Origin of the sequence: Leeuwenhoekiella sp. NPDC079379 (assembly GCF_044542075.1) — a bacterium.
In the GTDB taxonomy this organism is placed as follows: domain Bacteria; phylum Bacteroidota; class Bacteroidia; order Flavobacteriales; family Flavobacteriaceae; genus Leeuwenhoekiella.
Genome location: NZ_JBITTU010000002.1, coordinates 175,136 through 232,806, shown reverse-complemented (window position 1 = coordinate 232,806; position 57,671 = coordinate 175,136). Strand labels below are relative to the sequence as shown.

Annotated in this window: 45 protein-coding genes (1 of these 45 cut by a window edge); 18 read left to right on the top strand and 27 right to left on the bottom strand. The window is 37.3% G+C overall.

All coding sequences use genetic code 11. The annotated features are described in order from the left end of the window. Positions 1-301: the 3' portion of a 3-isopropylmalate dehydrogenase gene (gene leuB, locus ACIGAM_RS04490; RefSeq protein WP_396510265.1), read on the top strand. 815 nt of this gene lie to the left of the window's left edge; the window shows 301 of its 1,116 coding nt (coding positions 816-1,116); the start codon falls outside the window, past its left edge; its stop codon occupies positions 299-301. A 205-nt stretch (positions 302-506) separates the two neighbouring features. Here the strand turns inward: leuB and ACIGAM_RS04485 are convergent, their stop codons facing one another. The 20 genes from ACIGAM_RS04485 to ilvD all read right to left on the bottom strand — a co-directional run bounded on the left by ACIGAM_RS04485 (position 507) and on the right by ilvD (position 25,162). After that, positions 507-1,949 carry a TolC family protein gene (locus ACIGAM_RS04485; protein WP_396510551.1) on the bottom strand — a complete coding sequence of 481 codons (1,443 nt, stop codon included), beginning with the start codon at positions 1,947-1,949 and terminating at the stop codon, positions 507-509. Further along, positions 1,930-5,136, bottom strand: a complete 3,207-nt coding sequence (locus ACIGAM_RS04480; RefSeq protein WP_396510264.1) for an efflux RND transporter permease subunit — start codon at positions 5,134-5,136, stop codon at positions 1,930-1,932. Before ACIGAM_RS04480 ends, ACIGAM_RS04485 begins: the two co-directional genes overlap by 20 nt. A gap of 23 nt (positions 5,137-5,159) precedes the next feature. After that, on the bottom strand, positions 5,160-6,242 hold the full coding sequence (locus ACIGAM_RS04475) for an efflux RND transporter periplasmic adaptor subunit (protein ID WP_396510263.1): 1,083 nt from the start codon (positions 6,240-6,242) through the stop codon (positions 5,160-5,162). Positions 6,243-6,395: 153 nt separating this feature from the next. Further along, positions 6,396-6,779 (bottom strand): hypothetical protein, encoded by a 384-nt coding sequence (locus tag ACIGAM_RS04470; protein WP_396510262.1) that lies wholly within the window; start codon positions 6,777-6,779, stop codon positions 6,396-6,398. 310 nt (positions 6,780-7,089) lie between these two features. Beyond that, positions 7,090-8,388: an argininosuccinate lyase gene (gene argH / locus ACIGAM_RS04465; protein ID WP_396510261.1), complete on the bottom strand. Its 1,299-nt coding sequence runs from the start codon at positions 8,386-8,388 to the stop codon at positions 7,090-7,092. Positions 8,389-8,517: 129 nt separating this feature from the next. Beyond that, entirely contained in the window at positions 8,518-9,582 is a 1,065-nt protein-coding gene (locus ACIGAM_RS04460; RefSeq protein WP_396510260.1) for a M20/M25/M40 family metallo-hydrolase, read from the bottom strand. Continuing rightward, positions 9,582-10,358, bottom strand: a complete 777-nt coding sequence (argB, locus tag ACIGAM_RS04455) for an acetylglutamate kinase (protein WP_396510259.1) — start codon at positions 10,356-10,358, stop codon at positions 9,582-9,584. Before argB ends, ACIGAM_RS04460 begins: the two co-directional genes overlap by 1 nt. Before the next feature lie 9 nt (positions 10,359-10,367). Further along, positions 10,368-11,318 carry an N-acetylornithine carbamoyltransferase gene (locus ACIGAM_RS04450; RefSeq protein WP_396510258.1) on the bottom strand — a complete coding sequence of 317 codons (951 nt, stop codon included), beginning with the start codon at positions 11,316-11,318 and terminating at the stop codon, positions 10,368-10,370. 55 nt (positions 11,319-11,373) lie between these two features. Continuing rightward, positions 11,374-12,507 carry an aspartate aminotransferase family protein gene (locus ACIGAM_RS04445; protein WP_396510257.1) on the bottom strand — a complete coding sequence of 378 codons (1,134 nt, stop codon included), beginning with the start codon at positions 12,505-12,507 and terminating at the stop codon, positions 11,374-11,376. After that, positions 12,507-13,307: a pyrroline-5-carboxylate reductase gene (gene proC, locus ACIGAM_RS04440; protein WP_396510256.1), complete on the bottom strand. Its 801-nt coding sequence runs from the start codon at positions 13,305-13,307 to the stop codon at positions 12,507-12,509. Before proC ends, ACIGAM_RS04445 begins: the two co-directional genes overlap by 1 nt. A 140-nt stretch (positions 13,308-13,447) precedes the next feature. Beyond that, a complete protein-coding gene (gene argC, locus ACIGAM_RS04435; RefSeq protein ID WP_396510255.1) occupies positions 13,448-14,425 on the bottom strand; it encodes an N-acetyl-gamma-glutamyl-phosphate reductase in 978 nt (325 codons plus the stop codon). Next, positions 14,425-15,609: an argininosuccinate synthase gene (gene argG, locus ACIGAM_RS04430; protein ID WP_396510254.1), complete on the bottom strand. Its 1,185-nt coding sequence runs from the start codon at positions 15,607-15,609 to the stop codon at positions 14,425-14,427. Before argG ends, argC begins: the two co-directional genes overlap by 1 nt. 45 nt (positions 15,610-15,654) lie before the next feature. After that, a complete protein-coding gene (locus ACIGAM_RS04425) occupies positions 15,655-16,299 on the bottom strand; it encodes a GNAT family N-acetyltransferase (protein ID WP_396510253.1) in 645 nt (214 codons plus the stop codon). Between the two features lie 89 nt (positions 16,300-16,388). After that, positions 16,389-16,523 carry a hypothetical protein gene (locus tag ACIGAM_RS04420; RefSeq protein WP_396510252.1) on the bottom strand — a complete coding sequence of 45 codons (135 nt, stop codon included), beginning with the start codon at positions 16,521-16,523 and terminating at the stop codon, positions 16,389-16,391. Positions 16,524-16,675: 152 nt separating this feature from the next. Further along, the gene (locus ACIGAM_RS04415; RefSeq protein ID WP_396510251.1) at positions 16,676-18,271 is read right to left on the bottom strand and encodes an NADP-dependent glyceraldehyde-3-phosphate dehydrogenase; all 1,596 of its coding nucleotides are present in this window, start codon (positions 18,269-18,271) and stop codon (positions 16,676-16,678) included. 54 nt (positions 18,272-18,325) lie between these two features. Then, positions 18,326-19,591: a threonine ammonia-lyase IlvA gene (gene ilvA, locus ACIGAM_RS04410; protein ID WP_396510250.1), complete on the bottom strand. Its 1,266-nt coding sequence runs from the start codon at positions 19,589-19,591 to the stop codon at positions 18,326-18,328. 87 nt (positions 19,592-19,678) lie between these two features. Further along, on the bottom strand, positions 19,679-21,178 hold the full coding sequence (gene ilvC, locus ACIGAM_RS04405; RefSeq protein ID WP_396510249.1) for a ketol-acid reductoisomerase: 1,500 nt from the start codon (positions 21,176-21,178) through the stop codon (positions 19,679-19,681). Between the two features lie 33 nt (positions 21,179-21,211). Then, on the bottom strand, positions 21,212-21,739 hold the full coding sequence (gene ilvN, locus ACIGAM_RS04400) for an acetolactate synthase small subunit (RefSeq protein ID WP_028375764.1): 528 nt from the start codon (positions 21,737-21,739) through the stop codon (positions 21,212-21,214). 2 nt (positions 21,740-21,741) lie between these two features. Continuing rightward, positions 21,742-23,475, bottom strand: coding sequence for a biosynthetic-type acetolactate synthase large subunit (gene ilvB / locus ACIGAM_RS04395; RefSeq protein WP_396510248.1), 1,734 nt, complete (start codon positions 23,473-23,475; stop codon positions 21,742-21,744). 10 nt (positions 23,476-23,485) lie between these two features. Beyond that, a complete protein-coding gene (gene ilvD, locus ACIGAM_RS04390; RefSeq protein ID WP_396510247.1) occupies positions 23,486-25,162 on the bottom strand; it encodes a dihydroxy-acid dehydratase in 1,677 nt (558 codons plus the stop codon). A 497-nt stretch (positions 25,163-25,659) separates the two neighbouring features. Here ilvD and ACIGAM_RS04385 point away from each other — a divergent pair, with 497 nt between their 5' ends. Further along, complete coding sequence (locus tag ACIGAM_RS04385) at positions 25,660-26,646, top strand: aldo/keto reductase (protein WP_396510246.1); 987 nt, start codon at positions 25,660-25,662, stop codon at positions 26,644-26,646. Positions 26,647-26,760: 114 nt separating this feature from the next. On the opposite strand, the gene ACIGAM_RS04380 is transcribed toward ACIGAM_RS04385, so the two are convergent. Next, positions 26,761-27,234, bottom strand: coding sequence for a GNAT family N-acetyltransferase (locus tag ACIGAM_RS04380; RefSeq protein WP_396510245.1), 474 nt, complete (start codon positions 27,232-27,234; stop codon positions 26,761-26,763). 172 nt (positions 27,235-27,406) lie between these two features. Beyond that, positions 27,407-28,765, bottom strand: coding sequence for an NAD-dependent succinate-semialdehyde dehydrogenase (locus tag ACIGAM_RS04375; protein WP_396510244.1), 1,359 nt, complete (start codon positions 28,763-28,765; stop codon positions 27,407-27,409). Between the two features lie 252 nt (positions 28,766-29,017). Here ACIGAM_RS04375 and ACIGAM_RS04370 point away from each other — a divergent pair, with 252 nt between their 5' ends. After that, complete coding sequence (locus ACIGAM_RS04370; protein ID WP_396510243.1) at positions 29,018-29,425, top strand: glyoxalase; 408 nt, start codon at positions 29,018-29,020, stop codon at positions 29,423-29,425. A 135-nt stretch (positions 29,426-29,560) separates the two neighbouring features. On the opposite strand, the gene ychF is transcribed toward ACIGAM_RS04370, so the two are convergent. Continuing rightward, positions 29,561-30,655, bottom strand: coding sequence for a redox-regulated ATPase YchF (gene ychF / locus ACIGAM_RS04365; protein WP_396510242.1), 1,095 nt, complete (start codon positions 30,653-30,655; stop codon positions 29,561-29,563). A 324-nt stretch (positions 30,656-30,979) separates the two neighbouring features. On the opposite strand from ychF, the gene ACIGAM_RS04360 reads away from it, so the two are divergent. Next, positions 30,980-33,664 carry a TonB-dependent receptor domain-containing protein gene (locus tag ACIGAM_RS04360; RefSeq protein WP_396510241.1) on the top strand — a complete coding sequence of 895 codons (2,685 nt, stop codon included), beginning with the start codon at positions 30,980-30,982 and terminating at the stop codon, positions 33,662-33,664. Positions 33,665-33,734: 70 nt separating this feature from the next. Here ACIGAM_RS04360 and ACIGAM_RS04355 read toward each other — a convergent pair whose 3' ends face one another. Then, complete coding sequence (locus ACIGAM_RS04355) at positions 33,735-34,085, bottom strand: 4Fe-4S dicluster domain-containing protein (RefSeq protein ID WP_028375773.1); 351 nt, start codon at positions 34,083-34,085, stop codon at positions 33,735-33,737. Positions 34,086-34,254: 169 nt separating this feature from the next. Here ACIGAM_RS04355 and ACIGAM_RS04350 point away from each other — a divergent pair, with 169 nt between their 5' ends. The 6 genes from ACIGAM_RS04350 (at position 34,255) to ACIGAM_RS04325 (ending at position 39,468) form a co-directional block, all read left to right on the top strand. After that, positions 34,255-35,316 carry an acyl-CoA reductase gene (locus ACIGAM_RS04350; RefSeq protein ID WP_396510240.1) on the top strand — a complete coding sequence of 354 codons (1,062 nt, stop codon included), beginning with the start codon at positions 34,255-34,257 and terminating at the stop codon, positions 35,314-35,316. A gap of 186 nt (positions 35,317-35,502) precedes the next feature. Continuing rightward, on the top strand, positions 35,503-36,567 hold the full coding sequence (serC, locus tag ACIGAM_RS04345; RefSeq protein WP_396510239.1) for a 3-phosphoserine/phosphohydroxythreonine transaminase: 1,065 nt from the start codon (positions 35,503-35,505) through the stop codon (positions 36,565-36,567). Between the two features lie 103 nt (positions 36,568-36,670). Further along, positions 36,671-37,624 carry a D-2-hydroxyacid dehydrogenase gene (locus ACIGAM_RS04340; protein WP_396510238.1) on the top strand — a complete coding sequence of 318 codons (954 nt, stop codon included), beginning with the start codon at positions 36,671-36,673 and terminating at the stop codon, positions 37,622-37,624. A 127-nt stretch (positions 37,625-37,751) separates the two neighbouring features. Then, positions 37,752-38,384: a DUF937 domain-containing protein gene (locus ACIGAM_RS04335; RefSeq protein ID WP_396510237.1), complete on the top strand. Its 633-nt coding sequence runs from the start codon at positions 37,752-37,754 to the stop codon at positions 38,382-38,384. Between the two features lie 94 nt (positions 38,385-38,478). Further along, on the top strand, positions 38,479-38,910 hold the full coding sequence (locus tag ACIGAM_RS04330) for a DUF6146 family protein (protein WP_396510236.1): 432 nt from the start codon (positions 38,479-38,481) through the stop codon (positions 38,908-38,910). A 42-nt stretch (positions 38,911-38,952) separates the two neighbouring features. Further along, positions 38,953-39,468: a DUF6787 family protein gene (locus ACIGAM_RS04325; protein WP_396510235.1), complete on the top strand. Its 516-nt coding sequence runs from the start codon at positions 38,953-38,955 to the stop codon at positions 39,466-39,468. A gap of 89 nt (positions 39,469-39,557) precedes the next feature. On the opposite strand, the gene ACIGAM_RS04320 is transcribed toward ACIGAM_RS04325, so the two are convergent. Then, positions 39,558-41,087: an NAD(P)H-hydrate dehydratase gene (locus tag ACIGAM_RS04320; protein WP_396510234.1), complete on the bottom strand. Its 1,530-nt coding sequence runs from the start codon at positions 41,085-41,087 to the stop codon at positions 39,558-39,560. Between the two features lie 333 nt (positions 41,088-41,420). On the opposite strand from ACIGAM_RS04320, the gene thrA reads away from it, so the two are divergent. The 8 genes from thrA (at position 41,421) to ACIGAM_RS04280 (ending at position 53,714) form a co-directional block, all read left to right on the top strand. Continuing rightward, complete coding sequence (thrA, locus tag ACIGAM_RS04315) at positions 41,421-43,859, top strand: bifunctional aspartate kinase/homoserine dehydrogenase I (protein WP_396510233.1); 2,439 nt, start codon at positions 41,421-41,423, stop codon at positions 43,857-43,859. A 98-nt stretch (positions 43,860-43,957) separates the two neighbouring features. Then, the gene (locus tag ACIGAM_RS04310) at positions 43,958-44,887 is read left to right on the top strand and encodes a homoserine kinase (RefSeq protein WP_396510232.1); all 930 of its coding nucleotides are present in this window, start codon (positions 43,958-43,960) and stop codon (positions 44,885-44,887) included. 87 nt (positions 44,888-44,974) lie between these two features. Beyond that, a complete protein-coding gene (thrC, locus tag ACIGAM_RS04305) occupies positions 44,975-46,273 on the top strand; it encodes a threonine synthase (protein WP_396510550.1) in 1,299 nt (432 codons plus the stop codon). Positions 46,274-46,326: 53 nt separating this feature from the next. Beyond that, positions 46,327-47,409 carry a glycine cleavage system aminomethyltransferase GcvT gene (gene gcvT, locus ACIGAM_RS04300; protein WP_396510231.1) on the top strand — a complete coding sequence of 361 codons (1,083 nt, stop codon included), beginning with the start codon at positions 46,327-46,329 and terminating at the stop codon, positions 47,407-47,409. A gap of 35 nt (positions 47,410-47,444) precedes the next feature. Then, positions 47,445-48,254: a sugar nucleotide-binding protein gene (locus ACIGAM_RS04295; protein ID WP_396510549.1), complete on the top strand. Its 810-nt coding sequence runs from the start codon at positions 47,445-47,447 to the stop codon at positions 48,252-48,254. 11 nt (positions 48,255-48,265) lie between these two features. Next, on the top strand, positions 48,266-49,339 hold the full coding sequence (locus tag ACIGAM_RS04290; RefSeq protein ID WP_396510230.1) for a DUF3810 domain-containing protein: 1,074 nt from the start codon (positions 48,266-48,268) through the stop codon (positions 49,337-49,339). An 89-nt stretch (positions 49,340-49,428) separates the two neighbouring features. Beyond that, complete coding sequence (locus ACIGAM_RS04285) at positions 49,429-52,413, top strand: amidohydrolase family protein (RefSeq protein ID WP_396510229.1); 2,985 nt, start codon at positions 49,429-49,431, stop codon at positions 52,411-52,413. Between the two features lie 2 nt (positions 52,414-52,415). Beyond that, the gene (locus ACIGAM_RS04280) at positions 52,416-53,714 is read left to right on the top strand and encodes an amidohydrolase family protein (protein WP_396510228.1); all 1,299 of its coding nucleotides are present in this window, start codon (positions 52,416-52,418) and stop codon (positions 53,712-53,714) included. A gap of 256 nt (positions 53,715-53,970) precedes the next feature. On the opposite strand, the gene ACIGAM_RS04275 is transcribed toward ACIGAM_RS04280, so the two are convergent. Both ACIGAM_RS04275 and gyrA read right to left on the bottom strand, forming a co-directional pair. After that, positions 53,971-55,239 (bottom strand): tetratricopeptide repeat protein, encoded by a 1,269-nt coding sequence (locus ACIGAM_RS04275; protein WP_396510227.1) that lies wholly within the window; start codon positions 55,237-55,239, stop codon positions 53,971-53,973. Positions 55,240-55,268: 29 nt separating this feature from the next. Continuing rightward, positions 55,269-57,671, bottom strand: a 2,403-nt coding sequence (gyrA, locus tag ACIGAM_RS04270; RefSeq protein ID WP_396510226.1) for a DNA gyrase subunit A, incomplete at its 5' end; no start/stop codon positions are given.

Genomic DNA, 57,671 nt, shown 5'->3' with positions numbered 1-57,671 from the left:
GTTTGAGCCTATTCACGGTTCTTTTCCGCAGGCCACAGGTAAAAATATTGCTAACCCATTAGCTTCTATTTTATCTGCTGCGATGATGTTGCGCCATTTAGGATTGCATAAAGAAGCGGCAGCTATAGAAAATGCTGTTGAAAAATCATTAGAACTAGGAATCACTACCGGTGACATCAACCCTAAAAAACCATTTACCACCACAAAAGTAGGTGACTTTATTGCTGATTTCTTAACACACCCTGAAGATACAAACCGCAACTTCAAAAATATTCATATGGGACAGAGTACAATTATCTAAAAGAAATTAGACTAGAGATTTTAGATAAGAGATAGAAAAAGCGACCTAAATTAGGTCGCTTTTTCTATTCAAATTAATAATTAGAAATCAAATTATCCTAAAATAAAAAACCGCCCGGGAAATCAACTCCGGGCGGTTTCTGGTTTGTGATGATTATTAATTTAGGGGTTAATCACCACAAACCGCATCAACACTAACTAAATTCTTAATTCCAACCGCCACCTAGCGCCTGATACATATGTACATACGCATTCATTTGATCCATCTTTGTTTCTATAAGATCAAAGTTTGATTCTAAAGCATCACGCTGGGTCAATAAAACTTCCATATAATCTGCACGCGCAGAACTAAATAACTTGTTAGAAATATCAATAGAACGGTTTAACGCAGCTACTTCCTGAGCTTTTAAATCATAACTTTTTGCAAGATTGGCCACTTTAGAAAGTTGGTTAGCCACCTCGATATACGCATTAAGTACGGTACGTTCATAATCATAAACCGCCTGTACCTGTTTAGCATTTGCGGTCATATACGCCGCCTTAATCTCATTTCTGTTGATTAAAGGCGCAGTTAATTCACCTGCTATAGTATATAAAAGGGACTCAGGACTGTTTAATAAATACTTAGGATTAAAGGCTTCATAGCCTATTCCGGCACGAATTCCTAACGAGGGGTAAAAACGTGCCTTAGCAACTTTTACATCTAATTTAGCTGCAGCAAGAGCCAGTTCTGCCTGTTTAACATCGGTGCGATTTTCTAACAACTGAGCAGGAATTCCGGATTTTATAGCTTCAGGAACCAGATCAATCAACTTGGTGGTGCTGCGTTCTACTTTTTGCGGAAAGCGACCTGTAAGAAAGTTAATTCGATTTTCGGTTTCTACAATACGCTGCTGAATATCAAACTGCAAACTTTTTGTGTGCAATACTTCAGCCTCAAATCGCGAAACAGCAAGACCGGTTACCCGTGCAGCTTCCTTTTGAAGTTTAATAATCTCAAAGGCATTGTTACGTATCTCAATATTTCGGTTTACTATTTCTAACTGATTGTCTAAAGCCAGTAACTCATAATAGGATTCTGCTAGCTCACCCACGAGTTGCGTAACCATAAAATTTCGACCTTCAACACTAGACAAATAATTAAATACCGCTGCTTTCTTAGCATTACGAAGCTTTCCCCAGATATCTAATTCCCAGCTCGCCTGAAGTCCAAATCTGTAATTAGGCAACGGCTCGGGAAATTCAACTCCTTCTCTAATTTCAGTATTTGCATCATTAGCTCCCTGACTGGTATATCTTCCTACTTTTTCGGTTTCACCCGAAGCACCAAAGCCTACAAAAGGCAGGTACTCCCCTTTTTTTGCTTTGATTTCGGCCTTAGAGATAGAAATCTCCTGAAGCATAATGTTCAATTCCTGATTGTTTTGCAATGCAGTATCAATCAAGCTACTTAAATAGGGATCTGTAAAATAGTCTTTCCAGTTAACAAGAGCAGTCTGTGCGGTATCTGCAGTTGCAGCAAATGTTTTAGGAAGTTTAAGTTCTACATCCCGTTCTACCAGACCGGGTGCTTTACAGGCTGAGAACGAGAGTAGTAGAGCCACTACTCCCGTATATAATATTTTGTTTTTATTTATCATGGGTCTCATCATCTTTTAGTTTTGAAAAACGGTCTATTTCGTGCACAAATCCTTCAGATAAAGAATGGTCCTCCTCATCTTTAATCAACTTTCTTCCGTCTGCAAGGGCTGCAAAAATGTAATACAGTCCCGGGATTATGACTACCCCAAATAGGGTTCCGAATAACATTCCACCTAAAGAAGAAGCACCTATGGTACGGTTACCAATAGCACCTGCACCGGTAGCGATAATTAATGGAATAAGACCTGCAACAAACGCAAATGACGTCATTAAAATAGGTCTAAAACGTACTCGGGCTCCTTCAATTGCAGCTTCAAAAATGGTGGCTCCCTCACTTCGCTTTAAGACCGCAAACTCTACAATAAGAACGGCATTTTTACCCAGGAGTCCTACCAGCATTATGAGTCCTATTTGCGCATAAATATCATTTTGAAGCCCCATTAATTGAAGCATTACAAACGATCCTAAAAGTCCTATAGGTATAGAAAAAATTACAGCAAGCGGAATTATAAAACTCTCATACTGCGCCGCAAGTACGAAGTATACGAAGGCGAGAACGATCCCAAAAATATACAAAGCTTCATTACCTCTGCCTGCCTCGTCATAGGACAATCCTTCCCAGGCAATATCATAGCCTTTAGGTAAGGTTGTTGCTGCAACTTCGCGCACGGCTGCAATTGCATCTGCTGTAGTATAACCTTTTGCCGGCTGGCCTTGTATAGCCGCAGAATTGTACATGTTGTAACGCGTTACCTCGTTAGGCCCCTGAGTTTTCTTTAGCTTCATAAAAGCTGAATACGGCACCATCTCACCGGTATCATTCTTCACATACAAATTCAAAATATCTGAAGGTAATTTTCTATACTGAGGATCTGATTGTACATACACTTTAAAGAAACGGCCAAACTTGATGAATCCCTGCTCATAGGTACTACCTATCATAATGTTTAAGTTTTCCATAGCTTTACCTATGGAAACCCCTTTTTGCATCGCCAGATCATTATTGATCTCCAATTCATACTGTGGGTAGTTTGCAGCAAAAAAGGTAAACAAACCGGCTAGTTCTTTACGCTTACCCAACTCATCCATAAAATTTTGATTTACTTTATCAAAATCCTGATAATCGGTATCTGTTGTTTTATCTAATAAACGCATAGAAAAACCTCCTGAAGATCCAAAACCGGGAATGGCCGGTGGCTCAAAATACTCAATGACTGCCCCCAGATTTTTAGACTTTTCTTCCAGTTCTTCCATAATCTCGGTAACGGTATGCTCTCTATCTCCCCAAGGTTTTAAGTTTATTAAACAAGTACCTGCATTAGATCCACGACCCTCGGTCATTATCTCGTAACCTGCTAGAGAAGAAACAGATTCAACGCCTTCTACTTCTTCACAAATCTTCTGAAGCTCAAGCGACACTTTGTTTGTACGCTCTAGCGTAGCTCCCGGCGGAGTTTGGATAATCGCATAGATAGTTCCTTGATCTTCGCTGGGGATAAAACCTGATGGTAAAATCTGATTTTCAAAAAATATCAATGCACAAACCGCGATAAGAATCCCAAACGTAAGTACACGTCTGCTAACAATAGTTTTAAGCAAGCGTACATACCTACCGGTAAGCCTGTCAAACCAATTATTAAAACCATCGAGTGCTTTTGTAAGTATGTTACCTTTTTTCTTTTTTCCGTGGTTATTTTTTAACAGCATCGCACAGAGAACCGGGGTAAGCGTAAGGGCTACAATTGCAGAAATCACAATAGAACTTGCCATTGTAATCGAAAATTGTCTGTAGAACGTTCCTACCGGTCCAGACATAAATGTAATAGGCAGAAATACCGAAACCATAACAGCAGTAATCGCTATGATCGCTCCCGAAATTTCACCAAGAACCAGTTTAACAGCTTTGTATGGCGTGATATCTGGAAACTCGTGAAACTTGGCATGTACAGCTTCAACCACTACAATAGCATCATCTACCACAATACCTATTGCAAGAACTAATGCAAATAAAGTAACCAGGTTTATTGACATCCCAAACAGCTGAATTAGGAAAAATGCACCTACTAAAGAAACTGGAACGGCTATAATAGGGATCAACGTAGAACGCCAGTCACCTAAGAAAATAAATACCACAAAAGCGACTAATAAAAATGCATCTCTAAGCGTATCAATAACTTGCTCTATGGAAGCATCTAAGAAATTAGAAACGTCATAACTAATTTTATAATCCATTCCCGGTGGGAAATCGGCTTTCATCTCTTCAAGCTTTTCCTTTACCTCATCAATTACATCACTTGCGTTACTCCCGTAGTTTTGTTTTAATACAATTGCGGCAGAAGGATGCCCGTCAAGATTGGAATAAATATCAAAGAATTCACTACCTAATTCTACTTTACCAATGTCCTTTAAATGGATACTTTCACCATCTGCATTGGCCCTGATAATTACATTCTCATATTCTTCGGGCTCATTAAATCTACCTTTATAGGTTAAGACATATTCTAAAGATTGTGCGGTAATACCAGAACTCTGTCCCAATCTACCGGGTCTTCCTATAATGCTTTGTTCCTGCAAAGACTCCATAACTTCTTCTACAGAGACATTATAAGCACGCATACGCTCAGGGTTTAGCCACACACGCATAGCGTATCTGCGACTCCCTAGTATTTGAGAACGTGCAACACCTTTAAGACGGTTGATCTCGGGTATCATCTTTACATCGGCATAATTGTACAGAAATTTCTCATCCATACTTTTATCCTTTGAATAGAGGTTTACGTACATTAACATACTGGGTTGAACCGGTGTAATCACCACACCTTCCCGTTGTACTAACTCCGGTAAGAGCGGCATAACCTGGTCTACCCGCGTTTTCACGCGAACAACAGCATCATTAGGATCTACACCGGGTTCAAAAATTATACGTAATGTAGCCTCTCCGGCACTGGTAGCATCAGTAGCCATATAACGCATATCTTCTACACCGTTAATGGCATTTTCAAGTGTAATTAAGGTTGATTTCACCAATACATCTGCACTGGCACCGGGGTACGCGATAAAGATGTTTACGGTAGTAGGTGCTATCTGTGGAAACTGCGAAATAGGCAGCTGCTTGATAGCAAGCGAACCTATAAACAAGATAATAATCGAAATTACTATTGCAAAAACGGGTCTTTTTATAAATTGACTAAACATGTTTTTTCTGTTTTATGATTTGATTACTCTGCATACAAATCAAGATTAGAAATCACAGACTTGGCATCTTTAACCTCGTACTCTATTTTATCATTTTCACGTACCAGACGTAAACCTTCTAATAAAATCTTATCATTTTCAGATAAACCTTTTGAAACCACATAAAGATGTGGCATCTCATTTAAAATGGTAATCTCACGAGATTTTACGCGATTGTCCTTGTCAATTACATAAACATATTTCTTGTCAAGAACTTCAAAAGTGGCTTTCTGCGGAATTAATAATGCATCTGTAATAGGTATAGTAACATGAATATTACCAGTCTCTCCATGTCGTAATAATCCTTCTGGATTAGGGAAGGTTGCTCTAAAAGGAATGTTACCGGTCTCGTTATTAAAATCTGCTTCAATAGTTTCTACAACACCGGGGTGTTGAAAATATTTATTGTTAGCCATAAGTAAGTTTACCTGTGGCTTGTCTGCTGTTTTAAGATTTGTCTGATAATCGAGATATTCAGCTTCGGGCACATTATAATACACCCACATAGTGGCATTATCAGATAAGTTTGTGAGCAACTCACCTTCATCTACAAGACTTCCCAAGCGCACGTGAAAACGGTCTACAATACCGTCAAAAGGAGCTCGTATTTGCGTGAAGCCCAGATGTACGTTAGCAAGTGACAATTCTGCATTAGCCTTATCCATTTTAGCCTTTGTCATTGCCAGTTCGTTTTTAGAAACAACATCACTGTCTGCGAGTAATTTAGTATTCTCGTATTCTATTTTGGCAACTTCAGCTTCAGCTTTTGATTTTTGAACTTCAGCTTCATAGATTCTGGGTAGAATTTGAAACAGCAATTGTCCTTCCTTTACAAATTGTCCTTCATCTACGTATATTTTCTGAAGGTATCCGCGTTCCTGGGCGCGTAATTCTATGTGGCGACTTGATTGAATTTGTGACACGTAGTCTTTTGTGAGAATCGTGTCTTTACGAATGGGGTTTGTAACTAAGAATTTTACTTTTTCTTCATTTTCGTGGTGTTCTGACTTACAGCTTACATGGAACAATAGTGCCCCAAAGCCTAACATCATGAGCATTCTTTTCATGGTGATTTTCTTTACAAATAGTTAGATTAATGTGGGTGTTTTCCTGAACAGGAAAGACACAGATATTCTGCATAGTTTTTGAACTAAATACGTTAAGATCAATAAACACAATAAGCGATTAGCCTATTGAGATACAGGCTGAAAGAAGTTGAATCAAAGTCTGAATACCTGAAAAAGAAGGTAAGACTTAACAGAAGCACGAACAGGAGTGATCGTTTCTGAATCTAAATAATTGTATTTGTAAGTATAAAAATGCTTGATTACAGTAGCCGAAAGGCCAAAGAAAGGAATACTAGCAACGTGCTTTTCTTTTGAGATTTTATCGCTCTCTTCAATCTCAAATTCTGCAATGGTAATTTCAGGTGAGGTACCCGGCCAGTTAAAATCAATGTGCTGCTGGTCCTGAGATTTCAGAATAAAATCTTCAAATGAGGATCGAAAATCAGCAGTGTTTGTATCTGCCTGAAAAGCAGTAACACCAGTTAGATTTATAAAACCCGTAAAAAGTATAATAAAAAATGAAAGCAGAAACTTCATATATCTTTTTCGGAAAAGCTGAGCAAATGTAAAATAAGACCTATGTAACCACAAAATTTGAAGCTATAATTTTCATAGAAAATAGGTCATTGCGCAATATTTAGAGAAACAGAGATTTAACCTATTTTATAATAGCAATAACTCATTTTTTGAGACATTTAATTAAAAAATTAGCATAAAAATTATTTCTCCTACCGCTTTCATTTCTGAAAAATTTAGAAAAATTGAAAAATTAATGCTTCTTAAACAGCGTTCTGTTTAAAATGTCTTCTTTATTAAACACGGTTGAATCAAAAAAAGGGAAATTCTTTTAACTAATATCTAAAGCGGTAGAAACTTTGCGCATTTTCTCCTTAATCTCAGCAAATCCCGGATTGTGAATACTTCCCAAATGGGTATGTTTTCTACCTTCATCTGGTTTATAGGTTCCGGCCTGCACCTCTCCTCCTACTGTTTTATACGCCTCACGAAAAGATTTACCTTCTACTACAAGATTATTGATACTATCTACTGTAAATATGTATTTGTATTTATCTTCAGTAAGATCTATGTCTTTCACTACGATTTGAGCAATACTGTAATCAAAAATTTCAAGAATATCTTTAATATTTTCAATGGCATTGATGGTATTTTCCTTTAGCAATTGATAATCTCTGTGGTAACCACTAGGCAAGTTATTTGTAATTAAAATCATCTCTGTGCTCAATGCCTGAATTTTATTACACTTACCACGTATCAATTCAAAAACATCAGGATTCTTTTTGTGAGGCATAATACTACTCCCGGTTGTTAATTGCTCCGGGAAGCCTATAAATCCAAAATTTTGACTCATATACAAACAGATATCCATCGCAAAGCGAGAGAGCGTGTTTGCTAGACTTCCTAAAGTAGATGCAAGTGTACGTTCACTTTTACCTCGAGACATTTGAGCAGCTACTACATTGTATTTTAAGGTAGCAAAACCCATCTCTTTAGTTGTAAGGTTTCGGTCTATAGGAAATGAACTTCCGTAGCCTGCTGCAGATCCTAACGGATTCTGATCTACAATTTGCAATGTTGCATTGAGCAAAGTAAGATCGTCTATTAATAATTCTGCATACGCAGAAAACCATAATCCAAAACTACTGGGCATAGCTACCTGTAAATGTGTATACCCGGGAAGTAACTTGTGCTGATGCTTATCGGCAAGCTTCATCAAGGTTTCAAAAAGCGAAACGGTGCGCACGCGTATTTGCTGTAATTGGTCTTTATAGTATAAATGTAAGGCTACCAGAACCTGATCATTACGGGAACGAGCGGTATGTACTTTTTTACCGGTTTCTCCTAAAATGAGGGTAAGCTCTGCCTCTATTTTACTATGAATATCTTCATATTCCGGCTCAATAAAAAAATCTGGATTTTGCGTATGTGCCTCTAGAATTTCTAATTGAGGTAACAAACTTTCTAATTCATCAGCAGTTATAATCCCTACTTTTTGCAGCATAATTACGTGAGCACGTGTTGCCTGAACATCATATTTTGCAATATGTGTATCTATCTCACGATCATTACCTACCGTAAATTTGATGATTTTATCATCTATGTTTGCGCCTTTATCCCAAAGTTTCATTGTCCTCCCCTGACCCCTCCAAAGAAGGGAACCTTTATTTGTACTTTTAATCGCGAAGCGATTAAATAATATATTAGTTAAACGTGTTATTTTCCCCGTTATTAATTTCCCCTTTCGGGAATTAGGGGCTTACAGTATACTTTTAAGCAAATCTATGTAAATCTGAATACCTTCTTCAATTTCCTGTACATAAATAAACTCATTAGCGCTATGTGAACGTGTGCTGTCTCCCGGACCTAACTTTAGAGACGGACACGTCAAAACTGCCTGATCACTTAGTGTAGGAGAACCATATGTACTTCTACCCAACGCGATACCAGCTTTTACCAGATCGTGATCTTTAGGAATAGAAGATGAGTTTAAACGCAAACTACGCGCTACAATAGAATCACAAGGAGCTCTATCTTTTAGTAACTGAGCAATTTCCTGATTGCTATATTGATCATTTACACGTACATCTACCACAAGATCAACATCTGCAGGCACCGCATTGTGCTGTTTCCCGCCATTAATCTGTGTAACGGTCATTTTAACTTCTCCTAAAGCTTCAGAAACTTTTTCAAACTTAAAATCGTGAAACCACTGCAATACCGGAATACAATTGTAAATGGCATTATTATCATTAGGGTGTGCAGCGTGAGATGGTTTTCCTAATACTTTAGCATCAAAAACAACCAAACCTTTTTCTGCAATCGCAAGATTCATTAAGGTAGGCTCTCCCACTATAGCCACATCAATATGCGGTATTACCTCAAGCATACTGTTTAAACCGTTAGGACCGCTGCTTTCTTCCTCACCACTCGCTACGATAACAAGGTTGTATTTGGGGTTTTCGTGAGCATAGAAATAGGTAAAGGTTGCTATTAAAGAAACCAAACAACCGCCCGCATCATTACTTCCTAAACCATATAATTTACCATCTTCAATATCTGGCGAGTACGGGTCGCGTGTATAGCCATTATTAGGTTGAACCGTATCGTGATGACTATTTAACAGTAATGTGGTTTTACCTTCTTCAAAGTTTTTATTAATTGCCCAAATATTATTTGCCTGACGGCGAAAGGGTATCTCATGTGCCTTGAACCAATTTTCAATAAAAGCCGCGGTACCTTCTTCTTCTGAAGAAAAAGATTGCGTAGAAATCAAATTCTTTAATAATTCTAGCGCCTCTTGCGTAAGTTTTTCTATGTTCATTACAGTCTTAAGGTTGTAAAATTAGTAGTGGTATTTTGAAGCATTTGCGGTTTTCCCAGTTGAACTTTGCTTACTCCGTTTTTTAGAGCGTAAAAACAATTTTCTAACTTCGGAAGCATCCCATCTGCGATAACCTGATCTTTTAGTAATTCTGAATATTTAGAAGTATCTATTTCCTTTACTACTGAAGTCTCATCATTTATATCTAACAACACGCCGGCTTTCTCAAAGCAATAATTGAGCGTTACCTCATATTCTTTTGAAAGGCCAATTGCGAGTTCGCACGCAATCGTATCTGCATTGGTATTGAGTAACTGTCCTTTACCATCGTGCGTAATTGCACAAAACACTGGAGTTATATCTAAACTCAATAATTTATCTATCAATTCTGAATTTACGCCTACAACATCACCCACAAAGCCAAAATCAACATCTTTAACCGGCCGTTTTATAGAACGTATACTATTACCGTCTGCTCCTGAAAAACCAATTGCATTGCAGTTTCTGGCTTGCAAACCGGCCACAATAGTTTTATTAACCTTACCTCCATAGACCATCGTTATTACCTCTACGGTTTCGGCATCTGTAATTCTCCGGCCGTTAGTCATTTTAACTGGTATTCCCAGCCGTTCTGCTAATTGACTCGCAAGTTTTCCTCCACCGTGAACTAAAATTTTAGGTGCTGATAAAGCCGCAAAAGCATCTAAAAAAGCCTGAAGATCTTCTGCTCTTTCTATAATGTTTCCGCCTACTTTAACAATATTCAGGTTTTTCATAACTTGAGTTTAATTCAGATTTTCTAAAATCTTTTTTAAAACCACCTGAGCAGAATAGGTACGATTATTGGCTTGCTCTATAACCACAGAATTCTTTCCATCTAAAACACCATCTGTAACAATAACATTACGTCTCACCGGCAAGCAATGCATAAATTTAGCGTCGCCTAGTTTTTCTTCTGTAATGGTCCAGCTGCTGTGAGAATCTGTGGTCGCAAGAACTTTTCCGTAATTCTCATAATTACTCCAGTTTTTCACATAAACAAAATCTGCATCTTTTAAAGCTGCATCCTGATCGTATTCTACCGCAGAATCTTTTATAACAGCATCACTCAATTCATAACCTTTAGGGTGTGTTATGGTAAAATCTACATCCATTTTTTGCATCATTCCTATAAACGAGTTTGCCACTGCATGCGGCAACGCTTTAGGATGTGGAGCCCAACTTAAAACAACTTTTGGTTTCTTTTTCTGTGACAGTTCGGTAATGGTAATCGCGTCTGCAAGTGCCTGTAGCGGATGTGCCGTAGCACTTTCCATATTTACAACAGGCACAGATGCATACTTCACAAAGTTGGAAATCACATACTCTGACTCATCTTTAGCTTTATCGGTAAGGGTAGGAAAAGCACGTACCGCTATTATATCGCCATATTGCGAGATTACCTGTGCAGCTTCCTTAATATGCTCTGAGGTATCTGTATTCATAACAGTGCCATCCTCAAACTCGAGCTTCCAGGCATCACTATTAAAATTCATCACCGTGACATCCATTCCCAAATTACAGGCTGCTTTTTCGGTACTCAAACGCGTACGTAAGCTTGAATTAAAAAATAGCATTACTAGGCGCTTACGCTTACCCAATTGCTCATAAGAATACGGATTATTTTTAAGTTCGCGCGCTTGCGCAATAAGTTCCTGTAGATCTGTAATGTCGTCTAAACTGGTGTATTTTTTCATTAGTTGATTCCTGTCAAAATGGATTTAGCAGCCGAAATCTCTGCGTTATTTATAATTATAATTTTTCTAATTCTATTTTTAGTGCATCAAAAAACTGATCAATATGCTCATTCTGCACGGTTAGTGGCGGAAGAATACGTATCAGGTTTTTATTTTTTGCGCTTCCTGTAAAAATATGCTGATCGTAAATAAGCTTTTTACGCAACGCTGCGGTGTCAAAATCAAACTCAAGACCTAGCATTAAACCGCGGCCTTTCACTCCTTTAATCTGCGGAATATCTAAGGTTTTTGCCTTAAAATGATCCGAAACACGCAGTGCATGTTCCATAAGTTTTTCTTCTTCGAGAACATCTAATACGGTTAAAGCTGCAACACAAGCCAAATGATTTCCTCCAAAAGTGGTACCCAACATCCCATATTCTGCTTTAATAGTAGGATGAATTAAAATACCTCCTACCGGGAAGCCATTACCCATACCTTTTGCCATTGAAATCAACTCCGGCTCCACATCGTATTCCTGAAATGCAAAGAATCTTCCCGTACGTCCAAAACCGGCCTGTACTTCGTCTGCAATCAAGATTGTCCCAGTTTGTTTACAAAGCTTATCAACGCCTTCGTAAAATTCTTTCGTGCTGATGTCTAAACCACCTACGCCCTGAATAAATTCTACAATCACGGCACAAACATCACCCTTAGCTAAAACACCGGCTAGTGCATCAAGATCTCCCAGAGGTAAAAATTCTACCTCCTGTTGTGCATTTATAGGAGCAATAATTTTAGGGTTATCTGTAGCTGCAACAGCTGCAGAGGTTCTCCCGTGAAAACTGTTGTTAAAAGCAACAACCTTTTTTCTGCCGGTTACAAAGGACGCCATTTTAAGCGCATTCTCATTAGCTTCGGCTCCACTACTACACATAAATAGCTGGTTACCGGGGCAATTAGCTTGAATAGGCAAACGTTCTCCTAAAGCCTCCTGCAACGGGTTGTGCACCGCATTGCTGTAGAAGCCTATATCACCTAGCTGTTTAGTTAAATTCTCAACATATTTAGGATGCGAGTGACCTATAGATATCACAGCATGACCGCCATATAAATCTAAGTATTTTGTAGGTTTTGCATCATAAACCCAAACATCCTGCGCCTTAACAGGCGTTACATCGTATAACGGATAAACATCAAATAAACTCATTATTTTTGATCGGTTTTAATCACATTAATTTTATTAAAAGAAGCTACCATTCCTTGTATCAAAGAGGAACTCAGACCTTTATGTTCCATCTCGTTTAGTCCTTCTATAGTACAACCTTTAGGTGTAGTGACGCGGTCTATCTCTTCTTCAGGATGGTTACCAGATTCTATAAGCAGTTTTGAAGCTCCATTACACGTGTGCATTGCAAGCTCCTGTGCTTCTCTTGCATCAAAACCTAACTGAATAGCCGCTTGTGTAGTTGCTCGTATTAACCGCATCCAAAATGCTATACCACTTGCACAAACCACTGTCGCTGCCTGCATTTGACTCTCAGGAATTACAAGACTGTTTCCTAAACGGTTAAAAATCGCTTCTGCAATTTTTATACGTTTCATCCCCTTTTCATTACTTGCCAGGCAAGTCATAGAAGCACCTACTGCTATTGCGGTATTGGGCATCGCTCGTATGATAAATTGATCTGTACCTACAATTGCTTCAATTTGTGAAATTTGATATCCTGTAATTGTTGAAATCAATACATGCTTATCAGTAAGTTCTCCTTTAATATCGTTTAAAATAGCACTCAATTGCGCCGGCTGAACTGCAAAAATGATAATATCTGACTTCTGTACAGCTTCCACATTATTCGAAGTCACATACACATTTTTATATTCTGCATATGATTCTATCCCAACCGGATTTCGGCGAGTCATATATAACGACGTTATGGCGTTATTTGTAATAAGACCTTTAGCTATCGCAAGCCCTAAATTTCCGGTTCCTATAATTGCTATTTTCATAATTCTCACCCCAGCCCCTCAAAAGAGAGGGGCGTTGGATTTATTTTTTTATTATTTTCTTCATTTCCGCAAAGGCGGAAATCTATTCTGTACTCGCATCGCCGCCAACCCTACTTCTGAAAGAGAATAGAGAGATTCTATTAGAAATAACTACCTTTTAAATTGAGACCTTCAGTCTGTGGAAGCCCGAAAATAAGATTCATATTTTCTACTGCTTGCCCTGAAGCTCCTTTTAAAAGATTATCAATACAGCTTGTAATTAGCAATTGGTTTCCCTGTTTGTGTAGATGAATCAAACATTTATTTGTATTTACCACCTGTTTCATATGCACATCTGTTTCAGAAATAAATGTGAAAGGTGCATCAGCATAATAGTCTTGATACACTTTTTTAATCGCATCTAAGTCGCCATCAAATTTGGTATATGCCGTAGCGAAAATCCCTCTTGAAAAATTACCGCGGTTCGGTAAGAAAAAAATTTCGTTATCAAAATTAGATTGTAACTGTGTTACCGTCTGATTAATTTCACCCATATGCTGGTGGGTAAATGGCTTATAGTAAGAAAAGTTATTATCTCTCCAAGTGTAATGTGTTGTTGCAGAAAGGGAAGTACCTGCACCGGTTGCTCCCGTAACGGCATTAACGTGAATGTCTGCGGTAATCTTTCTGGCATCAGCAAGGGGCAACAAAGCCAATTGAATTGCTGTTGCAAAACAACCCGGATTTGCAATAGATCCCGCTTGTTTAATACTGTCTCTATTTAATTCTGTTAAGCCGTATACAAATTCCCGACCTTGAAATTCTGCATATGGTTTTAAGCGAAAATCGTTACTTAGATCTATTATAATAGTACGCTCTTCAAAAACATGCGCATCTAAAAATGCCTTTGAATTGCCGTGACCAAGACATAGAAAAACCACATCTACCGAAAAATCAACTGCATCAGCAAATCGCAATGCTGTGCTACCTAATAAATCCTGATGCACATCGCTTAATAAATTACCGGCATTTGAGGTGCTATAAACAAAACTCAGTTCTATATGTGAATGGTTTAATAAAATACGCAGTAGTTCACCTGCCGTATATCCTGCTCCACCTACTATTCCCGCTTTGATCATTAGTTTCCGTTTACGTGGTTATAAATCTTATTTTGATTTCCCGTGATTTTTATAAAACCTTTAGCATCATCCGCAGTCCATCCTTTATTCATTTCGCCATAAGCTCCAAACGATGCATTCATCAAATCGTGATCAGACTTAATACCTTCTAGCGTAAAACGATATGGATGTAAGGTTACATATACTTCACCACTAACATTTTTTTGACTGTCTTCTAAAAACGCTTCCATATTGCGCATAGCCGGATCTAGATATTGACCTTCGTGCAAATGCATTCCATAGAAATTAGCGAGGTAATCTTTGTGCTGCATTTGCCATTTTGTTAGCGTGTGCTTCTCTAAAAGATGGTGTGCTTTTATAATAATTACAGGTGCTGCGGCTTCAAAACCTACTCGACCTTTAATACCTATAATGGTATCTCCCACGTGAATATCACGACCTATACCAAAGGGAGCTGCAAGCTTTTGCAGTGTTTCAATATTCTCTACTGCACCTGCAGACTTACCATTTACAGCGGTTAATTCTCCTTTTGTAAAAGTTAAGGTCACGTGCTCAGCTTCTGTTTTTTCTACTTGTGACGGAAAGGCAGATTCCGGAAGTCCCTGATGTGAGGTCAAGGTTTCACTCCCTCCTACACTGGTCCCCCAAAGACCACGGTTTACCGAATATTTAGCCTTTTCCCAGGCCATTTCAACACCGTGACTTTTTAAATAATCAATCTCTGCTTGTCTTGAAAGTTGTAAATCACGTATAGGCGTTATGATCTCAATTTCTGGAGCTAATGTCTGAAAAATCATATCAAAACGCACTTGATCATTCCCTGCACCGGTACTCCCGTGAGCAACATATTGCGCATCTATAGATTTAGCATAGTTAATAATCTCAACTGCCTGAATAATACGTTCTGCACTTACTGAAAGCGGATATGTATTATTTTTTAGAACATTCCCGTAGATAAGATTTTTTACAACTTTATTGTAAAAACGATCTACAGCCTGTATGTTTTTATAGGATTTAGCTCCTATTTTTAAAGCTTTAGATTCAATCTCATCAATCTCTTCCTGACTAAAACCTCCGGTGTTTATACTCACCGCGTGAACTTCAAAACCTTTTTCTTCGGAAAGGTATTTTGCGCAATAACTGGTGTCGAGACCGCCACTGTAGGCGAGAACTAATTTTTTCATGCTTAACTGTTTTGTCTTAGATTCTACTGAAGTACTCTAAGCGTTTTAATCTTGATTCTTTTTATCTTTCTTAAGAAACAAATGTTCTTTAATGCTTTTTAAACGGGTAAAAGCTTTAGGGTTCATCTCTTTCTTTACTTCAGCTTCTACCGCTTTCTTTTTTTCCTCTTTCACAGGATCATACAACATCCCGGTACATAAGCACATTTTCTGCTCCGTACGCTGTAGAATATCATAGTTGCGACAAGTTTGGCACCCTTTCCAGAAGGTAGGATCATCTGTAAGTTCAGAGAATGTAACCGGTCTATATCCTAAATCAGAGTTAATTTTCATCACCGCAAGACCTGTAGTAATACCAAAAACTTTAGCATCTGGATACTTAAACCGGGAGTGTTTAAAAATGGCTTCTTTTATTTGTCTCGCAAGACCGCTCCCTCTGTAGTCAGGATGTACAATAAGACCACTATTGGCTACAAATTTTCCATGACCCCAAGCTTCAATATAGCAGAAACCCGCAAATTTCTCACCATCGAGAGCGATAACGGCATTTCCGTTTTCCATCTTAGTAATTACATACTCTGGAGTACGTTTTGCGATACCGGTACCACGAACTTTTGCTGATTCTGCGATGGTATCGCATATATATTGTGCATATCCCGCATGGGATTTATTTGCAATAATAATTTCCATATTCTTTTGAATTGGAAGTTAGAAAAAAAGTGAAATTGAAATTGAAGACGGAACCGGACTCACCTAAGTTCCCAAGAAAACTGCACCCACTAGGGGCGGCGACGCTCATAACGGCGTACAGGAATAGCAACCAATGTAGTATGGGTCTCAACTGGGTATAATGATAAAAGCACAGCTTTTACAGCTTGCTTTATTTCATTTATATGTTGATGTATTCCTTTCATTTGTTATGCTAAAGTACAAAGTAGATTTAAATGACAGACCATTTTACTTGGTAAATGTCAAATAAATCTACTTTTTTATGATTTCTTCAAGTTTCAGGTAAAAAATAAATTTTCACTGCTGTATTTTTAACTAAACAACCATTTATTAAGTATTATAATAAGTAATCTGTACTTACAAAATTTGATTTCTTAGTATCTAATAACTCATTAAGTATTGCGTTATTGTAATCATTATCTTTTGAAGCTACAAATGTACGTATCGAAAAGGAGCGCAACGCATCGTGAACACTTAATGTACCTACCGCAGAATCTTTTCTACCTGTAAAAGGATACACATCTGGACCTCGCTGGCACGAACTATTTAAATTAACACGACATACTAAGTTTACTAAGGTATCAATTAGTGGAGCGAGCGCTTTTACATCTTTTCCAAAAAGACTTACCTGCTGCCCGTAATTAGATTCTGCCATATCATCAAGAGGTTCATCTATATGTTTAAACGTAAGCACAGGAACAACCGGGCCGAATTGCTCTTCTTTATAAACCTGCATTTCTTTAGTTACAGGAAATAAAACTGCAGGCCAAATAAAATTCTCAGAATGTGTACCTCCTTTTTCATTTAAGATAGAAGCTCCTTTAGCTTTAGCATCATCTATCAATTCCTGAATGTAAGTAGGTTTAGAAGGTTCTGGTAAGGGCGTCAACTTAACTCCATCTTCCCAGGGCAAGCCAAATTTTAATGCGTCTACAGCCTCTGCATATTTGCGATTAAATGTCTCCGCGATATTTTCGTGCACGTAAATCACTTTTAACGCAGTACAACGCTGTCCATTAAAAGATAACGTACCTGCAATACACTCTGCTACTGCAAGATCTAAATCTGCATCTGGTAAAATAATAGCAGGGTTTTTAGCTTCTAAACCTAAAACTAAACGTAAACGGTTTTGCTTAGGATGTAACTTTTGTAAAGCATTAGCAGAAGAACTGTGGCCTATGAGTGCCAGCACATCTATTTTTCCGGTTTCCATTGCTGGAGAGGCAATCTCTCTACCTCTACCAAATACTACATTTACAACACCGGCAGGAAAACTTTCCTGAAATGCTTCTAGTAACGGAGCTATTAATAAAACACCGTGTTTAGCCGGTTTAAATACTGCTGTATTCCCCATAATTAAAGCGGGAATAAGCAAACAAAAAGTTTCATTAAGGGGGTAGTTATAAGGCCCTAAGCACAATACAACTCCTAAAGGACCACGGCGTATGTGTGCATGAATACCATCGTGCTTGTAAAACTTTGCACTATCGCGATCCATATCTTTATAATCTGCGATGGTATCATTAATATACTCAACTGTACGATCAAATTCTTTCTGGCTGTCTGGGTAATTTTTGCAAATTTCCCACATCAAAAGTTTAACGATAAGCTCTCGCTTAGTTTTCATCTTTTCCACAAATGACTCCATACATTTAATACGGTCAGCGACTTTCATAGTAGGCCACAACCCTTGCCCTTTATCATAGGCTTTATGAGCTGCATCAACTGCTAGTAGAGCTTCCGTTTTACCCAGATTAGGAGTTGATCCCAGTCGGGTAGGCTTTCGTTCTCCGTCAATTTCGGTATGAATACTTGAGAAAACATCAGCAGTTTTACCCTCCCAATTTAAAAGCTTTCCATCTATTAAATAGGTTTTCTGCTCTATGGGTGTTACTTTAAATTGTTCTGGTATTTCTGTAGTAAGTTGTTTCATGGCTCGTTTTATGTGTTCTGAATTGGTATTGACTGAATGCAAAAAATCGCATAATCAAATAAGGAATTCAAATAAATCTGGTTTGTCATTTAAATACTCTCCAAAGAAGTTGCGATTTTTCATACGCGCGATAAGTGGGTTTAAGCTGGCTGAATCTTTAATTTCTATACCAACCACGGCCGGACCGTCTTCTCGTGAGGTTTTTTTCTTATATTCAAAAAAGGTTATATCGTCGTCTGGCCCCAAGATTTCATTTAAAAATTCACGTAAGGCTCCTGCACGCTGTGGGAACCGAATTATGAAATAATGCTTTAATCCTCTGTAAAGCAAAGCGCGCTCTTTAATTTCGGCAGTTCTGGTAATATCGTTGTTACTTCCACTAACGATACACACCACATTTTTACCTTTAATCTCATCTGCAAACTGATCGAGCACTGCCAAAGTTAGCGCTCCTGCTGGTTCAACAACAATTGCATCTTTATTATATAAATCTAAAATAGTCTGGCACACTTTACCTTCTGGAACCGTTACCATCTGATGTAAATATTCTTTGCAAATTGCAAAATTGCGATCACCTACACGTTGTACGGCTGCACCATCAACAAACTTTTCGATTAAAGAAAGAGTTGTATTTTCTCTGTTAAATATAGAAGTACTCATAGACGGTGCTCCCTCAGGCTCTACCCCTATGACTTTAGTATTTGGAGACAACAGATGAAAAACAGTGCTCAACCCTGAAGCTAAACCACCACCACCTACCGGTACAAAAACATAATCAATCTCTTCAGATGCTTGTTCTATAATTTCTAATCCTACAGTAGCCTGACCTTCTATTATTTTTTCGTCATCAAAAGGATGTACAAATATTTTACCCAACGCGTCGCAATCAATTTTTGCAGCTTTGTATGCATCATCAAAGGTGTCACCGGTTAATACAATAGTCGCATAATCTCCCCCAAACATTTTAACCTGTTCTGTTTTCTGATTTGGTGTAGGCGCAGGCATAAAAATAGTGCCGTTAATCTTAAGCTTGGCACACGCATAAGCAACCCCTTGAGCGTGATTACCTGCGCTGGCACAAACAATACCTTTATCCCTATCTTCCTGAGATAACGAACTAATTTTATTAAATGCTCCTCTAATCTTATAGGATCGTACCTGCTGTAAATCTTCTCTCTTTAAGAGAATATTTGCATCTAAACTACGCGAGTAGCTTAGACTAGGTAATAAAGGAGTTAAGGCCGCAACCCCTCTCAAGGTATCTGCAGCCTTTCTAACATTTTCTAAATCTGGAAAATATGTGGTTTTTAAGTCGCTCAAAATTGGAACTATTTTGATTGACTAAACGTATTCACAGCCGATTATGATCGTAAATACGTTTAGTTTAAACAGTGAATTTTAAAATTATTAAGCTGTAACTGCTTCTTGTGAAGCAACAGTCTTAATATCTTTCATTGCAGTCATAGATTCTCTCAACCACCCTCCTACAGCTTCTACCTCGTGTGAGCGTATAGCGTCATTAACTGCTATTAATGCTTTATTATCTACACCATTATCGGTTGCGTAAGCTTTTCCGATTACGTTAGTATCTATGTTTTTCATAAAATCTGTCAACATAGGCTTACACGCATGATCAAATAAATAGCAACCGTATTCTGCAGTATCAGAGATCACACGGTTCATCTCAAATAATTTTTTACGAGCAATCGTATTTGCAATTAAAGGTGTTTCATGTAATGACTCATAATAAGCAGACTCTTCAATAATACCTGCTTCAGTCATTGTTTCAAAAGCAAGTTCAACACCGGCTTTAACCATTGCAATCATCAATACCCCGTGATCAAAGTATTCCTGCTCACTAATTTCCTGACTACCTGCTGGAGTTTTTTCAAAAGCGGTTTCTCCAGTTTCTGCTCTCCATTTATGAAGATTTACATCATCATTAGCCCAGTCTTCCATCATTGTTTTTGAGAAATGACCAGAGATGATATCATCCATATGTTTATGAAATAATGGACGTGTTATTTCTTTGATTTCTTCAGCTAATTCAAAGGCTTTAATCTTTGAAGGATTGTTAAGACGATCCATCATATTGGTAATACCACCATGCTTAAGCGCTTCCGTAATTGTCTCCCAACCGTACTGAATCAGTTTTGAAGCATAACCTTTATCTATTCCTTTTTCAATCATTTTATCAAAACAGAGAATAGAACCTGTTTGAAGCATACCACATAAAATAGTTTGTTCACCCATTAAATCACTTTTAACCTCAGCAACAAAAGAAGATTCTAAAACACCTGCTCTGTTTCCACCGGTTGCAACCGCGTATGCTTTTGCCTGATCTAAACCGTGACCCTGCGGATCATTTTCGGGATGCACTGCAATTAATGTAGGCACTCCAAAACCACGCTTATATTCTTCTCGTACTTCAGATCCCGGGCACTTAGGTGCACACATAATTACCGTAAGATCTTTACGTATTTGCATCCCTTCTTCTACGATATTAAAACCGTGACTGTAAGCTAAAGTTGCCCCCTCTTTCATCAATGGCATAATTGCATTTACTACCGAAGTATGCTGCTTATCTGGTGTAAGATTACAAACCAGATCTGCAGTAGGAATTAACTCTTCGTAAGTACCTACATTAAAACCATTTTCAACAGCATTTTTATACGAAGCTCTTTTTTCTTTAATAGCACTTTCACGAAGTGTGTAAGAAATATCTAGACCACTGTCACGCATGTTTAAACCTTGATTTAAACCCTGTGCACCGCAGCCTACGATTACTACTTTCTTATCGCGTAAGGCTTCTATTCCGTTAGAAAACTCATCAGACTCCATAAATCGGCATTTTGCCAGCTGAGCTAACTGATCTCTTAGGGATAGTGTATTAAAGTAATTTGACATTTTGATATGTTTTATTGATTATGATTAGTTGTTTTATTCTGCAAATTCTGCGAGCATCGTAGAAATTTTCATTTCATCTTTTGTAACAGCAATACGACCTGATCGTACAAATTGCATAATACCAAAAGCACTAAGTTCTCTGTAAAGCAATTCTATTTCTGAGCGACGTCCCGCTTTCTCAAGCACAAAAAATTCTTTGTTTACCGTAACAATCTGCGCGTTGCTTTCTTTGATAATATTCTGAATCTGGCGTTCTTCAAACAACAGATCAGATTTGATTTTAAATAAGCACGTTTCTAAGAAAATAGTCTGTTCATCGGTATGATAAAAAGCTTTAATAACCTCAACTTGTTTTTCTAACTGCCCGATGATTTTTTTGATTTGTTCTTCAGTTACATTAATAACAATTACAAATCTTGATACTCCTTCAATCTCAGACATCGAAGTATTTAAGCTCTCGATGTTTATTTTTCTACGCTGAAATATTGCCGAAATACGATTTAATAAACCGATGTTATTTTCGGTATAAATAGATACGGTGAATGTTTTTATTTCGCTCATAATTATTCTAATCTAATGTCTGAAACTGATGCTCCTGATGGAATCATTGGGAACACATTATCTTCTTTTTCTACTTTTACCTCTAAAAAGTAAGGGCCGTCTGAAGCTAGCATCGTTTCTATAGCACCTGCTAAATCTTCGCGCTTTGTTACTTTCTGGGCGTCTATGAAGTAGCCTTTTGCAATAGCTACAAAATCTGGATTTACCATTTCTGTAGAAGCGTAACGACGATCAAAAAACAGTTGTTGCCACTGGCGCACCATTCCTAAAAAGTCATTATTTAATACTACAATTTTTACAGGAACCTTAGTTTGAAAAATGGTACCTAATTCCTGAATTGTCATTTGGTATCCACCATCACCTATAATTGCCACAACAGGGCGATCTGGAGCTCCCATTTTTGCACCTATAGCCGCAGGAAGAGCGAAGCCCATAGTCCCTAAACCACCAGATGTAATATTACTTTTTGATTTATTGAATTTTGCATAACGGCAAGCTATCATCTGGTGCTGCCCTACATCAGATACAATTACCGCATCTCCTTTAGTTACTGTATTGATACCTTCTAAGACCTCACCCATAGTAAGGCCTTCTTTGGTAGGATGTATATCGTCGTTTATGATTTTATCATATTCGGTTTTATACATATCCTTAAATTGCTGATGCCACTCTGTATGTGACTTTTCTTCGAGTAATGGAAGTAGTGCTGCGAGGCTTTCTTTACTATTCCCTAAAACCGCAACATCTGCAGTAACGTTTTTATTTACTTCGGCAGGATCTATTTCAAAGTGAATCACCTTAGCCTGCTTTGCATAGGTTTTTAAATCTCCGGTAACGCGATCATCAAATCGCATCCCTATAGCTATTAGAACATCACATTCATTTGTAAGCATATTAGGAGCGTAATTACCGTGCATCCCAACCATACCTACATTTAACGGGTGGTCTGTAGGTATTGCAGAAACTCCTAGAATTGTCCAGGCAGCAGGTATTCCTGATTTTTCTACAACAGCCTTAAACTCTTCTTCAGCTTTACCTAAAATAACACCCTGACCCCAAACGATCAACGGTTTTTTTGCTGCGTTGATTATTTTTGCTGCTGCCGCTACATCGTCTGGAATTAATTTAGGAACTGGCTTGTAACTACGTATAGCCGTACACTTTTTATATTTAAAATCAAACTCTTCAAACTGAGCATCTTTTGTAATATCTATCAATACAGGACCTGGACGACCACTGCGTGCGATGTAAAAGGCTTTCGCCATTACTTCAGGTATTTCAGAAGCTTTAGTCACCTGGCAATTCCATTTTGTTACCGGTGTAGAGATCCCAATAATATCTGTTTCCTGAAATGCATCACTCCCTAATAAATTAGATGCTACCTGACCGGTAATACATACCATAGGCGTAGAATCTATCTGTGCATCTGCAATACCGGTAATCAGGTTTGTAGCTCCGGGACCTGAAGTTGCAATAGCAACTCCCACTCTCCCACTCACACGTGCATACCCTTGAGCAGCATGAGTTGCTCCTTGCTCGTGACGGGTAAGTATGTGGTTTATCTGATCTTGATACTTATACAACTCATCATATACCGGCATAATGGCCCCACCAGGATAGCCGTATAAGGTATCGACCCCTTCTGCAAGTAAACATCTTATGATTGCCTCCTTACCTGTGATACGCTCTGTTGCTTGCGAATCTGTGGCCTGTAATTTAATAGTTTGTGTTTCCATAAGCCTACTGCTACATTTCGTCTGTCACACATCCTTCAGATGCAGAAGACACTGTTTTTGCATATTTATAAAGTACCCCACGCTCAAATTTAAGTTTTGGAGCTGTCCATTTTTCTTTTCGTTTAGCCAGTTCCTCATCAGAAACATTGACTGAAATGGTATTTTCTTCTGCGTTAATAGTTATGATATCTCCATTTTCAATTAAAGCTATATTACCACCCGTTTGTGCTTCAGGAGTAATGTGTCCCACCACAAAACCGTGTGTGCCTCCAGAAAAACGGCCATCTGTAATTAAGGCAACCTCTTTACCAAGGCCTGCTCCCATAATTGCTGCCGTAGGTTTTAACATCTCTGGCATTCCGGGTCCGCCTTGTGGGCCTTCATACCTAATAACAACTACATCTCCTTTTTTAACCTCACCTTTACCTATACCGTCATTTGCTGCGTACTCCCCGTCAAATACACGAGCTGTACCGCTAAAGTGTAATCCCTCTTTACCTGTAATTTTAGCAACACTACCTTCTGTAGCTATATTACCGTAGAGAATACGTATGTGGCCGGTTTCTTTAATAGGGTTTTCTTTAGTATGAATCACATCTTGACCTTCATCAAGATCAGGAACCTCCGCAAGATTTTCGGCAAGTGTTTTACCAGTTACAGTAAGACATTCACCGTGCAGCATACCTTCAGCAAGCATATATTTTAAAACTCCGGGAACACCACCTACATTATGAAGATCTTCCATAAGGTATTTTCCGCTAGGCTTTAAATCTGCTAAAAATGGTGTAGTATCGCTTATTCTCTGAAAATCTGCCAACTTGAATTCTAGCTGTGCAGCTTTCGCTATTGCTAAAAAGTGAAGAACCGCATTAGTAGAACCGCCTAAAACAGTTACTAATCGTACTGCATTTTCTAATGATTTTGCAGTCACAATATCACTGGGTTTAATATCTTTTTCGATAAGGTTGCGCAATGCAGAACCCAGACGTTTACATTCTTCTTCTTTATTACTACTTACTGCAGGGTTTGAGGAGTTATAAGGTAACGACATTCCTAATGCTTCAATTGCAGAAGCCATTGTGTTTGCAGTATACATACCACCACAGGCGCCAGCACCGGGACAGGCTTTATTAATTACACTCTTAAATTCTGCCTCATCAATAGTTCCTGAAACTTTAGATCCCCAGGCTTCAAAAGCCGAAACAACATCTAGCTTTTTACCATTATGACAACCCGGAGCAATTGTACCACCATATACTAAAATAGAAGGCCTGTCTAATCGCAATTGTGCCATTAAAGCACCCGGCATATTTTTATCACAACCTACTACGGTTACCAGTGCATCATAACTCATCGCCTGCACAACAGTCTCCATAGAATCTGCAATTATATCACGCGATGGCAGTGAAAAACGCATTCCTGGAGTTCCCATAGAAATACCATCACTTACACCTATTGTATTAAATATAAGACCTACAAGGTCATTAGCATCTACACCCTCTTTTACATAAGTTGCTAGATCATTAAGATGCATATTACACGGGTTACCTTGATATCCCGTACTTGCAATGCCCACCATAGGTTTTTTAAAATCTTCATCTGTAAGACCTATTGCGTGCAACATCGCTTGAGCTGCCGGCTGAGTTGGGTCTTGAGTAACTGCTTTACTGTATTTGTTTAATTCCATTTTTTTAAATCTGTACCGAAATTAATTAATCCTGTTCTCAACTATTTTGCAACAAAAAAGCTTTGAATATATCAGACGTTCACAAAAACTTGTTAAAGCTCTGAAAAACAATATTTTAACCTTATAATACTACTATGTTCAACTCCTAAAATCTATTTGATTTTTGTTGAATAATGCTGATTTTGAGTTTGTTAAATATTTACATTAGTGATTTATATCCAAAAAAAAACCTTCCAAAATACGGAAGGTCTAGTATATAATACACCGTCCCGCATTAAGGGTTCTTAATGACGATAGAATGTATACGAATTATTTGCTTTCTCATTACAGACCAAAAGTATTGAATTTTAAACCTAACAGTTAACCTACGGCGACTAAATGAACACTAAGGTCTCATTTTTAGAAATACTGAATTTTAGGAAGGGTTTAAGGCTTTTAAGTTATGAGAAGAACAGTGCTTTTGTATTTTTATTGAAAATTATTAAACGCATTTAGGGATGAATTATAGAAAATTAGGCAAAACAGGATTTAAAGTTTCAGAAATCGCACTTGGTACATGGCAGGTAGGTGGCAAATGGGGTTCGGGATTTGATAATTCTAATGCAGATACCATTTTAAATACAGCTATAGATGAAGGCATCAATTTTATTGACACCGCAGATGTTTATGAAAATGGTTTGAGTGAAGCTGCAGTAGGACGTGTTGTAAAATCCCGATCTGAAAAAGTATATGTTGCCACAAAATGTGGTAGACAAATAAATCCGCATATTGACGCAGGCTATTCTATAAAAGCATTGAGGGGTTTTGTTGAAGGTAGTTTAAAAAACACAGGGTTAGAACGCTTAGACCTTATACAACTACACTGCCCACCTACTGACACCTATTACAGACCTGAGATTTTTGGTCTTTTTGAAGATCTTAAAAAAGAAGGTAAAATTGCAAATCTAGGTGTGAGTGTTGAGAAAGTTGAAGAAGGCCTAAAAGCAATGCAATACGATAATGTGACTACAGTACAAATCATTTTTAATCTGTTTAGACAACGTCCTGCTGAGCTATTTTTTAGCGAGGCAGAAAAGAATGATATTGGAGTAATTGTACGCGTTCCGTTAGCAAGCGGTTTGTTAACCGGAAAATTTGATACAAACAGCTCTTTTGATGAAGAAGATCACCGAAATTTTAACCGTAATGGGGAAGCCTTTGATAAAGGAGAAACTTTTTCTGGCGTTAATTTTGAAAAGGGGCTTCATGCAGTAAGCGAGTTAAAAAGCGTATTTCCTGATTCTGAGAACCTGGCTCCTATTGCATTGCAATGGATATTAAATCACCCTACTGTAAGTACCGTAATCCCAGGCGCTTCTAAAACTGAGCATTTACAATCTAATCTTTCAATTTATAATCGTGAAAAGTTAAGTTCAGACCAAATCAAAAAAATGAATGCGATTTATAAAGAATACATCAAACCAGATGTACATCAGCGGTGGTAAATGGAAGTTGAATGTTAATCGTGGAATCGTTGAAAACTAATATTTTTCTTCTTTCTCCTTACTTTACTTTTATCAGAAACTAGTTTGTATTTCTAATTTAGTATTTCCTATTTTTTACTCCAGGATTTTTCCGTATTTGGTTAAATCTGGAGTAAAACCTAATGAAGAATAAAGTTTTCTGGCCTTTTTATTATCATCAAAAACATTCAAAGTTAGTAAGCTATAGCCACAGTCTTTTGTCCATTCTTCAGCTTTACTCATTAGCAGTTTTCCTATGCCGCGACCTCGAGCATTTGGTGAAACGATAATGTCTGCAATATGACCGTGTGGCTCTCTGTGATAATAATCGGTTCCTATTTCTAAAAATATAAATCCCAGTTGCTGCTTATTTTCTTCATCTTCCGCAATAAAAATGGCATTATCCTTATTTCCGTCCAGAATTTCAGCTTTAATAATACGTTGATCAATATCAAGCATCACATTAGGATCACGCCAATGTGGTAACTCAGGATCTGTAAGGCTGGGAAGTAATTCCAGAATAAAGTTAGTATCTCTTTTTTCTACGCGTTTAATGTTTACTGAAGGCATATTTGAAAATAAATATTAATGATTACACATTTTTAATAGCATACCCCATTATAAAAACTGTAAAAAATATTTTAACTCCCAGTCTTCTTTCCTATAGTTTATACATTAAAGACTAGGAGCTAATTTTAGGTATGTTCTAAATTATAACAAACTATTCTTAATAATTAAGAATCTAAAATTTATTAAAATACACCGTTTTTTTATTTACAAACTCTTGTATTCCGTCTATAGAAAGTTCGCGGCCATAGCCCGAAATCTTAGTTCCTCCAAAAGGCAATCGCGGATCGCTTTTTACAAGATCATTTACAAAAACGGCACCGTCATCAAATTGCGGAACCAGTCGTTTTGCTCGGGCTTTATCTTCTGTAAAGATGGAAACTCCCAGACCAAAAATTGATTGATTTACTAAATCAACAGCTTCTTCTTCAGTTTTAAAAGTGGTAATACCTATTACAGGACCAAAGGTTTCTTCTTTAAACAACGTCATATCTGAAGTTACGTCACCCACAATTGTAGGTTCAAAATAGGCCTTATTACGTTTCCCTCCCAGCAATAATTTTCCTCCTGCTTTAAGTGTTTTATTCAGCTGTTCTTCTAATTCTTCGGCAAGATCCTCACGCGCCATTACACCTATATAGGTATCTTCATTAATAGGATCGCCGCTTTTTAAGTTTTTGACTGCTGCCACAAACTTTTTAGTAAACTCCTCTACAATATCTTCGTGAACAATTAAACGTTTACCGGCGATACAACTCTGTCCTGTATTTTGAAAACGAGCTGTAACTGTTTTTTTAAGCGTTTCTTCAAGATTACAATCTTCAAATAAAACCAGCGCATTACTACCGCCTAATTCTAAAACCGATTTTTTAATCTCACTCCCTGCGGTAGAAGCAACAGCCTTTCCGGCGGGTGTGCTTCCTGTTAGTGTCACCGCTTTAACTTTAGGATTCTTAATTACATCTTCTATTTTTGAGCTGCTTAACGGTAAATGCGTAAAGCAATTTTTAGGAAAACCTGCACGCTCAAAAACCTTCTGTATATTGTCTGCACTACGCATCACATTACTCGCGTGTTTCAAAATGCCAATATTACCCGCCATTAATGCTGGTGCCGCGAAGCGAAACACTTGCCAAAACGGATAATTCCACGGCATAACAGCAAGTACAACGCCTATAGGCTCGTAGCTCACATAGCTTTCTTCTGCGTCTGTTTCTATACTCTTAGGTGCTAATTGATCTGCTGCATTTTCTGCATAAAAGTCACAAACCCATGCACATTTTTCGATTTCGGAAATTGCCTGAGTAATGGGTTTTCCCATCTCTAAGGTCATTGTCTCTGCATATTCCTGCTTATTATTCCTGAGCTCTGCAGCCGCCGCTTTCATCAACTTACTGCGTTCTGCATATGATGTTTTCCGCCAGGATAAGAATCTATCGTGCGCTTGATCTATAGCACTTTTAGTTTCTTCGATTGTTAATTCTTTAGTTTCGAATACAACTTTTTGGTTGTATGGATTTATAGATTGAATCATCAGAATATGTTTAGTTTTTTCGAATTATTTTATAAAGTTAGAAAGCGTTATACAAAGCCCTTGGCCGATTAAGAGCACTTTAACGTAAGAAGGTTGGGAATGCAAATTTGAGAAGCTGCAGAATATAAATTGATCCTAAAATAAAGAGCTTTTTTATAAAATAGATTCTAAGTGTTTATAAGTCGTTCACAACTCTTTTGGCTTCATTCTTGAAGCCTATTTATTATAATTAATTTTAGAAAACTTCTTATTATGAAAACTCGAGATACGCAACTCATAGACGTAAGACCAGAAATACCTTCGGCTAAAATAAATGATCAAATGAGTGCCGAAGAGCATTTTCAAAATGCGACACTCAGACCAGTTGCAAAACTTCAAAATGATTTATTAGTTGAAGCGTTTAGGAATTATATCGCTAAGCACAAGAATGTGTATTACAATCTAACGGTAGAAAAACGCCTGGCTTATATTGAAAATGCAATACAGAAGGATATTAAATTTAGAAACAGTCTTAAAGGGATGCTTATAGGTCAATTTACACTTGAGGAGTACCGAACTTATATTAAAAACTCTTCGGCATTAAATAAGCGTATGATGAATTTGGTGCGTGAACGTATACAGAGCAATATTCAATTGCTTGAAAAGGAAATGGCAGTTTAGTGTTTTTTTGGTATACTTAAAATAGAAATATATAGAGATAGCTCTTCAATATTTATTACTAAAAAAATCCCTCTAGAACAATATCCAGAGGGATTTTTAATATTATAAACTACTTATAGCTGCTGCAGCTACGTTTTATACATTAAATAAGAAGTGCATCACATCGCCATCTTTAACGATATAATTTTTTCCTTCTACACCCATTTTACCGGCTTCTTTCACTTTAGCTTCGCTACCAAATTTTACAAAATCTTCGTAGCCTATAACCTCAGCACGTATAAATCCTTTTTCAAAATCAGTATGAATTACTCCTGCAGCCTGTGGCGCAGTAGAACCTATATTAATTGTCCATGCTCGTACTTCTTTTACACCTGCAGTAAAGTAGGTTTGTTGCTTTAACAATTTATAAGCCGCACGTATTAGTTTTGCAGAACCCGGTTCATCAAGACCTATATCCTGTAAAAACATCTGGCGCTCTTCATAATCATCAAGTTCTGTTATATCTGCTTCAGTACCTACTGCAAGTACCAGAACTTCTGCCTTTTCATCTTTAACCGCTTCGCGTACTTGCTCTACGTATGCATTACCATCAACGGCAGAACCTTCATCTACATTACATACATACATAACAGGTTTGTCTGTAATAAATTGTAATGGCTTTACATATTCCGCGTAATCTTCATCAGAAAACTCGATAGCACGTATAGAAATACCCTGCTCTAACGAGCTTTTTATTTTAAGTAAAACAGTTTCTTCTTTTTGAGCATCTTTATTACCCGTACGAGAAGCTTTTTTTACTTTCTCAAGCTTCTTATCCACCGTCTCAAGATCTTTAAGCTGTAACTCAATATCTATAGTTTCTTTATCTCTAACCGGGTTTACGCTGTTGTCAACGTGCACAATATTATCATTATCAAAACATCTCAATACATGCAAAATCGCATCGGTCTCTCTAATGTTTCCTAAAAACTGATTTCCTAAACCTTCTCCTTTACTTGCACCTTTAACTAATCCTGCAATATCTACAATATCTACAGTAGCAGGCACTACACGTTCTGGATTAACCAATTCTTCAAGCTTTAAAAGTCTTGGATCTGGTACATTAACCACACCTACATTAGGCTCGATGGTACAAAAAGGAAAGTTTGCACTTTGCGCCTTAGCATTTGACAAACAATTAAAAAGAGTTGATTTACCCACATTTGGCAATCCTACGATACCTGCTTTCATTACTATAATTTTTGGAGGCGCAAATATAGGAAGCTTCTATAGATTTTAAGACTATAGACACAAACAATAATTAGCAGATGTTTGAGACAACAATCTTGTCGTTACTTTTATAGGTAAACACAGCGGTTTTGCCCAATATTAGATCTTCACTTGATAATTTACCTTTTAAATAATTCTCAATATAAAGCCCTCATTTTGAGATATTAAAAATTTTAATACTTCTTATTTATTAATCAAATAAAATGTTAATTCATTATATTTAATTCAACCTAAAATGGCATTCCTTTGAATACTTTTGAATAATCAACTCTTAAACAATCTAATATGAAATTAAAAATTACATTATTTTTTAGTGTGTTTTGCAGCATCGTCTGGGCTCAAAATACCGTTACGGGTACCATAACAGACGCTGAAGGCACATTACTCCCCGGTGTAAATATTGTACAAAAGGGAACTATAAAAGGTGCTACTTCAGACTTTGACGGAAAATACACTATTGATGTAAGTGACGATGCAACCCTAATATTCTCGTATATAGGATTTGAACAGCAAGAAATCGCTGTAAACGGAAAAACGCAAATAGACGTTACGATGGCGAGCGGTGTGCAACTTAGCGAAGTGCAAATTGTAGGTTCGCGTAGCCCCAAACGTACTTCTACAGATACTCCTGTTGCTATTGATATTATAGACGTGGCTGAAGTGAGCACTCAAAGTGGACAACTTGAGGTAAACCAATTATTACAGTACGCAGCACCTTCTTTTAATGCTAATAAACAATCTGGTTCTGATGGGGCAGATCACATTGATCCCGCTTCATTGCGTGGTTTAGGACCAGACCAGACGTTAGTTTTAATTAATGGCAAACGCCGCCACCAATCTTCTTTGATAAATATATTTGGAACGCGCGGACGAGGAAATACGGGTACAGATTTAAATGCAATTCCCGTAACATCAATTAAGCGTATCGAAGTTTTAAGAGACGGTGCTTCGGCGCAATATGGCTCTGATGCGATAGCAGGTGTGATTAATATTGTTTTAAAAGATAAGACAGATTCTGTTGAGGGTTCTGTGAGCTATGGATTTTATAATACAGATGCCCAAGGAGATTTTGGCACAGATCCTTATGGGTTATGGAATACTGATGGATATCGCTTAGATACAGAGCGCGATGGTAATGCTATAGGAAAAGATAAATCCTTTGATGGCGGTTCTGTAAAAGTAGGTGTTAACTATGGTGTGGCACTTGGCGACAATGGCGGTTACGCAAACTTTACGACCGAGTACATTAATAAAAATAAGACGCTTCGTCCCGGTTTTGAATTTAGAAAAGGTTTTGGAGAAGCTGCGATTGAAGGGTTAAACCTTTTTGCAAATGTTGCATATCCGGTTTCTGATAAAACTGAAATTTATGCTTTTGGTGGTCGTAATTACCGCGATACAGATGCTTTTGCATTTACACGAAATGATGGAGCCCGCGTGGTAACCTCAATCTTTCCTAATGGTTTTACACCGCGTATTACTTCTATTATTACAGATAACTCAGTTTCAGTAGGTGTACGTACAAAATCTGATTCTGGTTGGAATATGGATTTAAGCAATACCTACGGAAAAAACTTCTTTCATTACTACATTAAAGGTACTCTCAATGCGAGTCTAGAAGATCTTTCTCCAACAGATTTTGACGCCGGTGGTCACAGTTTAGATCAGAATACTATAAATCTCGATTTTTCCAAATATTATGATGATATCCTTTCGGGGATGAACATCGCTTTTGGTGCAGAATATCGTACTGAAAACTTTATAATTTTTGCTGGTGAAGAGGGGTCTTACGGCACCTACGATACTACCGGAAGATTAATAATAGATCCTGCCACACAAACACAGCCTATAGATGCTGCTTCTGGCGACCCAAGACCGGGAGGTTCTCAGGGATTTCCGGGATACAGCCCTGCCAATGAGGTAGACCGCAGCAGATCTAACGTCTCTTTATATGCAGATACTGAATTTGATCTAACGGAAAGCCTACTTTTAAGTGCTGCAGCTCGTTTTGAAAATTACAGCGACTTTGGAAGCACCATTAATGGGAAACTGGCTTCTCGTTTAAAAATAAGTGATAATTTAAATTTGCGTGGTTCTGTGAGTACTGGCTTTAGAGCTCCATCTTTAGCACAGATTTACTACAATCTGCGTTTTACAAACTTTGTAGGCGGTGACGCTTTAGAATCTGTACTATCCCCTAACAATAGTCCCGTGACTGCATCTTTTGGTATAGGTCCTCTCAAAGAAGAAACAGCGTTAAATGCTGCTTTAGGTTTTACTGCTAATATAGGTGCATTCTCAGCTACGATAGACGGGTATTACATTAGTGTAAAAGATCGTATTGTGCTTACCGGTAATTTTGATGCTACAGCTATTCCCGGTGTTGAAGCTGCACAGTTTTTTGCAAACGGAGCGGATACCCGCACAAAAGGTTTGGACGTAGTTTTAAGTTACAAAAAGCGTATTAATGAAAATGTGTTTAGTGCCACCTTTACTGGCAACTTTAACGATATGGAAATCACAGACGTTAAAAATGGAGCATTAGATGAGCAAACTTTCTTTGGAGAACGCGATAAAGCCTTTTTATTAGCTTCTGCTCCAGACAGCAAAATGAGTTTAAATTTAAACTATGAGCGCAACTGGTTTAGCACTGGACTTTCATTTACCCGCTTTAGCGAAATAAGCTTGTTAGATTTTCAGGTTTTTGAAACACCTGCAGATTTAGGATATGCAGATAATGATGCTTTATTAGCAGGTGCTACAGATTACTACAGCCCTAAGGTAATTACAGATCTTGTTTTTGGTTTTGATCTTTCAGACCATTTAAGACTACAGGTAGGTAGTACAAACCTGTTTAACGTATATCCAGATCAGCAAGATGACTGGACTGAAGCCGGGGGTTACTGGGATTCGGTACAAATGGGCTTTAGCGGTGCATATTACTATAGCCGCTTAACCTTCAATTTTTGATTTAGAAAATAAAGTGCATAAAAAAGCCCGGCAAGTTGCCGGGCTTTTTCTTTATATAAAATATTTAATGCTATTTATGGTGCATAAAAGCTTGCTTCGCCAATAAAGTTTCTTCAGACTCTACGTGGTTATCATCAGGCACACAACAGTCTACAGGGCATACAGCAGCGCACTGTGGCTCCTCGTGAAAGCCCATACATTCTGTACATTTATCTGGTGCGATGTAATAAACCTCATCACTTATAGGCTCCTGAGTTTCATCTGCATCTACTTCTTTCCCGTCAGGTAAAACAACTTTACCTTCAAGGTCTGTCCCGTCTGCATAGCGCCAGTCATCAGCACCTTCATAAATTGCGGTATTAGGACATTCTGGCTCACAAGCCCCGCAGTTAATACATTCATCAGTTATTATAATTGCCATAGTATAATCGTTTTCTTATCCGTAATTTTGCCCTAAAGTGGACTTTTGATAATTAAATTCTGCTAAAACTAAATTAAAGTTTAACGTTAATACCCATTTGATATGGTGTATTACTTTTTAATATCAACGTACAAAATTAAGGTCTGCCCTTAACTCTACCAAACCATTTATGGATTTAAACCAAAGAATTACTGCATTCTCAAAGCTGGGTCTTTTTTTAAATGATTTTTTGTCGAACACTACAAAAAGTGAATTGGCATTAGCTGATACTCAAAGTTTACAACTTCAGTTTGCAGAAGTGCTTAAAACCGCTACGCGTGAAAATGCCTGGTTTACCCCAGAACATCTGCAAATGGCACTTAGCAGCTGGTCAGAAACACTCACTGAAACTTCTCTAAAAAACTGGACTAGTACCTATACTTTTGATACCAATTTAGAGTCAAAACGTGTAGCCGTTATTATGGCAGGCAATCTTCCCCTAGTAGGATTTCACGATTTTCTAAGCGTTCTTATTAGTGGACATTCGGTACTGGCAAAATTATCATCAGACGATAAATTAATACTTCCATTTTTAGCTAAGGTACTTACAGCGATAGAACCGCTTTTTGAAAATAGAATAGAATTCACTGAAGGTAAACTAACTACTTTTGATGCGGTTGTTGCTACAGGCAGCAACAATACTGCGCGGTATTTTGAATATTACTTCAAAACTAAGCCCCACATCATACGTAAAAACCGAAATGCGGTAGCAGTTTTAACAGGTAATGAATCTAAAGAAGAACTTGAGTTACTGGGTGACGACATCTTTAGATATTTTGGAATGGGTTGCCGCAGTGTCTCAAAACTTTTTGTTCCGAAGGATTATAATTTTGACTCTTTCTATAAGGCTATGTTTAATTATAAAGACTTGCTAAACCACCATAAATACGCTAATAATTACGACTATAATAAAGCGGTTTATTTAATGAGTTTGTTTCCTATACTTGATAATGGATTTTTAGTTTTAAAAGAAGATGAAAGCTTCTCCTCACCTATTTCAGTTGTTTTTTATGAGCGCTATGAGAGTCTAGACAAATTGAAAGAGTATTTAGATAAACATGAAGACCAGATTCAATGCATTGTAGCTTCCGGTTTTCATCAAAAAGAAGTTGACTTTGGGCAGGCTCAAAAGCCGAAACTTAGCGATTATGCTGATGGTGTAGATACCATTGCATTTTTACTAAAAATATAAAGGTTTGCATCCTATAAATTATCAATAATTTAAGGTCTTTTGTCAAGCTTTTAGGCATCTTTGCATTGCTTTTTAAAATAATAATCCCGCATTGAGAATCAAGGTTGATTCTTATGTATTGTATTTTAAAATCCGTAATTTTTCGACTTCTAAAAATAAAGATTAAGCAGATCAAATATTCAATCCATGAAAAAACATAATTTCAGTGCCGGACCAAGTATTCTTCCACAAGAAGTGCTTAAACAGGCCTCTGACGCCGTATTAGATTTCAATAATTCAGGTTTATCCCTTTTAGAAATTTCTCACCGTAGTAAAGACTTCGTTGACGTGATGGAAGAAGCTCGTGAGCTTGCACTACAACTCTTAGGTCTTGAAGGTAAGGGTTATAAAGCCTTATTTCTTCAGGGAGGTGCAAGTATGCAATTTGTTATGGCAGCATACAACTTACTAGAAAATAAAGCAGGGTACTTAAATACAGGTACCTGGAGTGATAAAGCAATTAAAGAAGCCAAGATTTTTGGAGATGTTGTTGAAGTAGCTAGTTCTAAGGATAAAAATTTCAACTATATACCTAAGGACTACTCGATTCCTTCCGGTTTAGATTATCTACACGTTACTACAAACAATACCATTTTTGGTACACAACTTAAAAACATACCTGCATTAGACATTCCGCTAGTAGCAGATATGAGTAGTGATATTTTTTCTAGACAATTAGATTTTACCAAGTTTGATCTTATTTACGCCGGCGCTCAAAAAAATATGGGCCCAGCAGGTACAACTCTTGTAGTGGTACGTGAAGACATTTTAGGTAAAGTAACACGTCAGGTACCAGCTATGCTAGATTATACTCAACATATTTCTAAAGGAAGTATGTACAACACACCACCTGTATTTGCCGTTTACACCTCTTTACTAACATTAAGATGGTTAAAAAATAATGGCGGAATTAAGGGTGCCGAAGAAAATAACGATAAAAAAGCTACTCTTATTTATTCTGAAATAGATTTAAATCCTCTATTTACAGGTTTTGCAGCTGTAGAAGATCGCTCTATTATGAATGCTACATTTAACCTTACAGAAGACAATCTTAAGGAAACTTTTGATACGATGCTTAAAGAAGCTGGTATTAGTGGTGTAAATGGACACCGTAGCGTAGGTGGTTACCGTGCGTCTATGTACAATGCGTTATCACTTAAGAGCGTAGGAACGCTAGTTGATGTTATGAGTGAATTAGAGCGTAAAGCTTAATCACTGCTAACTAAACTGCGGTATAAAAATATGAAACTATATTAAAATGGGGTTAACCTCCTATTATTAACACTCGCATAGCGGGTAAATTCAAATATAAAAGATGAAAGTTTTAGCAAACGATGGCATATCACAATCTGGAGTAGACGCTCTAAAAGCTGCCGGTTTTGAGATCATCACCACCAAAGTTGCTCAAGAGCAATTAGAAAACTATATCAACGAAAATCAAATAGATGCACTACTTGTACGTAGTGCTACTAAAGTGCGCAAAGAACTTATAGATGCCTGTCCTAGCCTTAAATTAATAGGACGTGGTGGTGTAGGTATGGATAATATTGATGTTCAATATGCAAAAGATAAAGGTCTAAGCGTAATCAATACTCCGGCTTCTTCATCTGCTTCTGTAGCAGAATTAGTTTTTGCCCATTTATACGGTGGTGTACGTTTCTTATATGACGCTAACCGCAATATGCCGTTAGAAGGAGAATCAAAATTTGGTGATCTTAAAAAAGCATATGCTAAAGGTGTTGAATTAAGAGGAAAAACCTTAGGTGTTATTGGTTTTGGTCGTATTGGTCAGGCTACCGCGAAGGTTGCTTTAGGAGCCGGTATGAAAGTTATTTATTCTGATCCTTATATGGAGAAAGCCGAAGTTAAACTTGACTTTTTTGATGGGCAGGAGGTTACTTTTAAGTTTGAAAGTAAATCTAAAGAAGACGTTCTTAAAGAAGCAGATTTCATCACATTACATGTACCTGCTCAAAAAGAATATGTTATAGGTAAAGCTGAATTAGAGATGATGAAAGATGGGGCTGCGCTTATTAATGCTGCACGTGGTGGAGTTATAGACGAGATCGCTTTAATAGATGCTTTAGACTCTGGTAAATTAGCATTTGCAGGATTAGATGTTTTTGAAAGTGAGCCTAAACCGGAAATTAGAATTCTTATGCATCCTAAAATTACTTTGTCTCCGCACATAGGTGCTGCTACAAATGAAGCTCAGGATCGTATAGGTACTGAACTTGCAGAACAGATAGATAGTATTCTAAACAAATAAATTAGAATTTTTGTAGATTAAAGCCGAAAGAGATTTCGGCTTTTTTTATGCGCAACAATCCTTAATAAAGTGTTAAAAACTATAAAAACTTCTTATCTTTAAGGTCTAACATAATAATTAAAAGAAAATGGCAGGTTTATTAGACTTATTAAATAGTGACTTAGGAAAACAACTAATTAGCGGTGCAAGCGCACAGACCGGCGCTTCAGAAAGCAAAACTGCAGATGTATTGGGTATGGCCCTACCCGTATTGCTAGGTGCAATGAAAAAAAATGCTCAGACACCAGAAGGTGCTTCGGGGCTACTTGGCGCTATAAGCAACAAACACGATGGCAGCATTTTAGACAACCTAGGAAGTCTCTTAGGTGGAGGTAGTGTAGATGAAGGTGTTATGAGCGACGGTGCAGGTATTCTAGGTCATGTTTTAGGTGGTAAACAACCAGTTGTAGAAAATACGCTTAGTCAAAAATCAGGACTTGACGCGGGTACGGTAGCTCAAATTTTAAAAATAGCAGCTCCTATTCTTTTAGGTGTTATAGGTAAAGAAACTAAACAAAATAATGTAAATGATTCTAGCGCACTTTCCGGAATCTTAGGAAGTATGTTAGGAGGCCAGCCTAAAGGAAATCAAAGTCTTATCGAAAGCTTAATAGATGCAGACGGTGACGGCAGCGTTTTAGATGATGTTGCCGGTATGGTTTTAGGATCTAATAAAAAAGGTGGGCTTGGCGGAATGCTAGGTGGTCTTTTTGGAAAATAGTTTTCATTGCTTAAGTGATTAGTAAGCCGCTTTTTAAGCGGCTTTTATTTTGCATTAAATTTGGCAGGAGTTTTGTAGCTTTAAAAGAAAAAGTATGAAACCATTTATTTACTTCTTTGTCGCCCTGGGTCTTATTTACGGTTGTGCCAATACTCAAATCAATAAAAAATTGACAGGGAATAATGCTATGACCACTGCAAATGATACCGTACGTATCGCAAATGACAGCCTGGAATATGAGATCCTCATTATTGAACCCGGATTCAATACCTTTTTAGTTTCTATTGCACGACCAGAGGGCTATTACACACAAAATTACTTAGAAAACAAAAACAGGTTTTTAGTGACAGAGTATAATCAAAGAGTTAATCAACCCTTTACTTTTGATCCTAATCTATACCCACAGCAAATTAATTATGACAACAATGTAGATTATGGTTATGAGGTAAACTATAAACTCTACAATTACTTTGTATTTTTTAGTAGGCAATACAATCAGCGATTTAGCGTGCCTACTCGAATTTAAATAGTTGCCGTTTTTTTTAATACGGAATACTATATTTGCGCCGTGAAAAAATTTAAAGACAACTGGGAGATTACCCAAAATTGGCAGTTATTTTACCCTCTATTTGGAATTTTATTATCCTTAGGGTCAGGTTTTTTAATAGCCTATAGATTTAAAAATTTCTTTGAACATGGAAGTGTAACTCAACTTCTATTTCTAGGCATTGCTACACTCCTACTTGCGTATCTCTTTGTTAAAATTAGTTTGTTTTGTTTTGCAAAACTGAAAAATCGCTGGGTTTTAGAGTACCGCTGGCAATTTATTGCGGTATTTATAGTATTTGCAATTACTGGCTCAACTGCGGGTAGAATATCAAGTCCTGTTATGCAAATGATAGGTTTAGATTATGAGACTACATCAGGATGGTTATATTGGCCATTGCGTATCGTGCTTATATTTCCGCTTTATCAACTATTGCTTTTAGTTGTAGCCTGGATTTTTGGTCAGTATAAATTTTTCTATCAGTTTGAAAAGAAAATGCTTTCCCGTATGGGCCTTGGGTTTCTGTTTACTAAGTAGCAGGAAATCCTAGAATAAAATTCAAAAAAAACCTTCAGAACTATCTTTAAACAGCGCTGAAGGTTTTTTATAGCTTCTAATTTGAAGAACTAATTCTTCTTTTTTTCAGGTTCTGAAAATAAATCTAGATAGGCCTGTCCTAAAAACTCAATAATCACACCAGCCGTCAGCCCTTCATAACCCGTATGATTTATAGCGATATCTGCCGCTCTGCCGTGCATATATACACCAAATATTGCTGCCGTAAGCGGATCGTAATCCTGAGCTATGAGTCCTGTTATTATTCCGGTTAGAACATCGCCGCTACCACCGGTCGCCATCCCAGGGTTACCACTATTGTTTACATAATATTTACCTTCAAAAACTATAATGGTATGTGCATCTTTTAATACCAGAATGCAATTATACTTTTCAGTAAAAGCTTCTGCTTTAGCAAGTTTATCAAAATCATCATCCCAGCTACCTATAATACGTTCTAACTCCTTGGGATGTGGAGTCAATACCGAATATTTAGGTAAAAGATCAAGCAACTCACTGTATTCTGAAAGCATATTTAATGCATCTGCATCAAGAACAAGCTGTGTTTTATTCTGCTCTAAAAAGTTTTTAAATGCAGAAATTGTTGGTCTTGCCATACCCAGTCCAGGTCCTATACCTATAACATCTGGATCAAGATCAAATTTAATTTCTTCTAGAAAATCGCCATTATGACGATCTGTAATGACCATTATTTCGGGAGCAGCGGCTTGTAAAATAGGTAGGCCCTGTCTGGTTGCATAGGTGGTAACAAGACCGCTACCACTGCTTAAAGCAGCTTTACTACATAATACTGCAGCTCCCATTTTACCATAGCTACCAGCAATCAACAAACTATGACCATAAGTGCCTTTATGACTAAATTTTGCACGAGGTTTATACATCTGTTGCGCTTCAGTCTTACCTATAAGCTGGGCTTTAGTTTCCACCGAATTAAGATAGTTACGGTCAAGACCTATATCTAAAACTTCCCAACTGTTTATATATTTTCCGCCTTGCGGAAGAAAAAATACAAGTTTAGGTGTTTGAAATGTAAGCACTACTGTAGGTCGTATTACTTCCTCATCTTCAAGTAACCGGTCTATAGCCATTCCTGAAGGCACATCGATTGCTAAAATATAGGCACGGCTCTCATTAATTTGTTTAAATAAATTTTGCACCCAGGCTTCAGCAGGTCTGTTAATACCTATACCAAAAATGCAATCTATAATTAAATCTTCTTTAGCTAATACCGGGAAGTCATTTTCAGACTTTATAAGATGAGGCCAGTTTTTAGTCTTGCTTTTTAGTGCATCAAGTGCATCTAAAAAATCTTTTGATCGCGTCTCACTATAATTGATAACATAGGTGGTTACTGTATACCCATTCTCTATCAAATTACGTGCAATTACAAGACCATCACCTCCATTATTACCCGTACCACAAAATATTTTTATCGCTACAGGTTGATTTTGTAACCGCTGGTGTAGATAATGAAATGCATAACCACCAGCACGCTCCATTAAATTAAACGAGGGAATGTTTTCTGCCTGTTCTGTTGCTTTATCTGCTGCGTATATTTGATCTTTACTAAGTATCTTCATAAGAGTTTCTAATATCTATTAAAAAATTCGTAAGGATTTAGTGATTTGAGAGGTATAATTAGTGAAAAAGCTTTTTAAAATCTAATGGCTGATAAATCCTCAAAAATGCCTCTTCAGCCTTGCTCTTCTAGGTAAAAATAATACTTTTGAATACAACAGTTTGACGCTATGAAAGCAATTAATACAATAATAACTTCCTCTTGTACGACCATTATGGGTCTTACAATTGCTTTCATTATTACCCCTAGGGGTATTGTATAAACATATAACTTCGCAACTGCTCGTGTTTACACGAAAACAACTCATTTTTAAATCATTTCAAACACAAAAGCCATGCGTGTTTTAAAATTTGGCGGTACTTCTGTAGGAAGTGTTGCAAACATAAATCAAGTAATCAACATCGTCTCTAAAGGCGCTCAGGATCAAAAAATTGCCGTAGTAGTTTCTGCATTAGGTGGTATCACAGATCTTCTGATGCAATGTGGTTCACAAGCCAGTAAAAAGGAAGAGTATTCCGCTATTTACACTGAAATAGAAACTAAACATTTAGAATTTATTTCTGCATTAGTTAAAAATGATCAGGAAGCTGTTGATGAAATTCAAGGGTTACTAAATGATCTAAAATCACTACTTCAAGGGATTTATTTAATTAATGAACTGTCTCCTAAAACCATAGATAAACTACTTGCCTTTGGTGAGATTTTATCATCTACAATCATTACCAGAGCAATGTACGCACAAGGTCTTGATGCGGTGCGTAAAGACAGTAGAGATTTAATTACTACAAACGATAAGCATACCAAAGCTGCTGTTAACTACAAAGTAACTAATAGTCAACTGGAGTATTATTTTGCTAAAGCAAAACAAAAAATTACAGTATTACCCGGTTTTATTGCCAGTTGTGCTTCTGGAGAAACAACAACTTTAGGACGTGGTGGTTCAGACTTCACAGCTGCAATTGTAGCTGCAGCCCTAGATGTTGATCAGGTAGAAATTTATACAGATGTTAGCGGAATGTATACGGCAAACCCTAAACTTGTGAAACAGGCTAAGCCTATAGATACAATTTCGTATCACGAGGCTATGGAGCTTTCGCATTTTGGCGCAAAAGTGCTATACCCGCCTACAATTGTTCCTGTGATGAGTAAAAATATTCCTATTCGTATAAAGAATACACTACATCCTGAAGATGCAGGTACACTTATACAAAATCAGGAAGATATAAGCGAAAATCCTATTAAAGGACTTAGCAACATCAATAATATTGCACTTCTAACCTTAGAAGGTGGCGGTATGGTAGGTATTCCGGGGATAAGTAAGCGCCTTTTTGAAACGTTAAGCAATCAAGGCATCAACATTATTCTAATTACACAGGCATCAAGCGAACACAGTATTTGCTTAGGTGTAATGGAAGAAGATGCAGGCCGTGCTAAAATCGCAATTGATGAGGAATTTGAATATGAAATTTCACTAAACAAGATAGACCCACTTACTATGGAAATAGGACTTAGCATCATCGCCCTTGTAGGCGACCAGATGAAGAGTCATCAAGGCATAAGTGGTAAAATGTTTAGTACACTAGGTAAAAACAACGTTAATATAAGAGCTATCGCTCAGGGTGCAAGTGAAAAGAATATATCTGCCGTTATTGCACAAAAAGACGTTAAGAAGGCTTTAAACAGCCTACACGAGCGTTTCTTTGAAGCACAACGCAAGCAGTTAAACCTTTTTATTACTGGTGTGGGTAATGTAGGTGAGCGTTTACTTAAACAGATTGAACAGCAACAAGAGTATTTGAAGAAACAACTTAACATTAACATGCGTGTGCTGGGATTAAGTAATTCTCGTAAAATGCTTATTGATGAGAATGGTATTGATCTCACAAACTGGAAAGCACTTTTAGAAAATGGTGAGCCTGTAACACTTGATCGTTTTCACGAAGCAGTGGTTGAATTGAATCAGCGTAACAGCATTTTTGTAGATATTACCGCAAATGCAGACGTTGCTGCTATGTATGGTAAATACTTAAAACAAAGCATTGCTGTAGTTGCTTGTAATAAAATTGCATGTTCATCAGACTTCGCAAAGTATAACGAACTGAAACACTTAAGCAAAACATACAATGCGCCGCTATTGTTTGAAACGAATGTAGGTGCAGGATTACCCATTATTGACACTTTAAACAACCTAATCGCTTCAGGAGATCGTGTAAACCGCATCCAGGCGGTGTTGTCAGGAAGTTTAAACTTTGTTTTTAATAACTTCAAATCTGGGGACAGCTTTTACGATGTGGTACAAGCCGCAAAAGCAGAGGGCTATACAGAGCCAGATCCTCGTATTGATTTAAGTGGAGTTGATGTAGCACGTAAGATTTTAATTCTGGCGCGTGAGAGCGGACTTAAAATCAATTTGGAAGATATAGACAATGATCCGTTTTTAACTAAAAATAATCTTGAAAGCAGTGATGTTCCGCATTTCTTTGAAACCTTAAAAGAAGATGCTGCACATTTTGAAAAACTGGTTGCAGATGCTGAAGCTAAAAATCACCGTTTAAAATACGTTGCACAATTAGATAATGGCAAAGCAAGTGTAGGACTACAAAGCGTACCCGAAGGACATCCATTTTATGATCTTAAAGGTTCAGACAATATTGTATTATTCTTTACAGAACGCTACCCTGAGCAACCTATGCAAATTAAAGGTGCAGGAGCCGGTGGTGATGTAACAGCATCAGGTCTATTTGCAGACATAATTAGAACGGCTACGTTTTAAAATCCAAACTAAAAAACAGAAATACATAATCGAATTCTTAAAGCAGCAGATTTTAAATGCTTCTTTAAGAATTTTGATTATTCAACCTAGAATTTACAATGAACGAAATACGTGTTTTTTCACCGGCAACGGTAGCCAATGTAAACTGCGGTTTTGATGTTTTGGGTTTTGCCCTTGACGGTCTTGGTGACGAAATGGTCATACGCAAAGTCGCAGAAAAGGGAATTAAAATCACACAGATTACGGGCGCAGATTTACCTTATGAAGCAAAAGAAAATGTAGTGGGAGTTGCGGGTTTAGAGATGGTAAATTCATTGAATTTAGACTATGGCTTTGAGATAGAAATTCATAAAAAAATACGTTTAGGAAGTGGTGTTGGAAGCAGTGCCGCAAGTGCTGCAGGAATCGTTTTTGGTATCAATCAGTTTTTAGAAAAACCGTTATCAAATTTAGAACTTACTGCTTTTGGGATGAAAGGAGAAGCGGTTGCAAGTGGCAATGAGCACGCAGATAATGTTGCGCCATGTTTGTATGGTGGCTTTACTTTAATCACAGGATATTCGCCTTTAAAAATTGTTTCCTTACCCGTGCCAGAAGAACTTTATGTGACGGTAATTCACCCACAGATTACGATTAAAACTAAAGAAGCTCGAGCTATTTTACCAGAGCAGGTTTCGCTTCAAAATGCCATTAAACAGACCGGTAATTTAGCCGGATTAATCGCTGGTCTTTACACGAGCGATTATGACTTAATCGCATCAAGCACTCAGGATGTATTAGTAGAACCTTACCGAAAAAACCTGATTCCCGATTTTGACTTTTATAAGCAAACAGCCCTAGAAAATGGTGGATTAGCCTTCGGAATAAGCGGTTCTGGACCTTCAATGTTTACCTTATGTAAGGGTATTCAAAACGCTGGTTTAGTTGAAATTGCACTAAAGAAAGCATTAAAAACTAAAAATATGAAAGGCGATAGCTATATCTCACCTGTTTCGAGAAATGGCAATCGCATTTTAGAACAAAAATAATCGGGTTAAAAAGATAACTTGGAAATTTTCCTAGCTGTAGGAAAAGACCAAAACAACCGAAACAACAACCAAGAACACACTCATAAAATGATCTATTATAGTTTAAATGGAAAGGCCCCGGAAGTAGGATTAGAAGAAGCTGTTGTGCGTGGTATTGCACCCGACAAGGGCTTATATTTTCCGCAGGAAATTAAACCACTTCCCTCCTCTTTTTTTAAGAATATAGAAACGCTTTCTAACAACGAGATTGCCTTTGAAGCAATCAAACAATTTGTGGAAGGAGTCATCCCAGATGAAGCTTTAAAAGACATCATTGAAGATGTACTTTCATTTGATTTCCCGGTTGTGGAGATTGAAGAAAATATCGGAACGCTAGAATTATTTCACGGTCCTACCATGGCATTTAAAGATGTAGGTGCCCGTTTTATGGCACGTTGTCTCGGCTACTTTTCTGCACAAAAAGAAACGCAGGAACCGGTAACAGTTTTAGTCGCTACAAGTGGTGATACAGGAGGTGCTGTTGCACGTGGTTTTTTAAATGTTGAAGGTGTTGATGTGGTCATACTTTACCCTACAGGAAAAGTAAGTGATATACAAGAAAAACAACTTACAACTCTGGGAGCAAATATTACGGCTTTAGAAGTTGATGGTGTTTTTGACGACTGCCAGGCAATGGTGAAAAACGCATTTTTAGATGAAGAAATCACATCTAAACGTAAACTAACTTCTGCTAACTCAATTAATATTGCACGCTGGATTCCGCAGTTATTTTACTTCTTGTTTGCTTACAAACAAGCTAAATCAAAAGGAAAGGAATTGGTTTTCTCTGTACCTAGCGGAAACTTCGGGAATATCTGTGCCGGTATGGTCGCCCATAAATTAGGAATGCCCGTTAATCATTTTGTAGCTTCAGTCAACAGCAATGACATAGTTCCTGAGTTTTTAAAAACGGGAGTTTATAAACCTAAACCTTCAGTAGCTACAATTAGTAATGCGATGGACGTGGGAGACCCATCCAATTTTATACGTATTCAGAAATTATTTAACAATGATCTTGAAGCTCTTTCGCAGAAACTATCATCTTTCTCATATACAGATGAGCAAACTAGAGAAGCTATGCAGCACATTTATAAAGAAACCGGCTATATAGCAGACCCGCATGGGGCGGTGGGGTATTTAGGTCTTAAAGACTATTTAAAAGACAACCCTCAAGCTTACGGAATCTTTTTAGAAACCGCACATCCGGTTAAATTTTTACCGGTTGTTAATGCGGTAATTGATGCTGAGATTGCAATTCCTCCTCAAATCGAGAGTGTTATACATAAAGAAAAACAAGCTATCGCAATTAAAAATTACGATCAATTTAAAGCCTTTTTGTTGAAATAGAGCGTGCGATTTTCTCTGTAGTTTTGATACATTTGTGTTCTTAAAAATTACAGATGAAATCTACTGCACTTACTAAAATACACGAAAGTCTTGGAGCTAAAATGGTTCCTTTTGCAGGTTATAATATGCCTGTTTCTTACGAAGGAATTAATTTAGAACACGAGACCGTACGCAACGGTGTAGGCGTTTTTGATGTATCACATATGGGTGAGTTTCTTGCCATAGGCGAGAAAGCTTTAGACCTGCTACAAAAAGTATGTAGTAATGATATTTCAAAAATTCAAATAGGTGGCGCCCAATACAATTGTCTTCCTAATCTTGAAGGCGGGATTGTAGATGATTTAATTGTGTATCGCATTAGAGAACATGAATATCTGCTTGTAGTAAACGCTTCTAACATAGAGAAAGATTGGGATTGGATTAGCAGTCACAATGATTTAGGCGTTGAGCTTAAAAACATTTCAGACAACTTTTCACTTCTTGCCATACAAGGCCCTAAAGCAATTGAGGCTATGCAGTCTCTTACCGAAACTGATCTTTCTGCAATTAAATTTTACAATTTTGAAGTTGCTCCTTTTGCAGGAATAGATCACGTGATTATTAGCGCAACAGGATATACAGGTAGTGGTGGTTTTGAAATTTATTGCCACAATGAGTTTGCAGAACAACTGTGGGCTAAAGTTTTTGAAGCCGGAAAGGATTTTGGTATTAAACCCATAGGTCTTGCTGCTCGCGATACCTTGCGCCTTGAAATGGGATACTGCCTTTACGGAAACGATATTAACGACTCTACCTCTCCTATTGAAGCTGGTTTGGGATGGATTACAAAATTTTCTAAAGACTTTATAAATTCTGAAGCTTTAAAGGCTGAAAAAGAAACCGGTGCCGCACGTAAATTGGTAGGTTTTGAATTGCTAGAACGCGGTATTCCTCGTCACGACTATGAGATTGTAGATGTTAATGATGTTGTTATAGGTATTGTCACTTCAGGAACAATGTCTCCTTCACTTTCGAAAGGAATTGGTCTGGGTTACGTCAAAACAGAACACAGTAAGCCAGATACTGATCTTTTTATAAAAGTGCGCAATAAAAACATTAAGGCTAAGGTTGTAAAACTTCCTTTTTATAAGGGCTAAAACCATAAGTTATCCCAAATCAAAATACACATAGAATACTCATTTTAGGAGCCAGTGGGTTTCTTGGTGGTGCCTTGTATAAAGAATTACATAGGTATTACGATACCTATGGTACCTACCATACCGGTAAAATCTATTCAGATAACAAGCACTTTATTCATTTTGATGTAGTACAGGATAGTATTTACGAGGTTCTTAATCATGTGAGACCTAATATCGTTATCTCTGCAATACGCGGTGATTTTGATGGTCAGGTAGAAGCACACGAAGATCTGTGTGATTATGCTAAACGTACCGGTATATTTGTTATTTATTTATCTTCGGCAAACGTTTTTGATGCATTTACAAATTACCCAAGCTATGAACTTGACAAAACGCTATCTGAAAGTAAGTTTGGGAAGCTCAAAATACGCTGCGAGAACTTTTTTTTAAACTACCTACCGGGAGAGCAGTATGCAATTATAAGACTCCCAATGGTATTTGGTATGAACTCTCCGAGAGTGAGAGAGATTAAGAATGCTATTTTACTGCAGGAACAGATTGAAGTATTTCCGCATTTAATAATGAATACAAATACAGATAAAAAACTTTCTCAACAAATACATTATATCATTAATAGAAAGCGTTTTGGTATTTTTCATCTGGGAAGCAATGATCTCATACACCATCAGGAGTTTATAAATGAAATTATCGCAAAATTAGACCTAAAGATTAAACCGAATTTCAAATTAGTTTACACTTCTAATTTTGATCGTTATCTGGCGGTTTTGCCTAAAGACAATAAATTACCAAAACATCTGAGTATTACTAACGAAGAAGTCGCTTCAGAATCGCAAGCCTACTAATTGCTTAATTTATGAAATTTAAAAATCTGCTCATCTACTCGGCTTTGCTCCTTCTACAGATAGCAGCTTTAAAATTTATAGCTCAGTTTCCGCAGTTTATAGAAACCTATTATAGTAATGGTATTTACCCATACAGCTCTAGGATATTTAGATATGCTTTGGGTTGGATTCCATTCTCGTTTGGTGACGTACTCTACGCCGTTGTAATTGGTTACCTTTTAATTTCGGCCTATAAACTTTTTAAAAACCGATTTAAAAATGGCTTAAAATTTATTACTGAAGGATTACTCGTTGCCAATATTATTTATTTCAGTTTTCATCTATTATGGGGTCTTAATTATTACAGACTTCCACTACATGAATCCTTATCAATAGAAAAAGACTACTCAACCGAAGCGTTAATAAGCCTAACTCAACGTCTTATTAAAGAGTCAAACTCGCTTCATAAGCAACTGCAACCAGCAGATAGTTTACCGGTGGTATTTGATTTTAAATTATCTGAAATTTTTAGAAAGACTCCAGACGGTTATGCGATCGTTGAAGATAATTTTCCACAACTTGATTATCACCCTATAAGTATTAAAAATTCTCTTTTTAGATTACCACTCACCTACATGGGCTTTGGAGGATATTTAAACCCTATAACGCAGGAAGCACAAATTAACGGGTTGATGCCGTCGCATCGCTGGCCGTTAGTAAGTTGCCACGAAGAAGCCCATCAGCTAGGTTATGCTAAAGAAAATGAAGCGAATTTTATTGCAGTAATGGCCACCACAAATAACCCGGATCCGTATTTTAAATATTCAGGATATATTTTTGCATTAAGATATTGTATAAATGAGGTTTATAACCGCAATCCTAATGTAGGAGAGGTCTTAAGTACACAAATACGTCCCGGAGTTGTTGCAAACTATAGAGAATCACAGGAATTCTGGAATGCTTACGAAAATCCTATAGAACCCATCTTAGAGGTTTTTTACAGCAATTATCTTAAAGCTAATAACCAACCTTCTGGTATGCAGAGTTACAGTTATGTGGTTGCACTCCTTGTCAATTATTTTGAGAATAAAACGTCATTGCCTTAAAAACGTTAAATTATTCCTAATTAATTACAAAAAAGGCTTAACAAACTGTGCAAAAAGTATCTTTAAGAAACTCTAAACAATTTGTTAAAATGAAAAAAAAGCTATTCTTCTCCGGATGCTTTTTACTCCTCTGCTGCTTTCTATCTGCACAAGAGTATTTTCCGGTAAATGATGGTGTAAAAACCACTAACACAAACTACACATTATTTAAAAATGCCACGCTGCATCCTACTCCGGGAGAAACTGTAGCAAACGGAAATCTACTTATTAAGGATGGTAAAATTGTTTCGGTAGGCAAATCTGTAAATGCACCTAAAAATGCTGTTATAATAGATTTGATGGGTAAACATATCTATCCTTCATTTATAGAAATGTATTCCTCTTTTGGGGTTGAAACTCCCTCACGAGAACGCAACGGTCGCAGTCCGCAATATGAGCCCACACGCAATGGCTACTACTGGAACGACCACGTGCGTGCAGAAACAAATGCACTTAATGATTTTAAATACGATTCTAAAGCTGCAAAAGAATTACTTGAAGCCGGTTTTGGCGTTGTAAATACACACAAAGCAGATGGTATCGCTCGTGGTAATGGTATTCTCGTTGCTTTAAATAAAGATGGGGATGCTTCAGAACGATTACTCGAAACGCGTTCTGCTCAGTTTTTCTCATTTAATAAGAGTAACCTTTCTCCACAGTCTTATCCTGGGTCTATAATGGGAGCTACGGCTCTTATTCGTCAATTGTTTGAAGATGCTACTTGGTACAAAGGTGGCAATGTATCTACCCGCGATTTAGCACTTGAAGCATTAAATAAGAATATGGATTTGCCACAAATTTTTTACGGTGACAATTTATATGACGATTTACGTATTGCCAAGCTTTCTAAAGAGGTAAATGTGCCTTTTATTATTGTAGGAGGTGGCGATGAGTACAAACGTATTGATGAGATTAAAGCTACAAATGCTACCTATATAATTCCTGTTAATTTCCCTGAGGCCTATGATGTTGAAGATCCTTTTCAGGCAGATTATATAAGCTTAAGTCAAATGCTAGAATGGAATCAGGCACCTACTAATCTTGCTAAACTTCAGGATAACGGTTTGACTTTTGCCATTACAACTACAGATTTAAAATCTCCAGATAAATTAATGGCTATGCTTCGCAAAGCCTTTAAATATGGTTTAAAAGAAGAGACTGCATTACGAGCATTAACTACGGTACCCGCAAAGCTATTAGGTAAGGCAAATCAAATAGGCACATTAACTTCAGGAGCCTGGGCAAACCTTTTAATTACTTCAGGACCTGTTTTTGATGAGAAAACATTTATCTATGAAAACTGGGTACAAGGTTCTCAAAATGTTATTAAAGATGCAAGTATTATAGACATTGACGGTAGTTATACAGTCAATGTAAATGGCAAATCTTATGAGATGACCGTTTCTAAATCTACAGAAAAACCTTCAGTAGTAGTTAAAAGTGGTGAGACTAAGCTAGGTTCTAAGATTACTTATACAGATGGCTGGTTAAACGTGATGTTTACAGGAGTAAATTCCGAAGAAAAAGAATACACGCGCCTAATTACACAAGTAAACCCTCAAGCAAGCTGGAGCGGTAATGCAATTTTACCTAGCGGAAAAGAAACACGCTTTACAGCGACTAAAAAGGATACCGCGGCTACAGAAGACACAGACGATAAAGATAAGGAGGACGCAGACAAAGAGGAGGATACTGTTGAAGTAATGCCTATGACCTACCCCAACATTGCTTATGGGTATACTGAAAAACCAAAAGCACAAACGATACTGTTTAAAAATGCGACGGTCTGGACTAATGAAGAAGCAGGAATACTTAAAGAAACAGATGTTCTGGTTAAAAATGGAAAAATTGCTGCTGTTGGTAAAGGTTTAAGTGCTAGTGGTGCACAGGTAGTAGATGCAACCGGCAAACATTTAACAAGCGGAATCATAGATGAACACTCGCATATCGCTGCTTTTGATATCAATGAATCTGGTCAAAACTCATCTGCCGAGGTGCGAATGAGAGATGCTGTAAATCCTGACGATATTGATATCTACCGTGATCTTGCAGGTGGTGTTACTACAATTCAACTTTTACATGGTTCAGCAAACCCTATCGGCGGGCAGTCTGCTGTTATGAAACTTAAATGGGGTTCTAGTATAGATGAGATGGTTCTTGACGATATAAAGTTCATCAAATTTGCGCTAGGTGAAAATGTAAAACAATCAAACTGGGGAAGTTTTAGTCGTTTTCCACAAACGCGAATGGGCGTTCAGCAGATGTTTACAGATTACTTTCAGCGTGCACGAGAATATGAGGTAAAAAAGAAAAGTGGTAAGCCCTATCGCAAAGATTATGAGATGGAAACGCTTGTAGATATTTTAAACAGTGAGCGCTTTATATCTTCTCATTCCTATGTTCAAAGTGAGATTAATATGCTTATGAAGGTAGCTGAAGATTTTGACTTTAGAATAAACACATTCACCCATATTCTTGAAGGCTACAAAGTAGCAGATAAAATGGCAGAGCACGGTGTTGCCGGTTCTACATTTAGTGACTGGTGGGCTTATAAATATGAAGTTAACGATGCTATCCCATTCAATGCTGCAATTATGTGGAGCGCCGGTGTACTAACGGGTATCAACAGTGATGATGCAGAAATGAGCCGTAGGCTAAATCAGGAAGCTGCAAAAACAATGAAATATGGTGGTGTGCCTGAAGAAGAGGCCTGGAAATTTGTAACACTTAATCCGGCTAAAATGCTTCATATAGACAATCGTACCGGTAGTATAAAAGAAGGTAAAGATGCAGATTTAGTACTGTGGTCAACTTACCCAATGTCTGTAAGTGCAGTTGCAGAGAAAACCTTAATTGAAGGAGCTGTTTATTTTGATATCGAAAAAGACAAGCAACTGCGTGAGACCGTTAAAACTGAAAAAAATAAGCTTACAACATTAATGCTTACTGCAAAAAATAAAGGGTTAAAAACACAGCCTGCAAAAAAAGAAGAAAAGCAACGATTAGATTGTGACACTTTAGAAACACTTGATTAATTATGAAGACGCTAAATAAACTATTTATAGTGCTGCTTCTTGCGACTTTTACGGTACAAGCCCAGCAGACTCCTGCACAAAAGCAAACAGGAGAAATAACCTTAACTGGTGGTACGGCCCATATTGGGAACGGCACAGTTATAGAAAAAAGCCTGATTTTTATAAAAGACGGAAAAATCACAGGTGTTTACGACGCCTTAACTACAAAGATGCCTTTGCGCGGAGAGATCATTAATATAGATGGTCAACACGTTTATCCCGGCTTTATTGCACCAGACACCACATTAGGCCTTGTTGAAATTTCAGCTGTTAGAGCTACTGAAGATCAGGACGAAATAGGAGAATATAACCCGCATATCGAAGCAATTGTAGCGTATAATGCAGAATCTAAGGTAGTAGAAAGTATGCGACCTAACGGGGTTCTTATAGCACAGGCAGTTCCCCAGGGTGGTACTATTTCAGGGCAGTCATCTGTAGTGCAATTAGACGCCTGGAACTGGGAAGACGCTGTAATTAAGCGTGGAGATGGTATACACTTAAATTGGCCAAACAGTTACAAGAGAGGCCGCTGGTGGGAAGGTGAAGATCCCGGCTATAGCCCCAATAAGGATTACAAATCTGATATTTTAGAAATTGAAGATTTTATTGAGCAATCACGCGCTTTTACTTCTGGCGATTCTTCTATTAAAAATTTACCATATGCAGCTATGCAGGGCATTATAGACGGTTCTCAAAACTTATACATACATGTAGATTCTGATAAAGAAATTTTAGATGTTTTAAAGTTTAAAGAAGATATGAAGATTGAAAAACTTGTACTTGTAGGTGCTTACAGAGGCTATAAGGTCGCAGAGCAAATCGCTAAAGCCAATGTTTCTGTAATATTAGCTAGAGTACATAGTCTCCCAGATGCAGAAGATGATGATTACAACATCTCATTTAAAATGGTTAAAGATCTAATAGACGCTAAGGTGACTGTTGCTCTAGGTAACAGTGGTGAGTACTGGCAGTCCCGCAATATCCCATTTTATGCTGGTCAAACTACGGCTCACGGTTTAACTTTTGAAGATGCATTACAACTTATCACAAAAAATCCGGCTACAATTCTTGGAGTTTCTGATCAATTAGGAACTTTAGAAATAGGGAAAGATGCAACTCTTTTTGTAAGTAAAGGCAATGCATTAGAGATGCAAGGAAACTCAATAACAAGAGCTATGATTTCAGGTAGATCTATAAGTTTAGAAAGCCACCAGACGAAGCTTTATAAGCGTTATATGGATAAGTATAGTAGAACTAAATAACATACTTAATCAATTAGATTTTAAAAAGGTTCGGGTTTATTACCCGAACCTTTTTTTATATGTAAATATTTTATAGAAATAAATTTAAAGTAAACACTTCAATATTAAAAAACTATTGCTTTGGTGCTGCTTCAAATTTTAGCATTTATCTGATCGCTTAAAGAGTACCTATAAAATGAAATCTATTTCAGTTTAAGGCCAAAAAAAAGCCCGATCATAGATCGGGCTTTCTAATATTTAATGAATTGAGAAAGATTTATTTACTTTCTAATTCATCTAATTGAGTCTTATATTTATCAGCCTCAGCAGTATTGCCTAACTGAACGTGTATATTATACAATGTACGTACAGCTTCAACATTTGCCTCTTCACCAGCAATTGCTTTCTCTAAATAAGGAACTGCATCACTGTACAAAGCTAAACGCTTTTTCTTTAGCTCACCGTATTTAGCATTATCTGCTTTAGTGTTACCTAAAGTATTCATCTGCTCAATGATTTCTTTATCTTTCCCTAGCATTAACGCTGCAATATTTAAATTAGCAACACTATAGTTAGGATCTATTTCTAAAGCTTTTGTGTAATATCCCATAGCTTTCTCATCATTACCAGCCTTAGCTGCTCCTACACCAAGGTTAAAATAAAGTCCTGGATTATTAGGATCTTTAGCTATAACCTTATTCATAGCTGCTTCATATTCTTCAATCATATCCATTTTAAGATATACATCTGCAGCAGAACGTAAAAGAGCATCATCATCTGGACTTTCGGCAAGAGCGTCATCAATAGCAGAAATTGCTTTTTCATTTTCTCCTTCCTGTACATAAATAAGAGCAATGTTTTTTGCTATTTCACCTGCACGAGATTCAGTAACTTCTGTTTTTGGATCTTCGTGAGAACCTGATTTAACAAAAAGATCACGTTGTTGCTTTGAGTTGAAGCTTTCTACCTGACCACTTTCTTTGTTCTTCGCAGTAAATTTAGTTTCTATACCAGTATATCCTAAGGTTTTTAATTGACCATAGTAATCTAATGCTGTTTTAAAATTTTGACCATTAACGGCATTAGAAGCAGCAAAATACAGATACGAAGTATCTTTTGGAGTTAATGTGTAAAGAGTATATAATTTAGTTGCAGCCTCATCGTATTTTTCGGCATTTTGATCATCTACAGCAGAAGAAATAACAGCGTTCATCGCTTGTTGCTTAAACTGTGTAGCCTCTTCACCATATTTACTACCACCATTAAACTCGCTAACTTTTGTAAAAGCTTCCATAGCCTTTAAAAGCTCATCTGCTTTTTTATTGTCTTCAGCTCCTAAATAAGCTCTACCTTTTATGAAATAGTAATATTCTTTCTCTTTTTCATCCATTTGGCCCATCATACTTTCAAGACCATTTATTTCTGTTTGTGCCTGCACATAACTACCGGACTCAACTGTTTTTTCCGCAGATTTTATCTCTTTCTTCTGCGCAAAAGTTAAAGCGGTAAAAGATAGTGCCGCTAATAATAAAGATTTCGTTTTCATTATTTTATTAATTTAATATTCAACTTTGGTTATTCTTCTTCGTCAGAAGAAGGTTTTTCATTATTTGTTTGTTCATCTGTTGTTGCAGATGTTTCTATAGCATCATCAAGACCTTCTAAATCTTCATCATCAATTGCATCTTCGTCTTTCTTAACTTTAGTAACTGCTGCAATGGTATCCCCGTTTTTCAGGTTAATTAAACGCACACCCTGAGTAGCTCTACCCATTACGCGTAATTCTGAAACTGCCATTCTAATCGCAATACCCGATTTATTAATGATCATTAAATCATCATCGTCTGTTACGTTATTAATAGCTACAAGATTACCAGTCTTTTCTGTAATAGAAATTGTTTTAACCCCTTTACCTCCGCGGTTTGTAACGCGATAGTCTTCAACCAGAGATCGTTTACCATATCCATTTTCTGATACAACAAGTATGTTAGATTCTGCATCATTAACAGCAACCATTCCTATTACTTCATCATTATCATCTGCAAGAGTTATGCCACGCACTCCAGATGCGTTTCTACCCATAGGTCTTGTCTTTTCTTCTTCAAACCGAATAGCTTTACCAGACTTGATTGCCAGTACTACCTGGCTATCTCCCGTAGTAAGTTTAGCAGAAAGTAATTCATCATTGTCCTTAATGGTAATTGCATTAATACCATTAGTACGCGGTCGTGAATATTGTTCTAGTGAAGTTTTCTTTACCTGACCTTTTTTAGTAACCATAATGACATAATGACTGTTGATGTACTCCTCATCTTTAAGATCATTTGTACATATAAAAGTCATTACCTTATCATCTGGCTCAATATTTATAAGGTTTTGAATTGCGCGACCTTTAGAAGTTTTGCTTCCTTCAGGAATTTCAAATACACGCATCCAATAACATTTTCCTTTTTGAGTGAAGAAAATTAAATATTGATGGTTTGTACCCACAAATAAATGTTCTAAGAAGTCTTCGTTACGAGTTGTAGAACCTTTTTGACCTACTCCTCCTCTATTCTGGGTTTTATATTCTAATAATGAGGTACGTTTAATATAACCCGCGTGAGAAATTGTTAAAACTACTTTCTCATCAGGTATTAAATCTGTTATACTAACATCACCGCCAGCGAAATCAATAGTAGTACGGCGCTCATCACCGTATTTTTCTTTGATCTCTAGCAGCTCTTCCTTAATGATCTCCATCCTGCGATCTTTGCTCGCAAGAATGCCTTTAAGATCTTCTATAGTCTTAATAATATCTGCGTACTCATCTCTTAACTTATCTTGTTCTAGACCGGTTAATTGACGCAAACGCATTTCTACGATGGCTCTAGCCTGTATTTCTGAAAGCTCAAAACGCTCCATTAATTTAGTCCGTGCCTCTTCAGCATTACCACTTGCACGTATTATTGCTATAACCTCATCAATATTATCTGATGCGATAATAAGTCCTTCTAAAATATGAGCACGCTCTTCAGCTTTATTTAATAAATACTGAGTACGACGTACTACTACTTCATGACGGTGCTCAACAAAATGATGAATCATATCTTTTAGATTCAACATTTCTGGTCTTCCGTTAACTAACGCAATATTATTAACACTAAAAGAAGACTGTAAAGCGGTATACTTATATAAGGTATTAAGAACTATGTTAGGTATTGCATCACGTTTTAAAACGTAAACAATACGCATACCATTACGGTTAGACTCATCGCGTATTGAAGCAATACCGTCTATCTTCTTCTCGTTAACAAGATCTGCGGTTTTCTTAATCATATCAGCTTTATTAACCTGATATGGTATTTCTGTTACGATAATACACTCGCGACCTTTTACTTCTTCAAAAACAGCCTTTGCTCTTAAGACAACACGCCCACGACCTGTCTTAAATGCTTCACGCACACCCTCATAACCATAGATTGTTCCACCAGTAGGAAAATCTGGAGCGGTAACATGAGTGATCAATTCATCTATTTCGATATCGTTATTCTCGATATATGCTGAAATTCCATTTATAACTTCTGTTAAGTTGTGAGGCGGCATATTTGTAGCCATACCTACAGCTATACCTGAAGCTCCATTCACTAAAAGTCCCGGAATTCGGGTGGGTAGTACTTTTGGTTCTTTTAGAGTATCATCAAAGTTAAGTTGATGATCTACAGTATCTTTATCTATATCTGCAAGCATCTCTTCTGAGATCTTGCGCATACGAGCCTCTGTATATCGCATTGCTGCAGGGCTATCGCCATCTACAGAACCAAAGTTACCCTGACCATCTACAAGCATATATCGCAATGACCACTCTTGAGCCATACGTACCATGGTATCATATACAGATGTATCACCATGTGGGTGATATTTACCAAGAACCTCACCTACTATTCTAGCAGATTTTTTATGTGCAGTGTTAGATCTAACACCTAACTCATGCATACC

Bases quoted from the DNA above. Each gene is read 5' to 3' on its own strand.
- ACIGAM_RS04485 (WP_396510551.1), bottom strand. From the start codon at position 1,949: ATGAGACCCATGATAAATAAAAACAAAATATTATATACGGGAGTAGTG.
- ACIGAM_RS04480 (WP_396510264.1), bottom strand. From the start codon at position 5,136: ATGTTTAGTCAATTTATAAAAAGACCCGTTTTTGCAATAGTAATTTCG.
- ACIGAM_RS04475 (WP_396510263.1), bottom strand. From the start codon at position 6,242: ATGAAAAGAATGCTCATGATGTTAGGCTTTGGGGCACTATTGTTCCAT.
- ACIGAM_RS04470 (WP_396510262.1), bottom strand. From the start codon at position 6,779: ATGAAGTTTCTGCTTTCATTTTTTATTATACTTTTTACGGGTTTTATA.
- argH (WP_396510261.1), bottom strand. From the start codon at position 8,388: ATGAAACTTTGGGATAAAGGCGCAAACATAGATGATAAAATCATCAAA.
- ACIGAM_RS04460 (WP_396510260.1), bottom strand. From the start codon at position 9,582: ATGAACATAGAAAAACTTACGCAAGAGGCGCTAGAATTATTAAAGAAT.
- argB (WP_396510259.1), bottom strand. From the start codon at position 10,358: ATGAAAAACCTGAATATTGTTAAAGTAGGCGGAAACATTATAGAAAGA.
- ACIGAM_RS04450 (WP_396510258.1), bottom strand. From the start codon at position 11,318: ATGAAAAAATACACCAGTTTAGACGACATTACAGATCTACAGGAACTT.
- ACIGAM_RS04445 (WP_396510257.1), bottom strand. From the start codon at position 12,507: ATGAGTTTATTTGATGTTTATCCGTTATACGATGTAACGCCTGTTAAG.
- proC (WP_396510256.1), bottom strand. From the start codon at position 13,307: ATGAAAATAGCAATTATAGGAACCGGAAATTTAGGGCTTGCGATAGCT.
- argC (WP_396510255.1), bottom strand. From the start codon at position 14,425: ATGATCAAAGCGGGAATAGTAGGTGGAGCAGGATATACGGCAGGTGAA.
- argG (WP_396510254.1), bottom strand. From the start codon at position 15,609: ATGAAAAAATTAGTTCTCGCCTACAGTGGCGGTCTCGACACCAGTTAT.
- ACIGAM_RS04425 (WP_396510253.1), bottom strand. From the start codon at position 16,299: ATGGAAATTATTATTGCAAATAAATCCCATGCGGGATATGCACAATAT.
- ACIGAM_RS04420 (WP_396510252.1), bottom strand. From the start codon at position 16,523: ATGAAAGGAATACATCAACATATAAATGAAATAAAGCAAGCTGTAAAA.
- ACIGAM_RS04415 (WP_396510251.1), bottom strand. From the start codon at position 18,271: ATGAAACAACTTACTACAGAAATACCAGAACAATTTAAAGTAACACCC.
- ilvC (WP_396510249.1), bottom strand. From the start codon at position 21,178: ATGTCAAATTACTTTAATACACTATCCCTAAGAGATCAGTTAGCTCAG.
- ilvN (WP_028375764.1), bottom strand. From the start codon at position 21,739: ATGAGCGAAATAAAAACATTCACCGTATCTATTTATACCGAAAATAAC.
- ilvB (WP_396510248.1), bottom strand. From the start codon at position 23,475: ATGGAAACACAAACTATTAAATTACAGGCCACAGATTCGCAAGCAACA.
- ilvD (WP_396510247.1), bottom strand. From the start codon at position 25,162: ATGGAATTAAACAAATACAGTAAAGCAGTTACTCAAGACCCAACTCAG.
- ACIGAM_RS04385 (WP_396510246.1), top strand. From the start codon at position 25,660: ATGAATTATAGAAAATTAGGCAAAACAGGATTTAAAGTTTCAGAAATC.
- ACIGAM_RS04380 (WP_396510245.1), bottom strand. From the start codon at position 27,234: ATGCCTTCAGTAAACATTAAACGCGTAGAAAAAAGAGATACTAACTTT.
- ACIGAM_RS04375 (WP_396510244.1), bottom strand. From the start codon at position 28,765: ATGATTCAATCTATAAATCCATACAACCAAAAAGTTGTATTCGAAACT.
- ACIGAM_RS04370 (WP_396510243.1), top strand. From the start codon at position 29,018: ATGAAAACTCGAGATACGCAACTCATAGACGTAAGACCAGAAATACCT.
- ychF (WP_396510242.1), bottom strand. From the start codon at position 30,655: ATGAAAGCAGGTATCGTAGGATTGCCAAATGTGGGTAAATCAACTCTT.
- ACIGAM_RS04360 (WP_396510241.1), top strand. From the start codon at position 30,980: ATGAAATTAAAAATTACATTATTTTTTAGTGTGTTTTGCAGCATCGTC.
- ACIGAM_RS04355 (WP_028375773.1), bottom strand. From the start codon at position 34,085: ATGGCAATTATAATAACTGATGAATGTATTAACTGCGGGGCTTGTGAG.
- ACIGAM_RS04350 (WP_396510240.1), top strand. From the start codon at position 34,255: ATGGATTTAAACCAAAGAATTACTGCATTCTCAAAGCTGGGTCTTTTT.
- serC (WP_396510239.1), top strand. From the start codon at position 35,503: ATGAAAAAACATAATTTCAGTGCCGGACCAAGTATTCTTCCACAAGAA.
- ACIGAM_RS04340 (WP_396510238.1), top strand. From the start codon at position 36,671: ATGAAAGTTTTAGCAAACGATGGCATATCACAATCTGGAGTAGACGCT.
- ACIGAM_RS04335 (WP_396510237.1), top strand. From the start codon at position 37,752: ATGGCAGGTTTATTAGACTTATTAAATAGTGACTTAGGAAAACAACTA.
- ACIGAM_RS04330 (WP_396510236.1), top strand. From the start codon at position 38,479: ATGAAACCATTTATTTACTTCTTTGTCGCCCTGGGTCTTATTTACGGT.
- ACIGAM_RS04320 (WP_396510234.1), bottom strand. From the start codon at position 41,087: ATGAAGATACTTAGTAAAGATCAAATATACGCAGCAGATAAAGCAACA.
- thrA (WP_396510233.1), top strand. From the start codon at position 41,421: ATGCGTGTTTTAAAATTTGGCGGTACTTCTGTAGGAAGTGTTGCAAAC.
- ACIGAM_RS04310 (WP_396510232.1), top strand. From the start codon at position 43,958: ATGAACGAAATACGTGTTTTTTCACCGGCAACGGTAGCCAATGTAAAC.
- thrC (WP_396510550.1), top strand. From the start codon at position 44,975: ATGATCTATTATAGTTTAAATGGAAAGGCCCCGGAAGTAGGATTAGAA.
- gcvT (WP_396510231.1), top strand. From the start codon at position 46,327: ATGAAATCTACTGCACTTACTAAAATACACGAAAGTCTTGGAGCTAAA.
- ACIGAM_RS04290 (WP_396510230.1), top strand. From the start codon at position 48,266: ATGAAATTTAAAAATCTGCTCATCTACTCGGCTTTGCTCCTTCTACAG.
- ACIGAM_RS04285 (WP_396510229.1), top strand. From the start codon at position 49,429: ATGAAAAAAAAGCTATTCTTCTCCGGATGCTTTTTACTCCTCTGCTGC.
- ACIGAM_RS04280 (WP_396510228.1), top strand. From the start codon at position 52,416: ATGAAGACGCTAAATAAACTATTTATAGTGCTGCTTCTTGCGACTTTT.
- ACIGAM_RS04275 (WP_396510227.1), bottom strand. From the start codon at position 55,239: ATGAAAACGAAATCTTTATTATTAGCGGCACTATCTTTTACCGCTTTA.